48 protein-coding genes, 1 tRNA gene, 2 rRNA genes, 1 other RNA gene, 1 pseudogene and 2 riboswitches are annotated in these 51,677 nt (G+C 50.2%); of the genes and pseudogenes, 15 read left to right on the forward strand and 38 right to left on the reverse strand.

What is annotated here, in order from left to right; genetic code table 11:
• The 15 genes and pseudogenes from BLQ82_RS30165 to rpoE form a co-directional block, all read right to left on the reverse strand.
• Positions 1 to 218 (reverse strand): 16S ribosomal RNA (locus BLQ82_RS30165); the annotation flags it as partial.
• 299 nt (positions 219 to 517) lie between these two features.
• On the reverse strand, positions 518 to 784 hold the full coding sequence (locus BLQ82_RS30170) for a pro-sigmaK processing inhibitor BofA family protein (RefSeq protein ID WP_062519884.1): 267 nt from the start codon (positions 782 to 784) through the stop codon (positions 518 to 520).
• Between the two features lie 31 nt (positions 785 to 815).
• Complete coding sequence (locus BLQ82_RS30175; protein ID WP_062519886.1) at positions 816 to 1,064, reverse strand: hypothetical protein; 249 nt, start codon at positions 1,062 to 1,064, stop codon at positions 816 to 818.
• A 224-nt stretch (positions 1,065 to 1,288) separates the two neighbouring features.
• Positions 1,289 to 1,888 (reverse strand): recombination mediator RecR, encoded by a 600-nt coding sequence (gene recR / locus BLQ82_RS30180; RefSeq protein ID WP_039832490.1) that lies wholly within the window; start codon positions 1,886 to 1,888, stop codon positions 1,289 to 1,291.
• Between the two features lie 36 nt (positions 1,889 to 1,924).
• Entirely contained in the window at positions 1,925 to 2,236 is a 312-nt protein-coding gene (locus BLQ82_RS30185) for a YbaB/EbfC family nucleoid-associated protein (protein ID WP_020426415.1), read from the reverse strand.
• Between the two features lie 46 nt (positions 2,237 to 2,282).
• Positions 2,283 to 4,052, reverse strand: coding sequence for a DNA polymerase III subunit gamma/tau (dnaX, locus tag BLQ82_RS30190; protein ID WP_062519888.1), 1,770 nt, complete (start codon positions 4,050 to 4,052; stop codon positions 2,283 to 2,285).
• Positions 4,053 to 4,189: 137 nt separating this feature from the next.
• Positions 4,190 to 4,458, reverse strand: an RNA gene (gene ffs, locus BLQ82_RS30195) — signal recognition particle sRNA large type.
• A gap of 111 nt (positions 4,459 to 4,569) precedes the next feature.
• Positions 4,570 to 4,767 carry a 50S ribosomal protein L31 gene (rpmE, locus tag BLQ82_RS30200; protein WP_062519891.1) on the reverse strand — a complete coding sequence of 66 codons (198 nt, stop codon included), beginning with the start codon at positions 4,765 to 4,767 and terminating at the stop codon, positions 4,570 to 4,572.
• Between the two features lie 117 nt (positions 4,768 to 4,884).
• Entirely contained in the window at positions 4,885 to 6,162 is a 1,278-nt protein-coding gene (locus BLQ82_RS30205; RefSeq protein WP_062519893.1) for a radical SAM family protein, read from the reverse strand.
• Between the two features lie 25 nt (positions 6,163 to 6,187).
• Positions 6,188 to 7,546, reverse strand: a complete 1,359-nt coding sequence (gene rho, locus BLQ82_RS30210) for a transcription termination factor Rho (RefSeq protein ID WP_025703873.1) — start codon at positions 7,544 to 7,546, stop codon at positions 6,188 to 6,190.
• Between the two features lie 168 nt (positions 7,547 to 7,714).
• The gene (locus tag BLQ82_RS30215) at positions 7,715 to 8,968 is read right to left on the reverse strand and encodes a UDP-N-acetylglucosamine 1-carboxyvinyltransferase (RefSeq protein ID WP_062519895.1); all 1,254 of its coding nucleotides are present in this window, start codon (positions 8,966 to 8,968) and stop codon (positions 7,715 to 7,717) included.
• Between the two features lie 317 nt (positions 8,969 to 9,285).
• Positions 9,286 to 10,140 (reverse strand): class II fructose-1,6-bisphosphate aldolase, encoded by an 855-nt coding sequence (gene fba, locus BLQ82_RS30220; RefSeq protein WP_020428184.1) that lies wholly within the window; start codon positions 10,138 to 10,140, stop codon positions 9,286 to 9,288.
• Between the two features lie 194 nt (positions 10,141 to 10,334).
• A pseudogene (locus tag BLQ82_RS30225) lies at positions 10,335 to 10,720 on the reverse strand (response regulator).
• A 266-nt stretch (positions 10,721 to 10,986) separates the two neighbouring features.
• On the reverse strand, positions 10,987 to 12,594 hold the full coding sequence (locus tag BLQ82_RS30230) for a CTP synthase (RefSeq protein WP_039832183.1): 1,608 nt from the start codon (positions 12,592 to 12,594) through the stop codon (positions 10,987 to 10,989).
• A gap of 271 nt (positions 12,595 to 12,865) precedes the next feature.
• On the reverse strand, positions 12,866 to 13,429 hold the full coding sequence (gene rpoE, locus BLQ82_RS30235) for a DNA-directed RNA polymerase subunit delta (protein ID WP_062519897.1): 564 nt from the start codon (positions 13,427 to 13,429) through the stop codon (positions 12,866 to 12,868).
• A gap of 403 nt (positions 13,430 to 13,832) precedes the next feature.
• On the opposite strand from rpoE, the gene BLQ82_RS30240 reads away from it, so the two are divergent.
• Positions 13,833 to 14,999 (forward strand): S8 family peptidase, encoded by a 1,167-nt coding sequence (locus BLQ82_RS30240; protein ID WP_062519899.1) that lies wholly within the window; start codon positions 13,833 to 13,835, stop codon positions 14,997 to 14,999.
• A gap of 635 nt (positions 15,000 to 15,634) precedes the next feature.
• Here BLQ82_RS30240 and BLQ82_RS30245 read toward each other — a convergent pair.
• The 7 genes from BLQ82_RS30245 to BLQ82_RS30275 all read right to left on the reverse strand — a co-directional run bounded on the left by BLQ82_RS30245 (position 15,635) and on the right by BLQ82_RS30275 (position 22,636).
• Positions 15,635 to 15,922 (reverse strand): hypothetical protein, encoded by a 288-nt coding sequence (locus BLQ82_RS30245; protein ID WP_062519901.1) that lies wholly within the window; start codon positions 15,920 to 15,922, stop codon positions 15,635 to 15,637.
• Between the two features lie 467 nt (positions 15,923 to 16,389).
• Positions 16,390 to 18,075, reverse strand: a complete 1,686-nt coding sequence (gene argS / locus BLQ82_RS30250) for an arginine--tRNA ligase (protein ID WP_062519906.1) — start codon at positions 18,073 to 18,075, stop codon at positions 16,390 to 16,392.
• Entirely contained in the window at positions 18,072 to 18,515 is a 444-nt protein-coding gene (locus tag BLQ82_RS30255) for a YwiB family protein (protein ID WP_062519909.1), read from the reverse strand. The genes argS and BLQ82_RS30255 overlap by 4 nt, the downstream gene beginning before the upstream one ends.
• Before the next feature lie 113 nt (positions 18,516 to 18,628).
• Positions 18,629 to 19,297 (reverse strand): hypothetical protein, encoded by a 669-nt coding sequence (locus BLQ82_RS30260; protein WP_062519911.1) that lies wholly within the window; start codon positions 19,295 to 19,297, stop codon positions 18,629 to 18,631.
• Between the two features lie 42 nt (positions 19,298 to 19,339).
• Positions 19,340 to 20,008 (reverse strand): GNAT family N-acetyltransferase, encoded by a 669-nt coding sequence (locus tag BLQ82_RS30265; protein ID WP_062519913.1) that lies wholly within the window; start codon positions 20,006 to 20,008, stop codon positions 19,340 to 19,342.
• A gap of 15 nt (positions 20,009 to 20,023) precedes the next feature.
• On the reverse strand, positions 20,024 to 20,881 hold the full coding sequence (locus BLQ82_RS30270) for a carbon-nitrogen hydrolase family protein (protein ID WP_062519915.1): 858 nt from the start codon (positions 20,879 to 20,881) through the stop codon (positions 20,024 to 20,026).
• Between the two features lie 570 nt (positions 20,882 to 21,451).
• The gene (locus BLQ82_RS30275; RefSeq protein WP_062519917.1) at positions 21,452 to 22,636 is read right to left on the reverse strand and encodes a beta propeller repeat protein; all 1,185 of its coding nucleotides are present in this window, start codon (positions 22,634 to 22,636) and stop codon (positions 21,452 to 21,454) included.
• Between the two features lie 246 nt (positions 22,637 to 22,882).
• Here BLQ82_RS30275 and BLQ82_RS30280 point away from each other — a divergent pair, with 246 nt between their 5' ends.
• The 3 genes from BLQ82_RS30280 (at position 22,883) to BLQ82_RS30290 (ending at position 26,452) form a co-directional block, all read left to right on the forward strand.
• Positions 22,883 to 24,955 (forward strand): transglycosylase domain-containing protein, encoded by a 2,073-nt coding sequence (locus BLQ82_RS30280; RefSeq protein WP_062519927.1) that lies wholly within the window; start codon positions 22,883 to 22,885, stop codon positions 24,953 to 24,955.
• 101 nt (positions 24,956 to 25,056) lie between these two features.
• On the forward strand, positions 25,057 to 25,740 hold the full coding sequence (locus BLQ82_RS30285) for a DNA-3-methyladenine glycosylase (protein ID WP_062519930.1): 684 nt from the start codon (positions 25,057 to 25,059) through the stop codon (positions 25,738 to 25,740).
• A 238-nt stretch (positions 25,741 to 25,978) separates the two neighbouring features.
• Positions 25,979 to 26,452, forward strand: a complete 474-nt coding sequence (locus tag BLQ82_RS30290; protein WP_062519932.1) for an AbrB/MazE/SpoVT family DNA-binding domain-containing protein — start codon at positions 25,979 to 25,981, stop codon at positions 26,450 to 26,452.
• Between the two features lie 125 nt (positions 26,453 to 26,577).
• On the opposite strand, the gene BLQ82_RS30295 is transcribed toward BLQ82_RS30290, so the two are convergent.
• A complete protein-coding gene (locus tag BLQ82_RS30295; RefSeq protein ID WP_062519935.1) occupies positions 26,578 to 27,084 on the reverse strand; it encodes a YwhD family protein in 507 nt (168 codons plus the stop codon).
• A gap of 104 nt (positions 27,085 to 27,188) precedes the next feature.
• On the opposite strand from BLQ82_RS30295, the gene BLQ82_RS30300 reads away from it, so the two are divergent.
• The 6 genes from BLQ82_RS30300 to BLQ82_RS30325 all read left to right on the forward strand — a co-directional run bounded on the left by BLQ82_RS30300 (position 27,189) and on the right by BLQ82_RS30325 (position 33,071).
• Positions 27,189 to 29,201, forward strand: coding sequence for a M1 family metallopeptidase (locus BLQ82_RS30300; protein ID WP_062519937.1), 2,013 nt, complete (start codon positions 27,189 to 27,191; stop codon positions 29,199 to 29,201).
• An 11-nt stretch (positions 29,202 to 29,212) separates the two neighbouring features.
• A complete protein-coding gene (locus BLQ82_RS30305) occupies positions 29,213 to 30,043 on the forward strand; it encodes a hypothetical protein (protein WP_062519939.1) in 831 nt (276 codons plus the stop codon).
• 217 nt (positions 30,044 to 30,260) lie between these two features.
• Positions 30,261 to 30,398, forward strand: a riboswitch (cyclic di-AMP (ydaO/yuaA leader).
• A 57-nt stretch (positions 30,399 to 30,455) separates the two neighbouring features.
• Positions 30,456 to 30,884 (forward strand): C40 family peptidase, encoded by a 429-nt coding sequence (locus BLQ82_RS30310; protein ID WP_042267719.1) that lies wholly within the window; start codon positions 30,456 to 30,458, stop codon positions 30,882 to 30,884.
• Positions 30,885 to 31,233: 349 nt separating this feature from the next.
• Positions 31,234 to 31,376, forward strand: a riboswitch (cyclic di-AMP (ydaO/yuaA leader).
• Positions 31,377 to 31,381: 5 nt separating this feature from the next.
• Positions 31,382 to 31,873 (forward strand): C40 family peptidase, encoded by a 492-nt coding sequence (locus BLQ82_RS30315; RefSeq protein ID WP_062519941.1) that lies wholly within the window; start codon positions 31,382 to 31,384, stop codon positions 31,871 to 31,873.
• Between the two features lie 260 nt (positions 31,874 to 32,133).
• A complete protein-coding gene (locus BLQ82_RS30320) occupies positions 32,134 to 32,619 on the forward strand; it encodes a GNAT family N-acetyltransferase (RefSeq protein WP_062519943.1) in 486 nt (161 codons plus the stop codon).
• 95 nt (positions 32,620 to 32,714) lie between these two features.
• On the forward strand, positions 32,715 to 33,071 hold the full coding sequence (locus tag BLQ82_RS30325) for a c-type cytochrome (RefSeq protein WP_062519973.1): 357 nt from the start codon (positions 32,715 to 32,717) through the stop codon (positions 33,069 to 33,071).
• A gap of 118 nt (positions 33,072 to 33,189) precedes the next feature.
• Here the strand turns inward: BLQ82_RS30325 and BLQ82_RS30330 are convergent, their stop codons facing one another.
• Complete coding sequence (locus BLQ82_RS30330; RefSeq protein WP_062519945.1) at positions 33,190 to 33,477, reverse strand: 4a-hydroxytetrahydrobiopterin dehydratase; 288 nt, start codon at positions 33,475 to 33,477, stop codon at positions 33,190 to 33,192.
• Between the two features lie 232 nt (positions 33,478 to 33,709).
• Positions 33,710 to 34,003 carry a hypothetical protein gene (locus tag BLQ82_RS30335; protein WP_060819448.1) on the reverse strand — a complete coding sequence of 98 codons (294 nt, stop codon included), beginning with the start codon at positions 34,001 to 34,003 and terminating at the stop codon, positions 33,710 to 33,712.
• Between the two features lie 201 nt (positions 34,004 to 34,204).
• On the opposite strand from BLQ82_RS30335, the gene motA reads away from it, so the two are divergent.
• Both motA and motB read left to right on the forward strand, forming a co-directional pair.
• On the forward strand, positions 34,205 to 35,005 hold the full coding sequence (gene motA, locus BLQ82_RS30340; protein WP_062519947.1) for a flagellar motor stator protein MotA: 801 nt from the start codon (positions 34,205 to 34,207) through the stop codon (positions 35,003 to 35,005).
• On the forward strand, positions 34,989 to 35,801 hold the full coding sequence (gene motB / locus BLQ82_RS30345; RefSeq protein WP_062519949.1) for a flagellar motor protein MotB: 813 nt from the start codon (positions 34,989 to 34,991) through the stop codon (positions 35,799 to 35,801). Before motA ends, motB begins: the two co-directional genes overlap by 17 nt.
• Before the next feature lie 103 nt (positions 35,802 to 35,904).
• Here motB and rluF read toward each other — a convergent pair whose 3' ends face one another.
• Complete coding sequence (gene rluF, locus BLQ82_RS30350) at positions 35,905 to 36,606, reverse strand: 23S rRNA pseudouridine(2604) synthase RluF (protein WP_062519951.1); 702 nt, start codon at positions 36,604 to 36,606, stop codon at positions 35,905 to 35,907.
• A 1-nt stretch (position 36,607) separates the two neighbouring features.
• Positions 36,608 to 38,923, reverse strand: a complete 2,316-nt coding sequence (locus tag BLQ82_RS30355; RefSeq protein WP_062519953.1) for an ATP-binding protein — start codon at positions 38,921 to 38,923, stop codon at positions 36,608 to 36,610.
• 309 nt (positions 38,924 to 39,232) lie between these two features.
• On the opposite strand from BLQ82_RS30355, the gene tadA reads away from it, so the two are divergent.
• Positions 39,233 to 39,733: a tRNA adenosine(34) deaminase TadA gene (tadA, locus tag BLQ82_RS30360; protein ID WP_425287530.1), complete on the forward strand. Its 501-nt coding sequence runs from the start codon at positions 39,233 to 39,235 to the stop codon at positions 39,731 to 39,733.
• A 10-nt stretch (positions 39,734 to 39,743) separates the two neighbouring features.
• Positions 39,744 to 40,307 carry a GNAT family N-acetyltransferase gene (locus tag BLQ82_RS30365; protein ID WP_062519956.1) on the forward strand — a complete coding sequence of 188 codons (564 nt, stop codon included), beginning with the start codon at positions 39,744 to 39,746 and terminating at the stop codon, positions 40,305 to 40,307.
• 112 nt (positions 40,308 to 40,419) lie between these two features.
• Here the strand turns inward: BLQ82_RS30365 and BLQ82_RS30370 are convergent, their stop codons facing one another.
• The 4 genes from BLQ82_RS30370 to BLQ82_RS30385 form a co-directional block, all read right to left on the reverse strand.
• Positions 40,420 to 41,517 (reverse strand): DUF6612 family protein, encoded by a 1,098-nt coding sequence (locus BLQ82_RS30370; protein ID WP_062519958.1) that lies wholly within the window; start codon positions 41,515 to 41,517, stop codon positions 40,420 to 40,422.
• 101 nt (positions 41,518 to 41,618) lie between these two features.
• Positions 41,619 to 41,771: a small acid-soluble spore protein P gene (locus BLQ82_RS30375; RefSeq protein ID WP_062519960.1), complete on the reverse strand. Its 153-nt coding sequence runs from the start codon at positions 41,769 to 41,771 to the stop codon at positions 41,619 to 41,621.
• A gap of 14 nt (positions 41,772 to 41,785) precedes the next feature.
• On the reverse strand, positions 41,786 to 42,127 hold the full coding sequence (locus BLQ82_RS30380) for a hypothetical protein (protein ID WP_020428196.1): 342 nt from the start codon (positions 42,125 to 42,127) through the stop codon (positions 41,786 to 41,788).
• A 270-nt stretch (positions 42,128 to 42,397) separates the two neighbouring features.
• Positions 42,398 to 43,342, reverse strand: a complete 945-nt coding sequence (locus BLQ82_RS30385) for an NAD(P)-dependent oxidoreductase (RefSeq protein ID WP_062519962.1) — start codon at positions 43,340 to 43,342, stop codon at positions 42,398 to 42,400.
• A gap of 176 nt (positions 43,343 to 43,518) precedes the next feature.
• Here BLQ82_RS30385 and BLQ82_RS30390 point away from each other — a divergent pair, with 176 nt between their 5' ends.
• Positions 43,519 to 44,217 carry a substrate-binding domain-containing protein gene (locus BLQ82_RS30390; protein ID WP_244281065.1) on the forward strand — a complete coding sequence of 233 codons (699 nt, stop codon included), beginning with the start codon at positions 43,519 to 43,521 and terminating at the stop codon, positions 44,215 to 44,217.
• 334 nt (positions 44,218 to 44,551) lie between these two features.
• On the opposite strand, the gene BLQ82_RS30395 is transcribed toward BLQ82_RS30390, so the two are convergent.
• The 7 genes from BLQ82_RS30395 to rrf form a co-directional block, all read right to left on the reverse strand.
• A tRNA-Ser gene (locus BLQ82_RS30395) sits at positions 44,552 to 44,640 on the reverse strand.
• A 64-nt stretch (positions 44,641 to 44,704) separates the two neighbouring features.
• Positions 44,705 to 45,991, reverse strand: coding sequence for a serine--tRNA ligase (gene serS / locus BLQ82_RS30400; protein ID WP_062519963.1), 1,287 nt, complete (start codon positions 45,989 to 45,991; stop codon positions 44,705 to 44,707).
• Between the two features lie 86 nt (positions 45,992 to 46,077).
• Positions 46,078 to 46,662, reverse strand: a complete 585-nt coding sequence (pdxT, locus tag BLQ82_RS30405) for a pyridoxal 5'-phosphate synthase glutaminase subunit PdxT (protein ID WP_062519965.1) — start codon at positions 46,660 to 46,662, stop codon at positions 46,078 to 46,080.
• A 22-nt stretch (positions 46,663 to 46,684) separates the two neighbouring features.
• Entirely contained in the window at positions 46,685 to 47,566 is an 882-nt protein-coding gene (pdxS, locus tag BLQ82_RS30410; RefSeq protein WP_062519967.1) for a pyridoxal 5'-phosphate synthase lyase subunit PdxS, read from the reverse strand.
• A 113-nt stretch (positions 47,567 to 47,679) separates the two neighbouring features.
• Positions 47,680 to 49,077 carry a D-alanyl-D-alanine carboxypeptidase family protein gene (locus BLQ82_RS30415; RefSeq protein ID WP_062519969.1) on the reverse strand — a complete coding sequence of 466 codons (1,398 nt, stop codon included), beginning with the start codon at positions 49,075 to 49,077 and terminating at the stop codon, positions 47,680 to 47,682.
• A 124-nt stretch (positions 49,078 to 49,201) separates the two neighbouring features.
• Complete coding sequence (gene guaB, locus BLQ82_RS30420) at positions 49,202 to 50,659, reverse strand: IMP dehydrogenase (protein WP_062519971.1); 1,458 nt, start codon at positions 50,657 to 50,659, stop codon at positions 49,202 to 49,204.
• 684 nt (positions 50,660 to 51,343) lie between these two features.
• Positions 51,344 to 51,460: ribosomal RNA gene (gene rrf / locus BLQ82_RS30425) — 5S ribosomal RNA — on the reverse strand.
• Positions 51,461 to 51,677: the final 217 nt, after the last annotated feature.

Genomic DNA, 51,677 nt, shown 5'->3' on the forward strand with positions numbered 1-51,677 from the left:
GCCTTTCATCCCAAGCCCAGGAGGGCCAAGGAATTATCCGGTATTAGCTACCGTTTCCGGTAGTTATCCCAGTCTAGAGGGTAGGTTGCCTACGTGTTACTCACCCGTCCGCCGCTAAGCCAGGTTGGAAGCAAGCTTCCAACAAGACTCCGCTCGACTTGCATGTATTAGGCACGCCGCCAGCGTTCGTCCTGAGCCAGGATCAAACTCTCCAATTAGTATTGAAAAGAGCGATTGCTCATTTTGAAACATCTGACGAGAATTTGCATTCTCTAATTTTGGATCTCACTTGCGTGAAATCCCACTCACTCGTTGTTCAGTTTTCAAAGATCAATGTCTTTTTCACTTCATCGTTGCTTGTCAGCAGCGACCTTTATAATATATCACAGCGCCTTCGTTTTAGTCAAGCGTTTTTTTAATTTAATTTTTCGCTTGGCTTATCAGCAAGTTATCAAAGGATATCCTGCCCAAAGGGCCGAAACTTAATGTATCACAGATTCAGAACTCGCGTCAACCTTTAAAACAAAGTTATTTTCAAACCCATTAGCATCAGTACTCCCGGAAGTCCAAGAACCGTTACAGCGCCTATAGTTGCAGGGTTCAGAGGAATATATATATCTGTCAGCAAACCCGAAAAATTCACTACATAAATGCCCAGCGCAGCCAAAAGGAGATGTGTGCCGAAGAGGCTGAGCCAAGCCCAGCCCAATTTTTTTCTGAAAACAATAAGAAGTAATAAAAGTCCGGATACAACCAGCACTGCCAGCGCAGCCATTCTTAGCATGATAATCCTCCCTTTTTTCCATCAACGGATATTAGAGCTGTGCGCGGTTAAGCCCCAGACTTTTGGCATGCTTCAGATGAATCTGATATTTGCGCTCTGCAGCTTCCAGAATATATATGGCGTAATCGATCTGATCCTGTCCCTTCGCCTCATCAAACATCAGATACGCTCTCTCCCACTCGGAGTGCGCCTCTTGAACTTCGAGGAACACGCTCCAATGATCGTCTTCTATTCTTTTTTGCTCACCATCGGCCTGCCTCCTGATACTCCACCATCCCATTTCAGACTCCTCCTTATATGAATAAGTTCCGGGCATAGCACTCAATTCACACCCTCGTATATTCTCATTCATATCGAAACAGGGACAAACTTAGAACCAGTGCGGTGGCAAAATAAGCGGAAATTATCTGCACGGAATATTCTCCGCCTTAAAAAACCCGAAATTCAGCAAAAAAAGGAGCCCCATGGGCTCCTTTGTATGAACTGATATTGCGCCTAAGCTGCTTAGAACAGCTCACGGCGGCCCTCGAGGGCCTTGGACAAGGTTACCTCATCCGCATACTCCAAGTCGCCGCCTACAGGCAGCCCGTGGGCTATCCTGGTGATTTTGATCTCGAAAGGCCGAACCAGGCGGGAGATATACATAGCTGTGGCTTCACCCTCAATATTGGGGTTGGTGGCCATAATAAGCTCCTTCACTTTCTCATCACTCAGACGGGTCAGCAGCTCCTTCAGACGGATATCATCCGGACCTATGCCCTCCATTGGTGAAATCGCCCCTTGCAGCACATGGTAATAGCCGTCGAATTCCTTGGTCCGTTCAATAGCCACCAGGTCTTTGGAATCCTGGACTACACAGATTACGGAGGCATCGCGGGTTTTGTCCTGACAGATCCGGCAGGGATCGGTATCCGTAATATTGCAGCAGACCGAACAGTAATGAAGATTGCGTTTGACGCTTACCAGGGCCTTGGCAAAATCAATAACCTCGTCTTCCTTCATATTCAGCACATGAAAAGCAAGCCGGGCGGCTGACTTCGGGCCAATTCCGGGCAAACGCGTAAACGCTTCGATCAGCTTGGCTAGCGGTTCTGGATAATACAAATTAATGGTTCTCCTTTGGACTGGATGAAGTAAGGTCTAGAACAAGCCAGGGATCTTCATTCCTCCAGTAAATTTACCCATATCATTATTGGCCAGCTCTTCCGCTTGGGTAAGAGCATCATTTACCGCAGTAATCACTAGGTCCTGCAGCATTTCGATATCATCGGGATCCACAGCCTCAGGTTTGATCTGGATCGAGAGCAGCTTTTTGTGGCCGTTGACTTGAACGGTTACCACACCTCCGCCGGATGATCCTTCAATAGTCTTGCTGCCCAGTTCCTCTTGGGCTTTGAGCATTTGCTCCTGCATTTTTTTGACCTGCTTCATCATTTGGTTCATATTGTTCATACATCGTCTCTCCTTTGGAATGCGCGCTTGGCGCTAATAGGCTTAACTATTCTTTTATGACAACGAGGTCTTCTCCAAAGAGCTGGATCGCCTCGTCAATCCATGGTTCAGTCCGGGTATCCCCGGTTTCGTGTTCATGCTCCAATTGAAGCTCTTCTGTACCGGTCTGCGCAGCTGTCTTCGTTGCAGCCTCGTTCCAGTCGCGGAGCATCATGGTCACAAGCCGGTAGGGTTTGCCCAGGCGGGCCGCAAACACGTTCTCAATTACCTGTCTGTTCGCAGGTTTCTCAGTAGTATCACGGTGAATCGTATTCTTAAAGGCAACCAGCACGGCATCTTCCATAACAGCCACAGGCTCTCCGTCGACAAACCATGCGTGAACCGTGACCTTCTCTTCCTTTACACCCTGCAGGACAACACTCCACTTCTTATACACTTCCGCAAAGTCGGGGCTGTCCTTGCCCGCAATAAACTTATCCAGCTGCGGCGGCAGCTTGGAAGGAGAGGATACCCGCGGCGCAGGCGCCTGGGCAGGCTGTCTGCCTGGATTCCCCTGCTCCCCGCGTCCTCCACCGGACATGGCGCCGGATTGCATAGCCTGCTCCAGCTTCTTCTCCAAGGCAGCAATCTGCCGTTTGAGAAGTTCCAGTTCACCAGAGTCCACAGCTGCAGCATTGCCGCTAATTACATTGGAAGAAGCCGCCTGCGGAGCGGTCCCGTTCTGCTCTTGTTGCTGCAGGCTGCACAGTTTCATCAGCGCTACTTCGAACAAGGTTTGCGGATGAGTTGCGTACTTCATCTCACCCAGATAACGGGTCAGCGTCTCTACGATTAAAAACAGCCGGTCCCGGGTGAATGCCGCCGCCATATCACGGAATTCTGTCGGATTCAGTACACGATCCGTTAGTTGATCGGCTCCCGGCACCATCTTGATCATAAGTAAATCACGGAAATAATACAGCAGGTTCTCCAGACATTTATCAGCACTTTTGCCTTCATGCATAAGCTGCTCGACCAGCTCCAGAAGCAGTCCCATATCCCCTTCCAGAATGGCTGTGGCCAGGCGTGCAAACTGTTCGGAAGGAATCCCTCCTGTCATGCCCAGCACTTGCTGATAGGTGACCTGGCCATCTGTAAAGGAAGAAATCTGGTCCAGTATACTGAGCGCATCGCGCATTCCGCCATCGGAAAGCCGGGCAATATACTGCAGCGCATCTGCGTCAGCGGAAATCCCTTCCTTCTGGCAGATCGCTGTTAAGTGAGCTGCCTGCTCTTCCAGTGACACCCGGCGAAAATCAAAACGCTGGCAGCGGGAAATAATCGTTGCCGGCAATTTATGCGGCTCCGTGGTCGCCAGAATAAACATTACATGGGGAGGCGGCTCCTCCAGCGTCTTCAGCAGCGCATTAAAAGCTTCTGTAGTCAGCATATGCACTTCATCAATGATATACACTTTACGGCGGACTTCGGTAGGCGCATATTTCACCTTGTCCCGGAGATCACGTATCTCTTCCACGCCCCGGTTCGACGCTGCGTCAATCTCCTGCACATCCATGACATTCCCTGCGGTGATCCGCAGACAGGATGGGCATTCATTGCACGGCTCAGCGCCCTCGCTGCGCTCGCAATTGACTGCTTTGGCGAGCACTTTGGCGGCACTTGTCTTGCCTGTACCCCGCGGTCCACTGAACAGATAGGCATGTGAAACCCGCTGTTCACGAATTGCATTCTGCAGCGTCTGAATAATGTGCTGTTGTCCTACCATGTCATGAAACGACTGCGGCCGCCAGGCACGGTACAGCGCGATATGTTCCACTATGCATTACCCTCTCTTAGGCTGCCGCTTTCGGCAATTTGTCGCTAATTTATTATACTATATACACTAGGCTTTGACCAAAAACAAAAAAGCATCTCCGCCTGCGGCAAAGATACTGTTATGGATAATATGTAAAACCGCGCACCTGTTATTGATGGCTGCGATCCAAGCGGCAACCCTACAACACTGCTCGGGCTAGGCCACCCTCCGGCACAAGAGTAAACTTACTTATGGCTGCTTCCTTCCGGACCTGACCAGGTTCATAAGCACTCATTGCGGAGGACCCAACCGTCAACACAGCCCGTAGGAACCAAGGCCTCACATCGACAGCACCTCTAACAGGAATTCAACCTCGCTACAGCGGATTGCGAGTTACAGGGCACCGCTACCTCCCCGTCTAGCACGGCGAAGATAAGTATAGCTCACGGACGGGCAAAAATCAACTCCAGATAAAGGATAAGCCCCCGGCACATGTCCGGGGGCCGGTATGATCCATAACTGCTAGAGTGCAAATGGATTAGATACCATATTTTTTCTTGAATTTATCAACACGGCCGCCGGCATCCATGAACTTCTGCTTACCCGTGAAGAATGGGTGGCAGCTGGAGCAAATTTCGACACGCAGTTCTGGCTTTACAGAACCGGTCTCAAAGGTATTGCCACACGCACAGGTCACCTTGGATACATTGTACTTGGGTTGAATTGCTGATTGCATATAAACCTCACCTCTCGTGCCCTAAGCCTCATGCGGACTTAGAGTTATTCAATATCTAAGCGGTATTTTAGCACGAAAGGATAGACTCTGCAATATATCTGATTCCGCTTATGAATACTATATTTTCACCCGCCGCTGCTTGGCCCGGGCCAAATCTGCAGGCGGCACATGAGTATACGATCCTATGACAACATCCGGAAGTTCTTCACGAAAGATCTCCAGCATGGTTTTCATTCCCAGAATCTCTCCCTGAGCCGGAGGTATTAATTCCAGGTAGCTCTCCGGGTCAATATTGAGGTTCCGCATTTGTATCAGCTTCAGATCTGTACGCCTAACGAATTCCACCATCGCCTCAATCTCCTCTTCGCGGTCCGTAACCCCCGGAAAGATCAGGTAATTGATCGATGTATACACACCCTGTGAAGCTGCATATTTCAGGGACTTCTCCACATTAGCCAACGTGTAGCCACGGGGTTTGTAATAAGCGTTGTAGTGGTCATCCAGCGCGCTGATTGTGCTGACACGCATTAAATCCAGTCCGGCGTCAACGATACCGCGGATATGGTCGCTTAGCCCGGCATTTGTATTGATGTTGATGTAGCCCATATCCGTAATGGAACGGACTTCACGAATCGCTTCGATAATAAGCTTCGCTTGAGTAGATGGTTCACCTTCGCAGCCCTGGCCGAAGCTGATAATAGACTGGGGTGTTTTCAGATGCTCCAGCATTACCTCTGAAATCTCATTCACCGTAGGGCGAAAGTTCATTCGCGTCTGCGGAGAAACAAAACCGCTGTCATCCGGCTGTTCAGAAATACAGCCGAAACATCCGGCATTGCAGGAATAGGAAACAGGAACCGCTCCCTCCCATCGCCCCAAAAAGGTATTGGAAGAGGTCAGACATTCATAGCCAAGTGCACAATTAGACAGGTGGTCATAAAGGCGGTTCTCCGGGTACTTGGCAGTTAAGCTGCCCACCCCAGCTTCAACATCCTCCCGGTCACAGTTAAGCGGATTCCATTGCTCGGGATCATCGGTAAGATCTGCGGCCACATAGAAGCCGCCATCCTTCCACACTACTGCGGAATAGCCGAAAAGTGGAAGCTTATACGATTTATCTGTCTTGACGTACCCGGGAAGACACAGACGGGTAAAGCCCTGCGGCAGCAATGCTCCTACCGCCTGCGACCCTTCAGGCAACGGCAGCATTTCACCTGTCTTAGGGTTCATACCCACTGCGCGCGTATTAGGCAGCCCTACCAGGGTGGCCCCTTCAGGCAGCGGTATCAGCTCTTCCTCCAGCATCTCAACAATCATATCCCCGCTGCGGGCCAGACCATACAGTTCGGAATGGTCATATACGTTTCCTTGTTCATCGGCATATACCAAATACATGTTAGTCTCCTCTTATAATCGTTTCTCAGGTGGTAGGCACAGAAGGCGTCTTCGGCCGGGATGTCCGGCGTGCGGACGAGCCGCTGTTCGAGGTTCCGCCATTGCTTGCCGTTCCGCTTGGAGACGAAGATTCCTTATTCCCCGCAACATCAAAAGAGGCCAGGAATTCGGCATTCGTCTTGCTGTCACGCAGTTTTTTGAGGAAGCCTTCCACAAAATCGTAGGACTCGTTCATATTTTTGCGAATCGCCCAAATGGTGTCCAGCTCTTCCTTGCTCAGCAGCACCTCTTCGCGGCGCGTGCCGGAACGGCGGATATCGATGGCCGGGAAAATGCGGCGTTCTGCCAGCTTGCGGTCCAAATGAAGCTCCATGTTCCCTGTGCCCTTAAATTCTTCATAGATAATATCATCCATCCGTGAACCGGTATCAATAAGCGCTGTTGCGAGTATGGTCAGACTTCCGCCTTCCTCGACATTCCGCGCAGACCCAAAAAACCGTTTGGGACGATGGAAAGCAGCCGGGTCAATCCCGCCGCTCAGTGTACGACCGGATGGAGGCACAACCAAGTTGTAGGCACGCGCCAGCCGGGTAATGCTATCCAGCAAAATGACAACATCCTTCTTATGCTCAACTAAACGCAAAGCCCGCTGCAATACAAGCTCGGCTACTTTGATATGGTTCTCCGGAAGCTCATCAAAGGTAGATGCCACAACTTCGCCCTTCACAGAACGCTGCATATCCGTTACTTCCTCGGGACGTTCATCAATCAGCAATACGAACAGAGCAATTTCAGGATTGTTAGTGGAAATGCTGTTGGCAATTTCTTTTAGGAGGAGCGTTTTCCCTGCTTTGGGAGGTGCTACAATCAAACCGCGCTGCCCCAGACCAACAGGAGCAAGTAAATCCATGATTCGGGTAGACAAGTGTGTAGGGGATGTTTCAAGCGGCAGCTTATCTTGCGGATAAAGAGGTGTTAGCGCCGGAAAATGCAAACGCTCTGCTGCACTGGCAGGATTCTCGCCGTTGACGGCGTTGACTTGAAGCAATCCAAAGTAGCGTTCATTCTCTTTGGGAGTACGGCATTTGCCGGAGACCAGATCGCCGCTTCTGAGATCAAACTTGCGAATCTGGGAAGCTGAGATATAAATATCTTCCGCGCTGGGCAAATAGTTAATCGGCCTTAGAAAACCATAGCCCTCAGGCAAAATTTCGAGCACACCTTCCATAAACATGAGCCCGCTCTGTTCCGCCTGGGCCCGGAGGATGGCAAAAATCAGCTCCCGTTTTTTTAGCGTCCCGTAGTATGGAATCTGGTATTTTTTCGCCAGCTTATACAAATCGGTCAGCTTCATTTCTTCCAAATCGGAAATTTGAAGATCCATGTAATAACCACCTATTCAATTTTTATAATAATAAGTTCTTCTAGCAAGATAGACGGGAAAATAGAAGTCTACTAAATTGCTTATTAGCATAGCATTACCCAATTTGGAAGGGAATATGCAGTTCGGGAGCAAAAAAACACCCCTTCCATGACATCGGATAATCCTAAATTATTCGTTCTCGCGCCATACATCGGCTCCCAAATTACGCAAGTTGCTAACCAGATTGTCGTAACCACGATCGATAAATTCCACACCGGCAACCTCCGTAATCCCTTCCTCCACCGTGAGTCCGGCAATCACAAGTGCTGCGCCTGCACGCAGATCGGCAGCTTTGACCTTCGCAGCATTCAGCTTGCTTCCTTCAATAATGGCGGAACGTCCCTCGACACGGATTTTGGCGCCCATACGCACCAGTTCCGGCACATGCTTAAACCGGTTGCTGTATACAAAATCGCTGAGCACACTAACTCCCTCAGCTTGGGTAAGCATACTTGTCATTGGAGATTGTAAATCGGTGGCAAACCCGGGGTATATCAGTGCTTTTACATCAGCATGCTCGTATTTGGCCTGGCCGATGACCCGGATGCTTTCATCCAGTTCTTCAATACTCACGCCCATCTCCAGAAGCTTGGCCGTCAGCGCCTCCAGATGCTTCGGGATCACATTATCTATCAATACATTGCCGCGCGTAGCTGCAGCAGCAATCATATACGTTCCAGCTTGAATACGGTCGGGAATGATGGAATGACGGCAGCCGTGCATTTCCGTGACACCTTCAATCCGGATCGTTTCAGTTCCCGCGCCCTTAATAACAGCGCCCATGGAGTTCAAGAGGGTTGCTACATCTATAATCTCAGGCTCTTTAGCCGCATTTTCAATAATTGTTGAGCCCTTGGCGCGTGAAGCCGCAAGCATAATGTTAATAGTGGCACCTACGCTGGAGACGTCCAAATAGATTTTGGCGCCGCGCAGTTCCTTGGCATACAAGTGAATAGAACCATGATCGTTGGTTACAGTCGCACCCAGCGCTTCAAAGCCCTTAATGTGCTGGTCAATCGGACGGGGTTCAAAATTGCAGCCCCCGGGAAGACCAATCGTTGCCTCCTTAAATCTTCCAAGAAGCGCTCCCATCATATAATACGAGGCCCGGAGTTTCTTCACCGGTCCGTTAGGCATTGGAATGGATACGATACGGGAGGGATTTATTCTCATCTGGCTGCCTGTCCAGGAAACCGTGGCTCCAAGCTCCTCCAGAATTTCAGAGTATACTGCTACATCACTAAGGGACGGCAAGTTATCCAGAACAACTTCAGACTCGGCCAAAATCGCCGCAGGAATAAGCGCAATCGCACTATTCTTCGCTCCACTGATGGTGACAACGCCTTCTAAAGGGCGTCCACCGCCAATCATTAATTTTTCCATAAATTTATCCGGTTCCCCCTACGTGTATTGCAGCTTGCCCTGGCAATACCTGCTGTGGCTTTGTTGGTAATGAAGATTAGAAACGGCTGCGCCGCCCTTACAACAAGGACGGCGCCCGTTTCCGCAAGCAAATACAAGGACAGGTTACCGCCGTAAGCGAATAACTCCTTATATTAAATGGAAAGACACCGGCTAGGCGGTGCTCTCCACATATAATCTATTCAGCTGGACGACATTTCAGTAATCTGTTGTTGCAGACAAGTGGAGAGGTGCAGTGACAGCTCTAAGTAAGCCTGTCCGCTTTCCTCATGAATGGATTAGGCTTTGTTGCTGGAGCCGAACTCGCGGATTTTGCCGATAACGGTTTGTTTGATAGCTTCGCGGCCTGGTGCGATGAATGTACGCGGATCGTAAGCATCCGGTTTAGCAGCCAGCACTTCGCGAACAACCTTAGCAAATGCGATCTGGTTCTCAGTGTTTACGTTGATTTTGGAAGTACCCAGGGAAATGGATTTCTTGATATCATGCTCTGGAATACCAGTTCCGCCGTGCAGAACCAATGGAAGTTTAACCGCATCACGGATTTCTTCCATTTCTTTGAACCCAAGGTTAGGTTCGCCATGGTAAGGGCCATGTACGGAACCAAGAGCAGGAGCCAAGGTATCGATACCAGTTTCTTTGACGATACGCACGCATTCGTTCAGGTCCGCATATTGAATTCCGCCGATAACGTCGTCTTCCTGTCCGCCGACAGTACCCACTTCAGCTTCTACAGAAACACCTTTTGCATGAGCATAATCTACAACTTTTTTGGTCATTTCGATATTCTCATCAATTGGGTGATGGGAACCGTCGATCATTACAGATGTGAAGCCAGCATCAATTGCTTCTTTACATTTGTCAAAGCTGGAACCGTGATCCAGGTGAATGGCAACCGGTACGGTGATCTTCATGTCATGGATAAGACCTTCAACCATCTTAACAACGGTGTAGAATCCGCCCATGTGACGGGCTGCGCCTTCAGATACGCCAAGGATTACTGGTGACTTCTCTTCTTCTGCGGCACCAAGAATCGCTTGAGTCCACTCCAGGTTGTTGATGTTGTACTGGCCAACTGCGTATTTTCCTTGTAGTGCTTTGTTTAACATGTCTGTCATCGATACTAATGGCATGGTTTCAATCCTCCTAAAATATTGGGTTGCTTATATATAAGCCGACATCACATACAGGCCTATTATAGCACATCCTGTGTCAAATACTAAATAGGATACACAAAAAAATGTCCCGCCGGGACGATATTCGGCCAACCATACTCAGGCAGACTAATCCTCTCTAGAGTATCCATAACGGAACATTCCCAAACACCTTAGCTGCATTGGTCTATAGACTTATTATTAAGGTGCATGTTCACAGCTATCCGCATCTCATCGATGTCAAACGGCTTGGTAAAATGCATGAGCGCCCCAGCTTGGTCGCCTCCTTAATCATATCCAGTTCACCGTAAGCTGTCATCATAATGACCTTGATAGCCGGATTGATCTCCTTCAAATGCTTCAGGATCTCAAGTCCGTCCATTCCCGGAATTTTCATATCGAGCAAGACCAGGTCAGGCGATTCGCTGCGGACAATGTCCAATGCCAGTTTTCCGTTAGCGGCTTGAAATGTGGCATACCCTTCACTATTAAATACTTCCATGAGGAGAATCCGGATTCCGTTCTGATCATCGACAATTAACACTTTTTTCTTTTCCATACCATACCCTCCCAGAATTTGAAGCAGATTGTCCATACCGCGCGCACGTACAGCTAATGACCCCTCAACAAAACAAGTCTATACGAAACCTATTATTCGTTCCTTATAGTCAAAATCCTGCTAATTGGTTAAAATGCGTAAATCTATGTCATTTTATGGACTGGAGCCAGCCGGCGATAAGAAGGCAATTCTTGCTTAAAATGGGGGTGATTTTAAAGAAAGCCTCCAGGGCGGAGGCTTGGCAGGTCTATTTACAGGTATTCGGATTACAATTGTTCGGAATGCGTCAGCGAAGCTTTGACAAATTCACGGAAAAGAGGCTGCGGCCGGTTCGGACGGGAAGTAAACTCTGGATGGAACTGTACCGACAGGAACCACGGATGGCCCGGAAGCTCGACGATCTCCACCAGACGGCCATCCGGAGAGGTTCCGGAGATTACGAGGCCGGCTTTTTCAATCTCATCACGGTAGGCGTTGTTGAACTCATACCGGTGACGGTGACGTTCATATACCAACTCATCATCATAGCAGGACATTGCCAGTGATTCAGGAAGCAGCTTACATGGGTAAAGACCAAGACGCATGGTTCCGCCCATATCCTCGATATCCTTCTGCTCCGGCAGCAGGTCAATCAGCGGATGCGGTGTAGCCGGATCAATCTCCGAGCTGTTCGCTCCAGCCAGTCCCAGAATGGAACGGCCGTATTCAATAACGGAAACCTGCATCCCAAGGCAGATACCGAAGAACGGAATGGATTGTTCACGGGCATAACGGATGGCAGAAATCTTGCCTTCGATCCCCCGGTCACCGAAGCCGCCCGGAACAAGAATGCCCCCGATGCCGCCCAGCAATTCACCGACATTCTCGTCGGTAACAAGCTCAGCATCCACCCAGCGCACCTTCACCTCGGCATTGGCCGCAAAGCCGGCATGCGAAAGAGACTCCACTACACTCAAATAGGCATCATGCAGTGCTACATATTTGCCGACAATGGCTATCTCAACGGTGCGCTCCAGCTTCTGGATCCGGCCCAGCATATTCTCCCATTCGCGCATATCCGGAGCAGGTGTCGTCAGCTTCAAATGATTGACTACAATTTCGTCCAGCCCTTCATCCCGAAGGTTGAGCGGCACTTCATACAAGGTCGATGCATCGCGGCATTCCACCACTGCATTGGCATCGATATCACAGAACAGGGCGATTTTGGCCTTCATATCATCAGAAAGCGCATATTCCGTGCGGCATACAATAACATTCGGCTGAATCCCGATACTGCGGAGCTCCTTGACGCTATGCTGTGTCGGTTTGGTTTTGACTTCTCCGGCAGCCTTGATATACGGAATTAAGGTGACATGAATGTACATCACATTCTCACGGCCAATGTCGCTTTTGATCTGACGGATAGCTTCCAGAAACGGCAAGCTTTCGATATCGCCCACGGTACCGCCGATTTCGGTAATCACCACATCGGACCCGGTCTCACGGCCTGCGCGGAATACACGTTCCTTGATCTCGTTCGTGATATGCGGAATGACTTGAACCGTGCCGCCCAAATACTCCCCGCGGCGCTCTTTGCTGATGACCGAGGAATAGATTTTGCCGGTTGTCACGTTGCTGTTCTTCGAGAGATTGATGTCAATAAACCGTTCATAGTGCCCCAGGTCCAGGTCGGTTTCCGCCCCATCGTCGGTTACAAACACTTCGCCATGCTGATAAGGACTCATGGTTCCAGGGTCTACATTAATATAAGGATCGAATTTTTGAATCGTCACCTTCAAACCTCTGTTCTTGAGCAGCCTGCCCAGAGAAGCGGCGGTAATCCCTTTGCCCAGGGAAGACACGACACCACCCGTTACAAAAATATACTTTGTCACTGTATAACCCTCCTAAATAAAGTCCAGAAATTCAGGCGACGCTGTGTTTATCGTACCCTTTTTTCCATTATCAAAACAGGGAACCCACAAGTTAGTTCTTAGAAAGATCCCGGAAAAACCCTCCAAAAAAAACAAAAAAGTGACACCCGTAGAACCGGGGCACTTTTTATTTGTGAAAACAATATTAACTTTCATTATAAGCCCATGCAATAGTTTACTCTGACGATCCTACCCATGTCAAGGGAGGAATTGCGCCTGATTGCAATCTATTCTAATAGTTATCGTTCTCATCTTCATCATCGGCATCTTCATCGTCGCCGTCTATGGAATCCTCATCATCCACATCGTCTTCGTCGATGTCATCTTCATCGATTACAACATCTTCGTCCACTTCTTCTTCGCTGTCATCGTCCGAATAAAGATCATCGCGATCCTCGTCGATAGCGTCGAAATCCTCTTCTTCTGCTGCATAGTTATCTTCTTCTTCCGCGAAGTCGTCGTCCTCCAGATCGTCATCCTCGTCATTGATAATACGCGGACGTTTGGAGTTGCCGACCGGGTCATCGGAGCGTTCCAGCGGATACCAGCGTTTGAGTCCCCACAGGTTGGTTCCGACGCAGGCAAAACGCCCGTCAATGTTGATCTCGGTATATAGCTGGGCAATAGTATCGTTCGTTTGTTCTTCTGTCATCCCGCGCAGCTTGGCCACTTCGACCATCAGGTCACGGTAATAATAGGGTGTATTGGCTGCTTTGAGCACCAGAAAAGCCAGGTCCACCATCGGCATTTCTTTTACTTTCTCGGGGTCCAGCTTTAAATTGAGTGGCGTACTCACTAAAGGACACTTCCTCTCACGCTTTGTTCACATTACCGTTAATTTCTATTTCATAATATCCATTAACAAAACTAAGTAAAACCTATTTGGCAGCAAATTGCAAGTCAAAACCGTCCAGCGGAATTATGTATTCTCAGGCTTCCCGGAAAACCCGTTCCTTCCTTAACATGAAAAAGGCGGAGGTACTCCCTCCGCGCATGACTGTATCCACGCCAAGGATCGGCTCCTTACGGGATGTTGCAAAGAGAACCTAACGGCCCTCTTCTGTTTATTTTATGTAAAGCTCCGCTTTTTGACACGATGGGCAGCCCATTTCGCTAAAAAAGGGCAAGTTCCCATTCGGACGTCCGCCTCCTTTCATACAATATGTCAGCACGGCACCGAGGAGGGGACGGCGTAACTTATGGATTACTACAGATTTTGGCAGATACTGCTTGATGAGATATCGGCTGCCCCCAAAAATGCCGACCGGCGCATCGTTACCTTCAAAGATGCCCGCCAGTATGCCGGAGCGCTGTCAGAGTGGAAATCGCTGAAGGCGAAAAAACCGGGACTGCGGCAAGTGCAAATGTCCCCGCTGATCCGGGCATTTTTTGTGCCCGCTGCCGGAGCGGGTAAGCTGCTCCATACATTTGAAGACGCCCTATGTATCGAAGAGGATGCACGGATACAAGTCCATGCGGTGGCCCCTGAAAAATCGGGCACCTTAATGCCCTGGGGCGTAAAAGCGATTCATGCCCCCCAGGCCTGGTCCAGATCTACCGGTGTACATGTGAAAATCGGTGTCATTGATACAGGGGCCGACTACCGGCACCCGGATCTCAAGCATTCGCTGGCCTCCGGTGTGAACCTGCTGTACCGCGGCATGCTCCCTTTCGATGATAATGGACACGGCACCCATATCGCCGGAACGCTGGCAGCCGCCGGCGGCACCCGCGGCATGATGGGCGTAGCGCCGCGGGCGCTGCTGTATCCGGTCAAAGCTTTTGACCATAACGGCTCGGCTTATGTGTCCGATATTGTACTGGGCATCGACTGGTGCGTACAGAACAAGATCGACATTATTAATATGAGCTTCGGCATGAAAACCAGAAGCAAAGCCCTTCACGATGTGGTGATCAAGGCCTACCGGGCCGGGATCGCCATCATCGCTTCCTCCGGCAACGACGGCAAACGCGGCGGGGATTATCCCGCCCGCTACCCCGAGACGATCGCCGTCGGCGCCCTTGACCGAAGGCACCGCGTCGCGGCCTTCAGCAACCGGGGTCCGTATATTGATGTATACGGACCCGGGGAAAGCGTGCCCTCCTGCTGGCTGAAGGAGGGCTACAAAGAGATGAGCGGCACCTCCATGGCGACCTCGCATGTCACGGGAGCCGCCGCTTTGCTGCTCGCGCTGCGCCCGGGGCTCTCGCCACGGGAGCTGAAGCTGCTCCTGCGCCGCACAGCCTCGCCGGTACGGCTGCGCAAGGGCCAGCGCCGCGCGGCCCTGGGCGGCGGCGCGGCGGATGCCCTGCGCCTGCTGCGGGCAGGCGCGCGGGCGAAGCGGGCGACCGCCGCGAAGGCATAGCGGCGGCAGCCGGCTAGGCCCCCGGATCGCGGGGGCTGTGAACGGGCCGCCGGGATCGCGGGCCTTGGGCGGGCCGCCGGATCGCACACCTTGGGCGGGCCGCCGGATCGCACACCTTGGGCGGGCCGCCGGATCGCACGCCTTGGGCGGGCCGCCGGATCGCACGCCTTGGGCGGGCCGCCGGAGTAGGATCCGCACTCCCCGGCAACTTAGCCGCCTTAAGCTGTGCGGGTAAGCCCAGGTGGAAAAGCCCCCTTATTCTGCACCATTGCCCTGAACAAGCAGAAACGGCTGTGCCGCCCCCCATAGGACAGTGCAACCGTCTTGGATTTCAGTCTAACGTTACCCGGAGAACGACTCCCATGATCTCTACGGCAACTCCAAGTGGAAAAAAGTTAACTAATTTGCTTGCTCATCCTGTTCTCCGTAGGTTAAATGGAAAAAGGTACACTAATTCAGCTCATTTCGCCCCTGATGAGGTAATATAGCCTAATTAAGTTTACTTTTTCCATCTAAATCTCAGGATTTTTGAATTTCGGAAAAAATAAACTCCCTTTTTCCAACTAGCGCTCGCGAAGAAGCGGGTGAGCAAGCGAGTTGGAATGAGGTGATTTAGACCGACTGATCCCTCAGCCTTATAGTTTCCAAGATAAGGGCAAACCAGCCTTCGCTGCTCTAACAACGGTATTTCTGCCGTTATTTATGGCCAAACCGGCCTTCTCTGCTTCAACAACGGTATTTCTGCCGTTATTTATAGCCAATCCGGCCTTCGCCTCTTCAACAACGGCATTTCTGCCGTTATTTATAACCAAACCGGCCTTCGCCTCTTCAACAACGGCATTTCTGCCGTTATTTATAACCAAACCGGCCTTCGCCTCTTCAACAACGGTATTTCTGCCGCTGTTCGTTGTAAATTCTTTCAAAGGGTGTTTATCCCCCAACTTTATACGCAATTTATCCACAAGCGGAAGTTATCATAGTTCCCTAAACAAGAACAAGGTTACCCTGGCGGGTAAATAACAATCCGCAGCTTACGAGGCCCTTCACGATCTACCGGCTGATACGGACCGAAAATCCGTTATTGGCAGGACAACGCGGACAGAGCTTCCGCTAATTGGCGCTAATTGTCCTATCTCTCCTTATTACAGACTCAAACGAGCAATATAGCGGGCTCCTGAGTCCGAATCCGCCAGGAAAGCAGGCTTTCTTTGCAAAATAAGGCCCTCTCTGTCCGTTTCAGTCCGCTGAGAAGCCACATCCTCCTGCACCGCTTATATCATCCAAAGCTTCCAAGATATCCGCATGTCTTGGCATTGCATAATATCCTGAACAAAACCAAAAGCTCCGCCCAATCACACGGGGCGGAGCTTTTGGTTCAGAGGCCGGACGGTTACATCCGGTCCGGTGCGGTAACACCAACGAGGCGCAGCACGTTGGCGATGGTGGTCCGCGCCGCGCCCAGCAGGGCAAGGCGGGCTAGGGTCTGGGCGGCATCTTCGGTGATGACGCGCTCCGCTTTGTAGTAGCTGTGGAACAGCGAAGCCAGATCGTACACATAGCGGATCAGGCGGTGCGGTGCATAGCTGCTTGCCGCAATCTCGATCTCCGCCGGCAATTCGCCGATTTTGCGCAGAAGGTCATATTCATGTTCAGCAGTCAGCTTGGCATAGTCGATTTCGGCAAAATCCGGCAGCGCAATCCCCTGCTCTTCCGCCTGGCGGAAGATACTGCAGATCCGCGCATGCGCGTACTGCACATAGAATACAGGATTCTCATTGGAGGTGGAGATGGCCAGGTCCATATCAAAGTCCAGATGGGAATCCATGCTGCGCATGGTGAAGAAGTAACGGATGGCGTCGATTCCAACTTCATCCATCAGGTCTTCCATCGTCACCGCTTTGCCCGTTCGCTTGGACATTTTGACCTTTTCGCCGTTCTGGAAGAGACTCACCATTTGGGCGATCAGCACAACCAGCTTCTCGGGATCATTGCCAAGCGCCGACATGGCTGCCTTCATCCGGGGAATATAGCCATGGTGGTCGGCGCCCCAAATGTTGATCATTTTATCGTAGCCCCGGCCATATTTGTCGTTGTGATAGGCGATATCCGGTGTCAGGTAGGTATAGGTCCCATCGTTCTTGATCAGCACGCGGTCCTTATCGTCGCCGTATTTGGTCGTTTGCAGCCAGGTGGCCCCATCCTGCTCGTAGACTTCGCCGCGGTCACGCAGCTCATCCAGGGAACGCAGCACTTCACCGTTCTCGTACAGCGAGGTTTCACTGAACCAGATATCGAAGCCCACGCGGAAGCGGGCGAGGTCCCGTTTAATTTTGTCCAGCTCCTTGGTCAGGCCATAGGTGCGGAAGAATGCCGCCCGGTCCCCTGGTGTCATGGACAGCAGAGCGTCGCCTTTTTCAGCCACCAGCTCTTTGGCAAAACCCTTGATATCCTCGCCGTGATAACCGTCCTCCGGCATTTCCGCCGGCTGGCCCAGCTCCTGAAGGTAGCGGGTTTCGATGGATTTGCACAGGTTGGCAACCTGATTCCCGGCATCATTGATGTAGTACTCGCGGGTTACCTGGTAGCCGGCAAAATCCAGCACGTTGCAAAGCGCGTCGCCGACAGCAGCCCCGCGGGCATGTCCCAGATGCAGGCTGCCGGTAGGGTTGGCGCTGACAAATTCCATTTCGACCTTGCGGCCCTGGCCTGCTTGGATACGTCCATAATTATCACCCTGCTCAGCAACGAGGGCGATCACCGGGTAGAGATAGCTCTTGGACAGCGTAAAGTTGATGAAGCCCGGTCCGGCAATTTCGGCCTTTTCAATAGAAGCAGCGCTCTTGTCCAGATGCTCGATGATCGCTTCGGCAATCTGCCGCGGATTACGTTTGGCAATCTTGGTGAGCTGCATCGCAGCATTCGTCGCCAGGTCCCCATGGGCTTTATCCTTCGGCACTTCCAGCACAATGGCCGGAAGCTCTTCTCTGGTGACCAGTCCAGCGGTGACAATTGCTTCCCGGATCGCTTCCTTTAACCTTTCATTGGCTAATTGAAGCGGGTTTTGACTTTGTGTCATGATTGTGGTTCCTCCTGTATATGCAAACTTATAGCGAACTGTCCCGATAATTCCCCGTACACGTAGAGATCATATTCCCAAGAAACCTCAAGCGATCTTCCAGCGCACTTCACGTCCAGCTTCCGGGTGTCTGTAGAGAGATTAAACTGTGTATAAGGCGAGCGGTAGAATCCCGGAAGACGTTGTCCCAGCACAAAGGATTGCTCCGACTGGACGCCGCCGTGACGGATCAGCTTCAGCCCGCTGCCTGTAATCTTCACGGTGGTGCGGACTGAAACCGCCTCGCCCTTGGGTCCCGGCTGCGTTTCTTCATAACGGAGATAGAGCTGATCGCCTCTGGCGATGACCTCGCCTGCTGCTTGCAGCACATTCCGCTCCCCGCCCTGCACGCTTTCCAGTATTACGGATACGCCGTATTTTTCGGACTGTACTTCAGTCATCACACGTTCCTCGCTTGTTCATACTTATATTCATCTAAGGCATATTCGCTTTCCCATTGTACACTATATCCAGATCGGGAGGGCAATTCAATGGTTATAGTCTCTAAAAATACTTACAAAGGCAGCAAGGGCACCGTGTCTCTGCTCTTAAGCCGCTCTACCATGGACGTCCAGGCTTCCGGCTTATCCACAAGCACTGTGTAATAGCGGGTCAGAAAATTGGCAACCAAAGCCGCCTCTATCTGCTCCAAGTTCTCATCCCCAGGCATAAAACACAGATCCAGACCTGATACCGCTTCCCCATCGCCCTGCCATGAAGGATGCACATATGGGAAGTCGAGACGCTTATAGCCCAGATGCGACAGCACCTCGCGGCGGACAAAAGGGTCCATGGGCTTAATGCCGCCAAAAGCATGCTCTACCCGGTACGGATCGTAAATCTCAGCAAACATGCCAAACAGCTCCTTGCCGTTGTCAGCCGCCAGCTTCTGCAGGTCTTTCAGGCGGCGCTGCGCCAGAAAGCGGCCGACTCCCAGGCCCTCACGGCCTATAATCGTGAAATCAGTCATCGCCACATTCCAGTCGCTGTAGTAACGGTATTCTGTGGTGCCCACAACCGAGCCTTCATGCACAGCAGCAAACACGCGGATGCCGGGATCTTCCAACGGTTCCTTCCATAAGCTGTATTCAAGCACCTCTTCGGGCGGGAACACTTCTGACAGCAGGTTATGTACTTGTCTGAACAACGGGTCCGTGACACTGGTAATTCTGCTATACTTCATACTCAAGAATCTCCTCCGCTTCTGAAAAATATGGTTCATTACTTATAGAAAAGGATTCCGCCACTCCATGAGCGCAGCGTAATTGCCCGACTCCTCATCTTCCAGATAATCAGCCACTACCCCGACAGGTGACCGCCCGCAGCGCAGCAGAAAAGTAATCACCGGATCAGACCACTTTCCTTCCACCACTCCAGCCAGATATTCTTCCGCAGACATCCTGGAGGCCTGCAGATGATAGCCGGGCATTCGGCCCGCTCCCAGCAGCCGCTCCAGTTTCTGGTCCACCACGGCATGGTACAGCGACTGTACCAGCTCTTTGCCCAGCCCCAGCTTGCGGTATTTGGGACGGACGCACAGGTCGGCGATATACAGTGTATTCCCGTCCGGCTGGTGCGTTGTAATATATCCATCTGCTGTAACCTCTGACCAGGTATGCTGTAGCGCCGGAGCCTCAGGGTCAAAATGGATTTTCAGACCCGTTACCGAGCCTGCCAGCTCCCCGTTCACCTCTACACATAAAGCACCTTCCGGAAAAAGTGTCACATGATTCAGCAGCTGTTCCCGGTTCCACCACAGTTCAGCCGGATAGGGGGGCGGAAAAGCTTCGGACTGAATGGTGATCAGTTCCGCAAAATCAGCCTCCGTGTAAGAGCGGATCACCGCAGGCACCGGGATTTTGCCGTCAAAAGCGTAGAAAGTCTTGCGATACATGCCTCTACTTCCCCCTTACGTCCAGTCTGTGTATAGATCCGTCCGGCGGTCCCGCCAAGTGGTTACAGATCCGCGTTCACGAACCCGGTACAGCAGATCAAGATCCAGATCGGCGGTGATGATCATATCGCCGTTGATTTCACCTTCGGCCAGCAGTCCCTGTGGAGGGAACGGAATATCATTGGGCGTAATCACCGCCGCCTGGCCAAAGCTCGCCCGCATCAGATCCACGGTGGGCAGTGAGCCTACAGTGCCTGTCAGCACGACGTAGACTTGATTTTCTATCGCCCGGGCATGGCTGGTGTATCTTACCCGGTGGAAGCCGTGGCGGTCATCTGTGCAGGAAGGGCAGAAGATCACATCCGCCCCCTTGGCTCTGGCCATACGCACAATCTCCGGAAATTCAATATCATAGCAGGTCAGCATGGCGATAGTTCCTTTGTCTGTCTGGAACACCTCCAGCCCTTCTCCCGCTCCCATATTCCAGCCCTCTACTTCAGCTGGCGTGATATGCAGCTTAGCCTGTTCGGCGATTCTCCCGTCCGGATAAAAAAGATGCGCCACATTATAGAGCTTACCGTTCCGGCGCAGCACATGGGTCCCGCCAATGATATGGACAGCATATTTTTGGGCAAACCCGGCAAACAGCTCCCGGTAACGGTCTGTAAACTGCGGCAAATCCTCTATAGTGAGGGCGTTTCCCTGCTCATCGCCAATGGACATCAGCTGTGTCGTCAAAAATTCAGGGAACAGGATGAATTCCGCACCGTACTCTTCGGCGGTTCTGATATAATGCTCGCACTCGGCGGCAAACTCCCCGAAGGAGGAGATGGTATGCAAATGGTACTGGACAGCAGATACACGAAAAGCCATGGGCGGCAGTCCTCCTAAGCGTGATATGGGCGTACATTCGTTATAAAGTACCTAAAATTTTACCATAACAGACCACAAAATCACATCTTCACCCGGGTTAACACCTTAGGGGAACCTTTTATGTGTCCTTCAGCAATTCCAAGTGGAAAAAGGATAACTAATCTGCCCGAGTCTCTGTTCTCCGCAGGTTAAGTGGAGAAAGGGTAACTAATTCAGCACATTTCGCCCCTAACTAAGTAATATGGCCCAATTAAGTTCCGTTTTTCCACTTCAATCTCACAATTGTTGATTTCTGAGAGAACTAAGTTTCCTTTTTCCAACTATCACTGTTCACCTACTTCTTGGCCAGCGTTAGTTGAAAAAAAGCGATCGAATCCGGCTGATTTCCACCCGTTTATGGGTGAGTTTGCTGCCCCCCTACTTATCCCCAATTTTATGCACACCTTATCCACAATCTAAAAAATCATAATTCCCTAAACAACAAAAAAGCAGCTCCAGTTAACGGAGCCGCTTCTGCTTGCAAAGTATGGGCTATCTCCCCAGCCATTTGTTTCCTAGTGGAACCACAGCCTATTGCTCTGTCCCCTTAAAGGCGAATTTTAGCTTCCAGGTCGCACCGCCATCCCCCGTACTGTACAGGGAGGAAGCATGCTGTCCCCGGACGGCCATCCAGCCTTCCTTAACACCTGTGAAGGAGATGAGGCCATCATAGCCCGCGATAGCCGGAAGATTGGTCCATTTCTTGCCGCCGTTGTAGGTACGTCCAACGGCTACCTTCTCACCTGCCGGAGAGAAGCCGAACAGAAAAGCGGCGCTGTTGCCGGCCAGCTGCATATTGCCCGGCTTGCCGGAAGCCGGACCTGTTGTCAACTGCGCTGCGCCTGTCCCCGGTGCAGGCCCGCCGCCGGCGGTATCCTGGGCGATGACACGGCTCCAGCTTCTGCCCTTGTTGCTGCTGGCATAGAGCGAGTAGGAGGTCTGCGACATCCCTGATCCGCCATACAGCAGAGCGTACACCTGATCACCATTTGCATATACCCTTCCCGACTCTGGATAGGCAAAAGCCGATTTTAGCGAAAGCGACCAAGTGGCCCCTCCATCGGAGGTTTTCATGATCCGGTAGCCGGCCCCAGGGGCAACTACAACTGCATACCCGCTGCTAGCGCTGGTGAACTCCGCACCGCGTGTGTTGGCGGGAGTCGGGATAAGACGCCAGGTGCGTCCTCCATCCTTTGTATAGTAGGTAGAAGTCAGGCTGTAGCCAAAGCCCTGCTTGCTGTCCCTAAAGTCAATGCTGTCGAAGGCATTTGCCGTGTCAGTCATGCGTTTCCAGGTAGAGCCGCCATCCGTAGTGGCAATGAGGTAGGACGCCGCTGTATCTTTCACGGAAGCCAAGGCCCAGCCATGGACATTATCGGGAAAATCAATTTGCTTGAAATTCCACTGTCCCTCATAGATCTCCTGAAAGTGACAGCCTCCGTCGGAGGTCCCAATCATAAATCCGTTGCCTGCTGCCCGGCCGGTATCAGCACTCAGAAATTGCACATCGGAGAAGCTCAGCGGTGATGCCCCTGATGCGGCACGCTCCGTCTGCAGCTTCTGGAGCAATCCATGATCTCCGGTGCCGCACACTGTTGCCGCCTGTGCAGGGGCGGCCTGTGCTGATGAAGCGCAGACTCCCCACGCAGATGCCGCCAAAAGAACTGCCGACAGAAGGGCCAACCGCCCTTGATATATTTTTTTAGTCCAATTCATAGTTACACCTCCATCTCCTCATTAATCTAACCATTCCTAAAAGTCACTACTCTGTTATACTGCTTCATCCCTTCCCCTATCAACCGGGATAAAGTCACAATCTGACAACAATTTGGTTACTACTTAGGCCGGTATGGTGAAACGCCAGCCTTTTCGGGGAAGACCTCCGGCTGCTATGAATATCCAAGCCCTTCCTTCCCCATAATGAGAATTGATAAGCCAAACTGATAAAAGGAGCCTGATGTCATGCCGCGCGAACCTGTTACCCCTCCGAAACCCAAACACCGCCTCCGCCGGCTGTCCCGGCTGCTGGCTGTAATGAGTGTGCTTTGTGTACTGGCGGCTGGCGGGCTGCTCGGATACCTGTACCACAAGGATCTCCCGCCGATTGCTGATGATATCCGCTCCAAGCTGCTTGATTCCCGCGGAAATGTGCTGACCACCTTCACTACGGATGGACGCAGCCGGGAGCCCGTAACCCTTAATCAGATTTCACCGCTGCTTATCCAGGCTACACTTGCGGTGGAGGACCGTAAATTCTACAAACACTCCGGCTTTGATGTCAAGGGCATGGGCCGGGCTGTGCTTGCCAATCTGGAGTCAGGCGACCGCGCGCAAGGGGCCAGCACCCTAACCCAGCAGCTTGCGCGCAATCTCTACCTCTCCCATGAGAAAACCTGGACCCGCAAGGCAAAGGAAGCCCTGTATACGATGCAGCTTGAGATGAAATACAGCAAAGATGAAATTCTGAATATGTATCTAAACCAAATTTATTATGGCCACGGCGCCTACGGCATTGAAGCGGCCTCACAGATGTATTTTGGCAAAACGGCGGCAGACCTCGATCTGGCGGAGAGTGCCATCCTTGCCGGTATCCCCAAAGGCCCGACCTACTATTCGCCCTATACCCATATGGACAATGCCAAGAAGCGGCAGCGGATTATATTGGCCGCCATGACAGAAGTGGGTGATATTACTGAGGCTCAGGCCACAGCAGCCAGGCTGGAAATCCTAAGCTTCAAGCCACAGGGAGAAAAGAACACCCTTGCTGCTGCGCCTTATTTCCGCGACTATGTCCGCAGTCTGGCAACTGATACCCTGCATATCAGCAGCGAAGAGCTGGATCAGGGAGGGCTGAATGTATACACAACGCTTGATCCCGATATGCAGCAGGCGGCCGAAGACGCTGTAGCGAAAGGAATGGACCCCTCCAGCGATCTGGAGACTGCGCTTGTATCCATTGACCCCCGCACCGGCTATATCAAAGCCATGGTCGGGGGCAAAAACTACCGTACCAACCAATATAACCATGCACTGGCCACTACACGGCAGCCCGGGTCTTCCTTTAAACCCATCATGTATTTAACCGCGCTGTCCTCCAAGAGCATGACGGGACTGTCCGTCTTCAACAGCCAGCCGACCCTGTTCCACTATGATAATGACCGCAAGACCTATCAGCCGAAAAACTTCGGCGACAAATATCTGGGAGAAATTAACATGCGCCAGGCGATTGCCGCCTCCGACAACATCTATGCGGTGAACACGATTATGAAAGTAGGCGCGGACAAGGTGGCAGACATGGCGGCAAAGATGGGTATCGACAGCCCCCTGCAGACCGTACCTTCGCTGGCCCTGGGCACTTCGCCGGTGAGTCCGCTGGAAATGGCGTCTGCCTTCGCCGTTATCGGCGGAGGCGGAGTAAAGCTTCCGGCCACGGCCATCCTGAAGATTACCGATGCGAATGGAAAGCTTCTATATGAATCCCCGCAGACGCATGGCGAAATGGTCGTAGAGCCGGCGGCGGCGTATGTGCTGACCCGGCTGATGGAGGGAGTATTCGAGAGCGGCGGAACAGGTAACCGCGTTGCCTCCCTGATCAAGCGTCCTGTTGCCGGGAAAACCGGTACTACCGACACCGACGGCTGGATGGTTGGCTTCACGCCCGAGCTGTCCACAGCGGTCTGGGTCGGCTATGACAAAGGGCGGGATATTGCCACTGCCGATGGACGGCGTGCTGCCCCGATCTTTGCCCAGTTTACGGAAAAAGCGCTGGAAAACGTTCCACCGAAAATTTTCCCGATTCCTGACGGAGTGGTCAGCGTATATGTCAATCCGCAATCCGGCAAGCTGGCTACGGCAGCCTGTCCTGAGAAAGTGCTGGAAACCTTCATCAGCGGCACGGAACCCAAAGAATACTGCGATCAGCACGGTGCAGGCGGTGCCGTAAGTCCTCCTGGCGGAGCCGGGGCGTCTCCGGCGGAGGACATCAAGGAAGAGCATTCGCTGTGGAAGGATATCAAACGCTGGTGGATGAATTAATCCGGGTTGCTTCGCTGCGGCTCATACGATACGATGGGACCAATCGACGGGGAGGATACGGTTGAAGGTTCCGGGTCCCGGGTTGTGAGGTGCCATTATCGATGAATTTGAAGAATAACTCTAACGGCAGAGAAGGGCGGCCGTCCAGAAAATTGCTGTCCCCTGATTTATATAAGCTCACAGCGCTCCAGGCTGGACCGCTGCTTCTGGGACAGCATCTCGTCCGGCGGACCGAGGACGGAGAGATCCGCTGCCGGATTGTGGAGACAGAAAGCTATGGCGGCGCAGAAGACAAAGGCAGCCACGCCTACGGCGGACGCCGTACGGCCCGTACCGAGGTCATGTTCAGCGCTGGAGGAACAGCCTATGTGTATCTCATTTACGGTATGTATCATTGTGTTAATGTGGTAACTGCCGCCGAACATGATCCTCATGCTGTACTGATTCGCGCGGTAGAGCCGCTTACCCGTACAGACGCCGCGCGGATGGAGGCTTACCGCGGCATTACGGTCAAGAAGCCGGCCGGCCTGTCCGGCGGGCCGGGCAAACTGTGCCGGGCGCTGCGCATTGACAAAAGCCTGAACGGATGCCGGCTGGATGACCCGCTAGGGCCGCTGTGGCTTGAGCAGGGAGATTCGCCGGAAACTCTGGATATTGCGGCAGCACCGAGAATCAACATTCCTTATGCCGAAGAATATGCTCCGCTTCCCTGGCGTTTCTATCTCAGAGGCAATCCTTATGTCTCTGTTATTGATAAACAGGCGCAGCCCTTTTTCCTCGGCTAAAGATTAAGGGATGCTGTTTCGGCGGCTCAAAAATGGGTAAAAAACAAACGAACCCTAAATCATCTCTCCTTTTGGACTTCCCAAATGGAGAGATTTTTAATTTCCAGGGATTATTTTTCCTGAATTTAGCAAAAAACTCTACATATGAATGCGCTTTCCCCGTTCTCATAACTTACAATTACTGCTATAATCATAAATATCCACAAAAAAATAAAAAGATGTAAATGAGGGACATGGGATGAAGGATACAGGCATGATCCGGAGTTTAGACAGTCTTGGCAGAATTGTGGTTCCCGTAGAAATCCGCATGACACGAAATATTGACATTGGGGATCCTATCGAGTTTTTCATTTTGAATGAAGAAATCATCGTACTCAGAAAGTACACCTCAACTGAATGCACGTTCTGCAGAAGCCTTGATCATGTCAGCTACTATAAGGACCAGTTCATTTGCAACAGCTGCCTGAAAGAGCTCGGCAATCCAGAACGGACGGCCGATGAGGCCGTTCAGCTGCAAAGTCCCGCAGAAGTCAATCCCGAACCGGGCCGTGGAGGACGGCGGACCAAAACGGAGGAAATGAGTCAACGCTTGGAGAAAGCCATAGAGGAACACCCCTATGCTAATCAGAAGGAGCTTGCCGAGGTTCTTGGCATCAGTCAGGCCCGGGTAAGCCAGCTCAAGCGCAAGCTTAACCTGCCCAGCAGATCATAACTGTGCACCGGCACTCTGCAGTTTCATACACCATACAAACAGCCAAGCTCTCCTGAAAGGGGGAGTTTGGCTGTTTTTGCAATGCAGACCCAATAGTCTTATGCCATCTAAAGGCAGGTTAACACTTATTCGGACAGCGCAGCTTTGAGTTCAGCGGCAGAAGCATCCCACCACTCTGCATTATGGGCGATCAGCAATGACCTCAGCGCAGCTTTGTCCGCTGCACCAAGCCCCTCCAGAATCACTCTCCGCTTCAGGGCAGAATCGAGCTTGTTCACGTGATCGGCGAGAATCTTCCAGCCTCTGCGGGCTTCGGTATCAATCCACATCTCGCAGGCTGTGATTCCGCCATAGGACTGGCCTTCAGGCGTACGGTCCACAGCTACCCATACCACCCACACCTGTCTTCCATTCGGGACATCTTCACGGTTCGGACTGAATTTAATGCCCTTCTCCACTTTGCTCTTGGCATGCATGGCACCGATATCGATAACGGCTTCACCCCCGTCAATAATGACCGGCGATACATTGTTCAAATCGATGGAGCCTGCGCCGAATCCTTTATGCTTGCTTTTGGCATTCACGATATTCAGGGCCATCGGTTTTTTACCCTCTGGTTGGTTGTTATCCACAAGTGCACATCCTTCCCTTTCACTAATAATTTAATTTTAGCTAATAATGCGGCGAATGCAAACATATACATCCCGTAGATGCTTGTCACGGGAGGAATCACAGTATGAAGCCATTGCCATTAAGGTACACCCTCATCTTTGCGACCCTGGCCACCCTCGCCCTTCTGGGAGGTGGAATCTGGGCTCTCTCTGGGCATAACCCGGCCGTTCTGACTGCGGCTGCCCCAAAAGAGGCCAAGTCCCCCGCAGCCGTACAGATCAAAACACCACAGCCCGTTCTCCCTGAGAGCAGGCCGCTCCCCGTATCGGAGGCCCTAAGCCAGCGGGTGACTGAATATCATCTCGACGCCCAGCTGCTCCCCTCAACAGGGTCGCTGACAGCTTCAGAGGCAGTCACCTGGACCCATCCCGGCCAAAAACCGGTACAAGACCTCTACTTCCATCTGTATCCGAATGCCTTTGCCTCCGAAGAGACCACCTTCATGAAAGAATCCGGGGGAAAGCTGCGCGGCGATACCATGCCTGCGAATGGCTACGGCAGCATGACCCTGACGGATTTGCGGACCAGTGACGGCGTCTCGCTCATGCAGCGGCTGCAGTATGTACAGCCTGACGATGGCAACGTGAATGACAAAACACTGGTCAAAGTGCATCTTCCGCAGCCGGTGAATAGGGGGGAGAGTGTCACACTGAAGCTGAAATATGAAGTAACGCTGCCCAAAATATTTGCGCGTATGGGAGTTTCAGGTGACTTTATAATGGCTGGACAATGGTTCCCCAAAATTAGCGTCTATGAGCCTGCCGGCACCCGGGGCGTGAAGCAGGAAGGCTGGAATCTGCATCAGTATCACGGCACCTCCGAATTCTACAGCGATTTCGGGATTTATAATGTTACCCTTTCTGTGCCCTCCAATTACACAGTGGCTGCAACCGGCTTTCCGGTGAAGACCGCCAAATTGAAGCAGGGCCAGAAAATCTACAAATTCTATGCCGATGATGTCCATGACTTCGCCTGGGCTGCCTCCCCCGACTTTGTGGTTGCAGAGGAGGCCTTCTCGTCGTCTGACGTCCCCGGGGTAAGGATCAAGCTCTACTTGGACCCGCTGCATAAGGACTTGCAGGAGCGGTATTTCCAGGCTGCCAAAGCTGCCCTGAACACATTCAGCAAATGGTATGGTCCTTATCCGTACTCCACACTTTCTATCGTAGTCCCTCCCAAGGAGGGGAGCGGCGCAGGCGGAATGGAGTACCCCACACTTATTACCGCTTTAGGCGCGGCTGACAATGTGTCCGGAACCCAGCTGGAGCGGACCGTCATCCATGAAATCGGGCATCAGTTTTTTTATGGCATAGTGGCCAGTAATGAATTTGAAGAAGCCTGGCTCGATGAGAGCTTCACCTCCTACGCGGAGGACCGGCTAATGGAGCAGGAATACGGGGTGGCGTCCAACCTTCCGCTTCAGGCCAGTCTGGTGCCCTCCGCACAGCCGCTTACCTTGGAGACCTGGAAATACACCGGGGATGATGCCTATACCCGCAACATCTACATTAGGGGCAAGCTGGTGCTGAAAGACATTGAACAACAGGTCGGAACCAAAACGATGGATGCCATCCTGGCCGCTTATGCCCGTAAATACCGTTTCCGTCACCCGTCAACTGCGGACTTCCAAAGGACGGTCGAAAAGGTGACTAAGAAATCATGGCAAACGTATTTCGATCATTATGTATACAGTGGCGGCGCTCCAGATTTTGCTATAAATCATATTGCACATACTATCAGCAAAACAGGGACGGGCAAAGGAGCCCCCCGCTATGAATCCTCAGTGACCGTAAGCAATAAAGGCAGCCGGTACGGGGATGTGCCGGTAAAGTTCACCTTCGCAGACGGTTATACCGTTCAAAGATATTGGAATGGGGAAAACAAGCAAACGACATTTCAGCTGTCCTACAAAGCGCCGCTCCTATCGGCAGAGATTGATCCGGAGCACTCCGTTCTGCTGGAGAGCAAGCATCTGAACAATTTCAGACTCGCCGAACTGGACCCTGATACGCTCTCACGCTGGACGCTCAGCATGACCAACCTGATTGAAAATCTGCTCGGAACTCTTGTCTGGTGAGGTGAAGGATTGTGAAAAGATCGATAAGCCGCGGCTGGCACAGCATGAAAGAGCAATTATATATACTGATCCTGTTATTTATTTACCGGCTTTTCTGGGGCTATTTCATGTACAAGTTTGTCAAAAGCGCCGTGGTTCCCGTGCTCCTGCGCTACCCGGATCAGCATGCGGGAGGCAGCGGGATGGGCAGACTGCTGTACTATGTGGAGGGACAATTCGCTCTGGGTAACAACCCGGCGGTTCAGCATTGGCTCTGGATGCTTCTGGCATTGAGCGCAGCAAGATTGCTTATCTCCCCATTCATCCGCGCAGGGCTGCTCCATGAGCTGCATCAGGAGCGTAAGGGTGAGCGCGGAATGTTCTTTTTCCCGGGCATGAGGCTGTACGGGCTTCCAGTGATGCTGTTCAGCCTCATAGAATGGGTGCTGGCGGTACTGCCCTTGTACTGGCTTTTTCCCAAAATGTACAACCTGCTGCTAAGCGGTATTCTGGATTACAGACAGCTGTTGAAGCTCGCTCCTTATATCCTGGCATGGCTTATCTACCTGTTCTTCATTCGGAAGCTGTTGCTCTATATGCAGTTCGGGTATACGGCCGGTACAGGAATACTCCCTTCCCTGCTGGTATGCCTGAAGGTCATTGTTCCATCTGTGGGACTCTCCCTAGTGCTGGGAGCATGCGGGCTGGTGATGATGCTTGTATGCGGAGCAACCGCACTGCTTTGTCCCGGATTGCCGGCCTTTCTGCTCCGCCAGTTCTCTCCGCTCCCTACTACACTGTTCAAAATGTGGGGAATCGCCGCCCAGTATCATCTCTGGTGCAGTAAAACATTTCCGCAATAATAGAGCCGTATAACCGGCATAATAAAAGAGTCGCTACTCCTTACCGGGAGCGGGACTCTTTTTTTAGGTTACAAAGTGATAAAGAGTATTTGCAAAACTGTAAATCCTCTGGTACAATGATGCCTGTACTACTAGTAACAAATTTGTAATCTTTAAGTTACAGCTTGTCAACCACAGTTAACATGAGCATTAAAACTTGTCGACACGCGCTCTTCTGGTGCATAAAACGCCAAATTCCCTGCACCGGGAAGCGGGGGAACCATATCTTGGGTGAATTGATCTCGCTTTAGAGGGGTCATAGGGGACCTTCTACCGAATCCTTAAGCTAACCTCGCAGGCCTTGGAAGGAGTACATCATTTGAAAAGTCAGAACTTCAAGAAGAAATGCACCGCAGCAGCACTTGGATTAGTGATGGTATTTACATTGGGAGCTGGCAGCGCTTTCGCCGACTCCAAAATGGACACAGTTATCGCCAAAACAATCGGAACGACCTATAAATTCGGGGGCACCAGCACCAGCGGTTTCGACTGCTCCGGATTCACCAGGTACGTATTCAAAAATGTCGGACTTACCCTGCCACGCACTTCCAAAGCTCAATTCAGCGTTGGAACCTCTGTATCCCGCAACAACTTGCGTTCAGGCGACCTCGTTTTCTTTAACACCTTTGGATCGGGAGTTTCCCATGTCGGAATTTATGTCGGCAATGGCAAATTCGCACAATCCTCCAGTTCACGCGGCGTAACCATAACTTCACTGAGCCAAGCCTACTGGGCCAACCGCTACGTTGGCGCCAAACGAGTGATGAGCACTACAGCGTACCAGGCTGTTGCCTACGATTGATAAACGTTGTTCTATACGAACCCGGAGCTGATTATTGCCGTAATCATTTCCGGGTTTTTCCTTTTCCTTATTCTCCCTTTTACACGTTTTGGAGGTGTTCGAAACACCTTTTTGCTAAATATTCCAAAAAACTCTCCCATACAGCTTACGCAACGCGTAAAATGAGCCCTCAAGAATAGCTCTTTGTCTCGTCAAGCGGAAAAAATATGCATTAATATGCTTTAAATGATTGCCAAGAGCTTCTGTCTTTGTTACAATTATCGCAGTGAGTTGATAGTAACATTTTTGTAATTATTCAAACTTGATTTACAAACTTTTTGTCATGTATTGATCCGCAAGCTAATCCTAATCAACAGTCGTGCCGAGTTCTCTAATAATTAGGGAAACGGGGGAACCGATTTTGGGTGAATTGACCTCCTATTCACAGAGGGGTCATAGGGGACCTTCAACCGAACCCTTAAGCTAACCTCGTAGGCAATTGGAAGGGGTATTTACTTTTGAAGAAGAAGCTGGCATCAGCATTACTGAGCTTTTCCATCATCCTTACCATTGGGGCAGGAAGCGCTTTCGCAGACTCCAAAATGGATCAGGTTATCGACAAAGCCATCGGAACAAAATATGTATCCGGCGGAGTATCGACTAACGGATTTGATTGCTCGGGATTTACAATGTATGTTTTTGATAAGATCGGAATCAACCTTCCTCACCAGTCCGGATCCCAATACCAAATGGGAACTGCTATATCGCTTGACAACATCAGACCGGGTGATCTCGTATTCTTCAATACAAGCGGCAATGGCGTATCCCATGTCGGCATTTATGTTGGTGAAGGCAAATTCGCACATGCATCTTCTAAACGTGGTGTAACCGTCAGCTCGTTGAATGACAGCTACTACGTCAACCGCTACGTTGGCGCCAAACGAATTATGAGCACAGATGCTTATCAGAATGTAGCTTCCGATTCCCAAGACAACGACGATGTACAATAAACTGCATTTGTAATTCCCAAAGGCTCTTCTCCAGGATTTTTGCCGAAATTCTGGAGAGGGGCTTTTTTTGCCTACAAGAAATATTTACCCTGCTCATTATTTGCCAAACACAAAAACCCCTAATTTTCGCTATTTTCCAAAATAATATTCCGCAATTGTCAAGGGCTTCACCTTCTCTTAAAGTTTTTGCGCCCCAAAAGAATGGTTATGTATATAATTAAAGATATAACGTATCCCTTTGGATGGGAGGTCTATACCTGATGATTAGTTCCCCGGTAACCTTTTACACTGTTCCTATGGATGTTACCCACGCTGCCGAAATATGCCAATGGGTCTATAAGCCACCGTACAACATTTACGGCTGGATGTCCTGGGAGCAGATGCAGGCTTTGGGCGTTGAGTTCGGTGATCCCCGGCTTCGAAGTGAGCAATATGTCTCGGTGGTGAACGGTCAAGGCAGACTCTGCGGCTTCGCGCAGCTCTTCCCCATGGAAGGTGTAGTCCGGCTGGGAATCGGCATGCGGCCTGATCTGTGCGGGCATGGCATGGGGCATCTGTTCATGAATGCTGTCGTCAAGGAGGCACTTGAACGTTATCCCGACCGCGAAATTGATCTGGAGGTGCTGACGTGGAACCAACGGGCCATTCGCGCTTATCAAAAAAGCGGATTTACCATTACAGATACCTATGAACGCCGGACTCCAACGGGCGATAAGCCTTTTTACTGTATGGTCTATGATAAATAGCACAAATCAGCCAATTATTTGTTACAAACGCTATGATAACGCTTTACCTTCTTGTATAATGTAGAGAGCAGCTTACATGGAGGGGACGGATGCAGATGCAGAAATGGATCATGAGCGGTTTATTTTTTGCCGCCTGTGCCTTTGCCGTAGTCTTAATGTTTACTTTGCCCGGCAAAGCCGAAGTCGCTGAGGAGAACAAGCCAACCATGCCGGAAGTACAGCTGGATGCAGCGGGTGCCGAGGCCATAGTGAAGGCTAATTGCATTACCTGCCATGGGGATCAGCTCCAGGGTGGTGTAGGACCCAGCCTGCAGCAGGAAGGCGGCAAGCATGATGCCGAGGAGATCTTCACCATTGTGACTAAGGGCCGCGGACAAATGCCTTCTTTCAAGGATAAGCTGGCCCCGGAAGAGATTGCTAATGTAGCCATGTGGCTTGCAGAGAAGAAGTAGCTTTACAGAAGAATGAGCACAAAATGCCCGTACAAGGATGATGTTGATCCTATGCCGGGCATTTTTTTATATAAGGGTTATGATAAATTCTCATTCGGATCGGTTCGATCGGGGATGGTTAGCGGTTCTTCTCAAAGGCCTCGTTGAATTCATGGGCCTGCCGGATATCAAGCGCGGTAAGCCCCTCCTCCTCTGCCGCAGACAGGCGAAGGAAGACTGTTTTGTAATCGACTGTAATATGCGGATGATGCTCGAAGGCTTCCGATATGGCGGCCACCTCATCCACAAAAGCAATCCCCTTCATATATTCATTGAACATGTATTTGCGCACCAGAGTATTCTGCTCCAGCTTCCATCCTTCCAGCTTGCTCACCTGCTCCCGCAGCTCCTCTTCCGTAAATTGCAATGTTCTTCCTCCCTTACTAAATTAACAGCAAAAGCCTTGCAGCTCTATTACCAGTGGCGTTGATGCCTGAAACAAAACATCCCTCAGCTTATATAAAGTCCAAGGGATGCGCCAGGATGAGGTTTTTTTGGTTTAATGTATTCACAAATCCCAGCAAATAGTACTCGACTCCACCAATTTTACCACGTGGTGCAGGCTGCGGGCAAACCGCCCCCCGGCACCTGCCTGTCCCCTAGACCAGAAGGACTGAAGCCAGATCCTCTTCGCCAAGCAAAATATTAATCCGGTGTGTCTCCTTGTCATAGATCACAACTCCGCTGCCCACCTCAATCACCGGCTCATTGCCCAGGGCGTAGAACAGGTCCTCAGCAAGTGCTTCCCAGACTTCCAGCTTCGATTCCTGAGGCAGCTCCTGCCACTCATCAGGCTCCATTTCAAAAAATACATACCCGTCGGAAATTCTTCCTACTGCTTCCGTCAGCTCACTCAAAATTTCACTGTAATCCCTGCCGTGCTTCACACCCACATCAATCACTCCGTTTTCTCCACAGATGAATAATATCCTACCCTACTCATTATAGCCGAAAAAATGACTTCACAAAAAAGGGAATGCTGTCGATAAATAAGAATATACGTGATTGGTCAGGCAGATGTTCCACCGCTGTTCATGGATGATACACGCGGTATAGTCGGACCACTTCTTAATTCTCATGGACGAGGTGCATAAATGGAGATTTCAACAATAATCGGTTTGATTTTTGGTCTGGTTACAATAGTATGGGGGATGTTTCTTAAGGGTGCTCCACTGCATGCCTTAAATGCTCCGGCCGCTTATGTAATTATCCTCTTGGGTACCGCAGCATCTATATTCATGGCTTTCCCGTTCTCGGAAGTCAAGAAAATCCCCTCATTGTTCAAGTTAATATTTGTAAAGAAAAAAATGGTCAGCAAATCGGAACTCATTACCATGTTCATGGAGTGGGCTTCCATTACCCGCCGCGAAGGCCTGCTTGCCCTGGAATCCAAGGTCGATGAAATCGAAGACAACTTTCTCCGAAACGGCATGCGGATGATTATCGACGGCAACGATCAGGAATTTGTCCGCGATGTATTAATGGAAGATATCCATGCTACTGAAGATAGACATAAGGCCGGAGCACTTATTTTCTCCCAAGCCGGCATGTACGCTCCAACGCTGGGGGTACTCGGGGCTGTTATCGGGCTGATTGCCGCACTGTCGGATATGAGTGCCATGGAAAAACTGGCTCACGCCATCGGTGCAGCCTTCATCGCTACACTGGTCGGTATCTTCACAGGTTACGTGCTCTGGCATCCTATTTCGAACAAGCTGAAGCGGCTGTCCAAGCGGGAAATTGAGGTTAGGCTGATGATGGTGGAAGGGCTGTTGTCCATTCAGTCCGGGGTGTCCACAATCGCCATCAACCAGAAGCTCTCCGTCTTCCTCACTCCATCGGAACGTGCGAAGCTGAGTGACAAGGAGGGGGCTTCCAGTGAGCAAAAAGACTAGACATGAGGAGCACGAAGAGCATGCCGACGAATCCTGGCTGCTGCCCTATTCTGACTTAATGACGCTGCTGGTCGCTCTGTTCCTCGTTATGTACGCTATGAGTGCAACAGATGCCAAAAAATTCGAAGAAATGGCACAGGCCTTCAGTTCGGCACTGAACGGCGGGTCTGGAGTGCTGGAATACAGATCGGATGCTCCCACAAATACTCAGCTGGATCAGGGCAAAGAAGATAAAATGAACAGTGTCGTTGCTCCTAATACAGGCAAAGCCGATATCGCCAAGCTCCGCCAGAAGGAACAGGAGGAGCTTGAGAAGCTGAAGAAACAATTTGACCAGTATATTAAGAACAACGGTCTGACCGATTTGCTCAGCACCAAGCTGAATCAATCCCAACTGACCATCACCATCAGCGATAACGCCTTGTTCTCCTCCGGACAAGCTGTAGTTAAAGATGAATCCCGCCAGCTGGCCAAATCCATTTCTACCATGCTGCAGCAATTTCCGAATTATGAAGTTTTGGTAGAGGGCCACACGGATAATATCCCAATCTCCAATAGCGAGTATCCATCCAACTGGGATCTCAGTGTCGCCCGTGCGCTGCAATTCATGAAAATTCTGCTGCTGAATCCCTATCTCGACCCGGTTAAGTTCAGTCCTATCGGCTATGGGGAATATCATCCGGTCGCTGATAATACTACAGCAGCCGGTCGCGCGAAAAACCGGCGTGTGGAAGTCTCCATCCTTCGCAAATATCAGGATGTAACCGAAACTACGCCAGTTACGCCTAGCAATTAAGATTCGCGCAAACCAAACTTAAATAAAGAGCTGCTCTGAAGCGTCTAAATCGACCCTCAGAACAGCTCTTTTTACGTTTATTTTATAGTGTCCGTGGGCGCCGTTATTGCAGCTGGTAGTTCAGCATAGCTCCCAGCTCCATCTTCTCCTGGACAGTCAGCTCACGCCATTCCCCGGTCTGCAGAGAACCCAGGTGGATATTCATCACCCTGATGCGCTGCAGCCGCCGGACCTCATAGCCAAAAGCAGCGCACATGCGGCGGATCTGCCGGTTCTTGCCTTCCGTCAGAATTATCCGGAACACCCGCTCACTGATCCGCGTCACTTGACAGGGGAGCGTACGGCTGCCCAGGATCTTGACCCCGCTGGACATCCCCGTAATAAAGGATGGAGTAACCGGACGGTCCACAGTAACGATATATTCCTTCTCATGTTTGCCTTCAGCCCGTAATATCTTGTTAACGATATCTCCATCATTGGTCAGCAGGATTAACCCCTCGGAATCTTTATCAAGTCTGCCGATAGGAAATATCCGCTCATGATGTCCGACAAAATCAACAATATTCCCCTGAATATGTGCTTCAGTCGTAGAAGTAATACCGACTGGCTTATTCAACGCGATGTAGACAACCTTAATGCCCGTTTCAAGGCTTTTGCCGTCTATGCGCACATCATCTCCCGGCCCAGCCTGACTGCCAAGCACAGCCCGCTCTCCGTTGATGGTGACTCTGCCGCCTTCCACCAGCTTGTCTGCTTCACGCCGTGAGCAGAATCCTGTCTCACTGATGAATTTATTAATTCTCACTTCAATCTTCACTCCGTTCTTCGTTCATAGCCTGCCCGGGAGTATGCTCTCCGGCTTCGGGCAGTTTAATGGTAACCTGAGCACCGCTCCCGTATTCACTGTGTATTTCCAGGCTCCCCTTATGGGATTGGATAATCCGCTGGCTGACCATCAGCCCAAGGCCCGTTCCTGTCTCCTTGTTGGTAAAGAACGGCTCCCCTAGCTTCGGCAGCATTTCCTCAGGAACTCCTTCACCCTCGTCAGAGATGACAATCACTACAGTACCGTCAATGATTCGTTGCTCCAGTGTGATTGTGCCCCCGTCGGGCATGGCCTCAATTGCATTTTTGACAATGTTGATAAACACCTGCTTCAGCTGGTTTTCTTCACAGTGGACCGTTGCCGGCTGCTCGGAAAACCGGGCCTCGAATTCAATGCCGAACAGATGCGCCTGGCTGTCCAGAAGAGAGATCACATCCCCCAGAATGAGCCGGACGTCCCTAAGCTGAAAATGCACAGCCTGCGGCTTGGCCAAAATCAAAAATTCACTCACGATCATATTAATCCGCTCCAGCTCCGAGAGCATAAGCTCAACATGAAGCGGCACCAGAATCTTCTTCTCCTGCTGGAGCTGCAGAAATCCCCTCAGGGTGGTTAACGGATTACGGATCTCATGGGCAACCCCGGCGGCAAGCTGGCCGACCGTAGTCAGCTTCTCAGAGCGTCTCAGCAGCTCCTCCATCCGGTTGCGTTCTGTCATATCACGCGAGACATGGACAAAGGACTGCGGATTGCCCTCCTCATCACGGATAACCGAGCTGCTGACGCTGACTTCCACGAGCGAACCGTCGCGTTTCAGCCTGATGGTCTCCAGCGGCGGCAGAACCGCTCCGTTCTTCAGCTCCTTCAGCCGGGTTTCCTCCTGCTTCTGCGCCGTAGCAGGCACCAGGTATGGCGTCTTATCCGACACATCGTCTGCGCTCCAGCCATACAGCTCTTCGAAAGCCCGGTTCGTACTGATAATCCGTCCGTCCATATCCATGGTATGAATGGCATCTGAAGTGCCGTTAATGACGGACTCCAGTCGTTCTTTAACGGCCCGGTTCTCTTCCAGCGTCTGTCCCAGCCGGTTGGTATGCTGCAGCAGATGTGAGGTCATGGCATTGATACGGTGTGCCAGCTGCCCCAGCTCATCACGGCTGTCCACCTTAAGCGGGGGCTCGAATTTGCCCCGGGCCACATCGTTAACTTTTGCCAGGATATGCTGAATGGGCCGGGTAACTACACCCGCAAGGATATAGCTCGCCGCAAAAAAAACAACCAGCAGGATAATCGATGTAGTCACATTATTGACCAGCTGCTCTTTGATTACAGAGGAGATAACTGAATAATCCATGACTACACTAATGACGTAATCCTCTACACCTGGCTGCGTAATGGGAATAAAGGTTTTCAGTACTCTTTTACCCAGCGCGTGTGTGTCCAATGTAAGAGGGCTGCCGCCGCTAAGAGCTTCCATAACAGCTGTCTTGTCCTCTTCAACATTGCCATAAATGTATGTACCATACTTAATAGCACGGCTTCTCAGCTTCTGGTTTGTAGGATCACTGCCATCTGGAAGCATGGTGGATACTCCAAAGGTTTTGGGATTGATTCCCGTGACCTCCAGAATGCCCGGGTTAACCTCTTTGGACTGACGGACAATCTCATCGGGATTCATAATCTTGACGTAATCACTTACGGCGGTGCTGCGAATGTAAGGATCTATAATGTAATTGCTCTTTTGATCATAATAGTATCCCCACTTCTCAATAAACTTCGGATTGGAGGTAGAATATTCAAAGGGGCCTGACCAAAAATGCTCAAAGCTCTGCCCCTGCTCGACGGAAACCTCCTGGCCTGCAAACAGCTCCAGAAATGCCACATACCAATAGCCCATACCTTTGGTAGACAGACCAATCTCACCGGGATCTGAGGATCTGGCTACAACCACATCATCCTCAGTCTTGACCAGGAGCGAAATATTAGACACTCCCAGTTTATGGGCCAGCGCAACCAGTTGAGCGTCCTTCACATTCTTAATGTCGGGATCAAGCTCTTTGGAAGCCAGAATAGCGGTCAATCTGAGGTTCTGGGCAATTTGATGCTGTACATAATTAGAGCTATAGCTGCTCTGCTCGACCGAAACGGCAATCTGTCTGGCGGCCATCTTCATATTCTTCACACTTTCATTGCGAAGGTTGCTCCGGGCGGCATGAAGATTAAGTGTTAGATTAAGCGCCAGAATTAAGAGTACCGATCCGAAAATGATTGCCGATAACTTAGTTTTTATGGACAAGCTGTATTTTCACCTCTTACCCGCTGGTAAATCCTAGCGGAGCATTCAAACATTATCATACCTTTTGCCTCCCCATTTGAAAAGACATTTCACTCGCTGGCTGTTTCGGGAAATATTGAATTATGCAGACACTTTCTCTACAATGGATAAGAAACCATCCACAGGTTATACACATATAAACATTTTATCAGATTGCGATGTGCACAATATTGTGTATAAGTCGCGCCTTATCCACAGAGTTGTACACAATTTGTTAAGAACGAATATTTGTTCGTTGCACAAGGGGCATTTGCAGAAGGGAAGATGAGCTTGAATAGTATAAATGATGAGCTGTCCTCTGAGGAATTGGCGGTTCATGAATATTGGATGAAAGAAGCGATTGCGGAGGCCCGCAAAGCGGAAGCTTTAGGCGAGGTTCCCATAGGAGCCGTAGTTGTCCGTAATGGACAGATTATTGGCCGCGGCTATAACCTGCGGGAGACCACGATGGATTCCACCGCCCACGCAGAGATGGTCGCGATTCGCGAAGCCAGTGTATTGCTTGGTTCGTGGCGTCTCCTGGACTGCCACCTGTATGTTACATTGGAGCCCTGCCCCATGTGTGCAGGAGCCATGGTCCAGTCCAGAGTGCCGCTTACGGTATTCGGCACCCCGGATCCCAAAGCCGGCTGTGCAGGCACACTCATGAATCTTCTGGAGGAGCCGCGCTTTAATCACCGCACCGAGGTCATTCAGGGCATATTGCAGCAGGAATGCGCTGAACTGCTGACCACTTTTTTCCGGCAGCTGCGTAAGAAATCTTCAAAGTAAGGAGAATCCAATGAATCATAAGTTATATGACACATCACATGGCATTTATATTTCTCTGCTGCAAACCCAGGATGCTGATGTACTCCTCCAGCTGCGTCTACGCAATAAAGAACACCATCAACCCTTTGAACCGCTTCGCGACGAAGATTACTTCACACTGGAAAGCCAGCAGCGGCTCCTTGCTCAGCGTGTGGAGGACTCTCTGGAAGACAGGGCGTACATGTTCGGTATATTTTTACTTGATGGCATGCTGATTGGACAGATCACGATCTCTAATGTAGTACGCGGTGTTGGACAGTTTGCGGATATAGGCTACTTCATTGATTATGCGCTGCAGGGACAAGGATACACAAGCGCAGCCGTAGGCCTTATCCTGAAGTTTGCCTTCCGTTCCCTAGGCCTGCATAGAGTGCAAGCCGCCATTCTTCTTCATAATCACGGCTCCCGCCGGGTTTTGGAGAAGAACGGGTTCCTGGCTGAGGGCATAGCCCGCCGTTTTATTAAGATAAATGGACAATGGCAGGATCACCGGACTTACGCTATTCTCGCCGATGATATCCAGCCACAGGAGTAATGACAGTCTTCCCCGGTGCAAGTTCTTCTCCCCTGTTAGGGGTAACATGAAAAATCCCGCATAAGCGCGAGAACTTCGCACAAATGCGGGATTTTTGATTTCGCCTGCTTGCTTAGTAGGAGCTGCCGATGCTTCCAAATTCCTGCTGCAGCTCATCTGTGGTAATGACATCGTCTCCCTGAGGAATGCCGATGGTGAAGGTCTGCTTTTCATTGATTTTACTGTATTGATTGCTGGCGGTTAAGGACAAGCTCACATTCTCGCCTTTGTCCGGATCATTCACCTTAATGTCCATCAGGAGATCCTGATACACCGGAAAATCATCTTTGTTAATCGCTGTATTCAGATGGAACTTGTTGATGGTTAGATATTTCCCCAAATCGGCCAAGTCCTTGTCGAATTCTGCGCGGGTTTCACTGGACTTCAACTCTTCTTTGAATTTAGCCAGGTCTGCATCGTCAATTTTCAGCATTTCCTTATATTCCGGTTTGCTCACGATATCGATAATCTTCGGCAAGGCATTATTCACAAGAATCGTAAGCGCCTCTTTGACGTTATCATTATTTACGTTGAATTGAACCACCTGCTCTGCTTCTACACCCTCCGGCAAAGCGGCGTCCTTCGGCTTAATGTTCTTGAAGTATGTTGCATCATCATACTCGCCCATCAATGTGTTAAGCACCTCGTTAGAAAGCTTCTGCATCTTCTGAGTATCAAGAGCGTCAGGATTCCATTCGGTACCTCCCTGCTCAGCCAGTTGTTTCAGATCCAGCTCTACAAACTTGCCGACCACCGTTTCTGGAAGCGGCAGGAATGGGATAGACGGTATTTTGATATATACCTTCTCCTTGGTCATCACCATTGGAATCGTGAAGGACATCGTCATATCACCCTTCAGATTGAGTACCATCGTCATTTCGGTCTGCATTGGATCTGCCTGATAGACACCGTCGATAGTGATATCGGCGTTTTTCAGCATACTGAGCACCTGCGCTGTTGAGCCATCCGACTCACCGTTTGCTGGCGCATCTATAGCCAGATTATTAATCACCAGCTTACTCTTCATCTCATACGATTTCAGAGTGGTCGCTTTGATCGCAGCAGATTTCAATGCCTCCTTAGGCGCTTGCTCCTTGTTGGCGCAGCCGGGTAAAATTACTGCAGCGGTTAGCAGCAGTGCGGCAGCGGACAACCCCCATTTTCTCTTCATTAAAAATCTCCTCTCCCATGTGAACTATTTCTTCCCCTCCTTATGATAAACCATTTGGCAATTATGAGAAACATTTCTTTCTTAATATAACTCTAAAAAAATCAGCCTTGGCGGTTATGATGGTCTACATGGTTAGCCTGCTTAACCTTTTTGGAGCCGGAAAGCGGTTCAGGTCCGGAGGAATTGTGTTCCTTGCGGCGTTCCTGATGGTTATCTTCCGCACCTGGTGCAGGCATGCTTTTGGGTTTGCTCATCTGTAGATCGCCTCCTAGGGATTGGTCAGGTCTTGAAGCGCCTGGGCGCATTCATGAATCTGTCTGGTGTACCGCTGGGCCAAAAGCTGAACTGCATCAGAGCGTTCATCCGTCTGGCGTCCAGCTTCTTCGGCATCAATTAGACTTACTGCAACCTCACGGCTGTCGACATAAGTACAACGAAAGTCAAGGGAATACGCCTGACGTCCGGCAGCATTAAAATGAACCAGCAGACTGCTGGGGTCCGCTGCATCACCCTGTACGCTAAAGCTGTCTCCATCCTCCATCAGAGCAGGCAGTCGCTCCTGCCAAGCAGACACCAAACTTTGCTGATCCAGCTGTAATTCTCGGTTCATTGTTATTATCAGCCTCCTTCCCTATTACATTGCGGAGAAAAGGAGCTTTTTATACTTGGTGCCACGGGTTCCCGGACCGATTCTCCTCCGTGAGGCAGAGCCTCCTTGCCGCTGCGGCAGAGTCTGTTCCATACACGACAAAAAAGCTGTCTTCCAAGGAAGGCAGCTTCTATCTTCATGTGTTGATTTGAACCCATGTGGGCTTGCACCCTAACGGTTTTCAAGACCGTTACTACCTATGAAAAGCCGCCGGGCCTTGGTATGACTGGGTTATAACTGATTGAGCTTGCTTTCAGGCTCTTCACCATTTTCTACACGTTTTATATTGTTTATAAAGAAATCATATCTTTTTTTATGAAATTTTCGGCCATCAGGCATTCCTGCAGTATGGGGAGTAAGTATCACATTACCCAGATTCCGGAGCTCACTGTCAATAGGAAGCGGTTCAGATTCAAACACATCCAGGCATGCGCCTGAAATATCCCCGTTTTTTAATGCATCAATCAAGTCTCTTTCGTTGACAATCCCGCCGCGGGCTGTATTGATAAAAAGAGCGGTATTCTTCATTTTCTTCAATGCCGCTTTGTTGATCAGTTGTTTGGTTTGCTGATTCAAGGGTACATGTACACTGATTATGTCCGATGTGCTTATAAGAGTATCGAAATCCGTCATTTTCACAAAACCGTCAGATTGTACAAGAGCATTTCTCGCATAAGCCAGCACATTCATATCAAAAACCCTGCAAAATGCAGCTACTTTTTTTCCGATAGCGCCCAAACCGATAATCCCAATTGTTTTGCCTTTTAATTCACTCCCTGTATAGTCCAATTGATGTTCATCCATCCTGTTTTTCATGAAAGTATCAAGAAACGGTATGTTTTTATAATAAGACAATATCAGTGCCATTACGTGCTCGGCCACTGCCTGTGCATTCACTCCTGCAGCATTGGCCACCCAAATGCCAAGCTGTGTACAGGCAGGGACATCTACATTATCAAATCCTGCACCCGTCTGTACCAATTTTAATTTTTTTGCGATAGAAAGCAGGCTGTGATCCACTTTAATATGTTCAGGGATGATTACCTGGCAATCTTCAATATGATGCAGCATTTCTTTTCCGGGCGGGACAATTACAACATTCCAGTCTTGAGGAAAATACCTTACAATATTTGATTTCGAGGTCTCGCTAAAATAGCCAACTACGAGAATCTTCATTGCTAAACCACCTTTCATTACCTATACCATTCTAGCAGCAATCAGAACGAGGACTCTCCAGAGAAAAAACATTTGACCCCTCGTCTTTATTAACGATAATTTTAAACATAAAGAATAATGTTGTAAAACTCAAATATTTTGTGAACTATATTAATCATTTCTATATATTGAGGAGGTTGGAACACTTTTTTAGCATTGCGGAAAGATGGGATGCTCTCTGGAGGGAAACACAAATCTTGCAGGCTAGCGGTTCGCAGTTAAGTCTGGCAATAAGCGCTGCCGAAAGTATAAGTCACTTTGTTTTGCCTCCTGTATATAGAATGCTTAATCAGCATACCCCGTCCATCCGACTGCAAATTCGTACGCAGCATACTCAGGAAGCTTTTGATAGTATTGAGCGGCGCGAGATGGATGTGGCGTTTGTGGTGCGAGAAATCGTGTCGCCTAGTGTCACTGTTAAACCGTTTTTTACTGAAGAAATGGTGTTGTTGCGTCTGGCTGTGTCGGGGCGGCAGGCCGGAGATACTATTGAAATGGAAGAATTGGCGGCGCAAGACGAAGTCTTCATAAATTGGAATAGAGAGTTTCAATTCAGACATGACCAGTGGTGGGACCCTCTTTGCCCGTCCCGTGTTCATCTGGACACAGCGGGACTCATCACTACTTTTTTGAAGGACGCCAGACAATGGACGATAGTTCCCGCTTCGATTGGCGCACATATGATGCGGATGGGAGATTTTGTTCTTCAGAAACTATCGGTATCGGTGCCTCCAAGAATATGCTATAAGGTAACTCATAAGTTTCCAAACCAAGCTTTACACGAGCCCCTTCGTATTCTTGATAACTATCTGCAAGATATATTTGGAGTAGACTGATCTGACCTGTCGAGATATTAGTTGCAATTGATTATGGCCAGCAAACTGATGTATGAAAAAAATAGAGTATGGACCGGAGTTGTTCCAACGCTTCGTGACACTCCTGCCGCTTGCCGCGCGGTGTAATAGCGTTTGAACGGCCCCTCCAGTGTCAGAATCTCAGGCGATACGCTCGCTCTCTCATCCTGCGCCACCCGTGCTTGTATTCATAATCCTATACCTCCGTCAGAAGATTATCCAAAACAAAAAAACGCACCACACCGCTATCCAACGGTAAAGTGCGTTTCAGTCATAATCACCGCAAATCCTTATACGGCGTGTCATTGTTAAGGAATGGCGGAGAGGATGGGATTCGAACCCATGTGGGCTTGCACCCTAACGGTTTTCAAGACCGCCCCGTTATGACCGCTTCGGTACCTCTCCAATGCATCAAAATTTCACATGCATTAGAAAGTATACCATACAGAGCAAGCCTTCGCAAGTATAATTATTGAGCAGCTGGGCTGATCACTTTCACATTCCGCATATACGGCTGCAGTACTGCAGGAATCAATACTGTGCCATCTTCCTGCTGATAATTTTCCAGAATAGCGGCTACAGTACGGCCAACGGCAAGTGCGGAGCCATTCAGTGTATGAACAAATTCCGGCTTAGCTTTAGGTTCCTTGCGGTAACGAATGTTAGCCCGTCTCGCCTGGAAGTCCTCTGTATTCGAGCAGGAGGAGATTTCACGGTACATGCCGCTCTCCGGCAACCACACCTCAAGATCGTACGTCTTAGCAGATGTGAAGCCCATATCGCCCGTACAGAGGCCCAGTACGCGATATGGCAGTTCCAGGAGCTGCAGCACACGTTCAGCGTCCGCCGTCATTTTCTCCAGTTCCTCATATGAGGTTTCCGGGGTGGTGAGCTTCACCAGTTCCACCTTGTTGAACTGATGCTGGCGGATCAGCCCGCGCGTGTCACGGCCGGCCGAGCCTGCTTCAGAACGAAAGCAGGAGCTGTACGCCACATGATACTTCGGAAGATCTGCAGCCGTCAGAATTTCCTCGCGGTAGTAATTCGTTACTGGAACCTCAGCAGTAGGGATCAGATAATATTCAGTATCGCGCAGCTTGAAAAGATCCTCTTCGAACTTGGGAAGCTGGCCAGTGCCGTATAGGCTATCCTTATTGACAATGTGAGGAGGCAGCATCTCCTCATAGTTATGTTCCCCGCTGTGAAGATCCATCATGAAGTTGATAAGCGCACGTTCAAGACGCGCTCCCAGCCCCTTGTAAAAAGCAAAACGAGAGCCTGTAACCTTGGCAGCGGCTTCAAAGTCAATGATATCCAGCTGCTGTGCCAGCTCCCAATGCGACTTCGGCGTAAACCCAAATTCTCGCGGCTGCGACCACCGGCGGATTTCCACATTCTCTTCCTCGGACTTGCCTACGGGCACCGATTCATGAGGAATATTAGGAATGCTCATGGTTAGTTCCTCAATACGGGTCTCCAGCGCTCTTACTTCATCATCCAGCTCTTTAATCCGGTCAGACACGGTGCGCATCTCAGCGATCAGATCCTCCGCAGGTTCACCGTTCTTCTTCTTTTTCGCTACTTCACCAGATACAGTATTACGGCGGTTCTTCAGCCCCTCAGTCTCTTGCAGCAGCTCACGGCGGCGCAGATCCAGCTGTGGAAAGCCGGCAATCAAATCAAGCGATTTACCTCTTTTATTCAATGCTTCTTCTACTCTGGCATAATCACTGCGCAATATTTTTACATCTAGCACAAAGTTTCCCTCCTGAAAACAGCCCAAACCCTTTCAATATGCTGTTTCACAGCCTTGAAAGAGTCGGAATGTTCTTATATGCGGTTCTATTGATTGGCTGCTGCGCTATACTCTACCATATCGGCAAAGTATTGGTGCAGTCTATAATCATCTGTCAACTCCGGATGAAAAGAGGATACGAGCAAATTACCCTGACGGGCAGTCACAATCTCATCCTTATAGACCGTGAGTACATCAACATCCGGCCCGACCTCTTTAATGAGCGGAGCACGAATAAAGACAGCACGTACCGGCTCGCTGATTCCTTTGACTTCCAGATCACATTCAAAGCTTTCACGCTGGCGTCCAAAGGCATTCCGGGCGACCGTAATATCCATCAGCTCCAAATGCGCGGGCTCGCCGCCATCAATACGCTTAGCCAGTACGATCATTCCGGCGCATGTCCCAAAAACAGGCTTGCCCTGGCCGGCAAAATCCCGGATCGCCTCTATAAAGCCATATTTGCGCATAAGCTTGCCAATCGTCGTGCTCTCACCGCCCGGAATGATCAATCCCTCGATCTCTTCCAACTGTTCTGCGCGTTTAATTGGCAGACCTTGCGCTCCAGTCTTTTCTATACTAACAATATGCTCTGTTACTGCGCCTTGAAGCGCCAGCACCCCTATCTTCATCGGAACAACCCTTCTCTCTACATTAACGGCCGCGCTCCGACATGCGTTCTGCCGGCGACAGTGAGGCAATATCGATCCCCTTCATCGGGGTACCGAGGTTCTTGGATACTTCAGCAATCAATTTATAGTCCGTGAAGTGAGTAGTAGCCTCTACGATTGCACGGGCAAACTTCTCAGGATTATCGGATTTGAAAATACCGGAGCCCACAAAAACACCATCGGCTCCCAGATGCATCATCAGAGCAGCATCAGCCGGAGTTGCCACACCGCCTGCAGCAAAGTTAACTACCGGCAATTTACCCAGTTCATGAACTTCAAGCAGCAATTCGTAGGGAACACCAAGAGTCTTGGCTTCATTATAGAGCTCGTCCAATGAAAGATTGTTTACTTTACGGATCTGGCTGTTAATATAACGCATATGACGTACAGCTTCAACAATGTTGCCGGTTCCTGGCTCGCCTTTGGTACGAATCATTGATGCACCTTCATTGATGCGGCGCAGTGCTTCACCCAGATCTTTGGCTCCACATACAAACGGAACAGTAAATTCACGCTTGTTAATATGGAATACCTCATCAGCAGGAGTCAGCACTTCACTCTCATCCAAATAATCCACGCCCAGGGACTCCAGAACCTTCGCTTCTACATAATGTCCGATACGGGCTTTGGCCATCACAGGGATGCTTACTACCTTGATAACCTCTTCCACAATGGTAGGGTCGGCCATCCGGGCCACACCGCCTGCTGCACGAATATCAGAAGGGACGCGTTCCAGCGCCATAACGGCAACTGCACCCGCAGCCTCAGCAATTTTTGCCTGTTCTGCATTCATGACGTCCATAATGACGCCGCCTTTTTGCATTTCTGCCATGCCTCTTTTTACTCGCGATGTTCCTGTTTCCATGACCATGCCTCCCGAATAGAAATACTTAATTTAACATATCATTTTGCCGCAAGGCGGCTATATATACAACCTATTTACTCGGATTTACTCCTGATATCGGCATGTTTCAGCCGTTAGAACAGGTTCTTAATTCCTTTAAACAGATCGCCAAAAAACTCTCCAATTGCTCTCATCAGCAGCTTGAACCAACCTGCCTTCTCGGCTTCTTCAGCCGTAATCAGGTTGACAGTCTTCTCTTGAACTTGAGTAATACCTTGGACCTGGTAGGAATAGGTCACCTTTCCGACCTTGCTGGCTCCGGCAATCGGTGCAACCAAGGTAGCTGGATCATTAATAACCACAGCAGTTTTGATCTGTGGGGATGCAGTTCCCTTAGGTACGATAAAAGTAACACCGGCATCTGTCACAACGGGGACACTTTTGTTTTTCCCTTTTAATACAGGAACGGTTTCGTTGCCTGCAATGACGGCTTTAGGAGCTACAACCTGCTTAACCTCAAAATTATTGAAGCCAAAATCAAGCACCTTCTTTGTTTCCGTGAACCGGTGAGGCTCCGAATCTGCCCCCATTACAACACTAATCAGCCGCATACCATCCCGTACAGCAGTACCGGTGAAGCAGTTGCCAGCATTATTAGTATGTCCGGTCTTCAAACCATCAAGCCCCGGATAAGCATAAGCTTTGAAGTTGGTAACATTCTTATTCGATTCCAGCATCCAGTTATAGTTAACCATTGGCGCTTTATCGCGCTCACGGAATTTGTAGGACTGAATGGTCGTGAAATCCGTGAAATCCGGATGGTCGGTGACTATGTGTTTGGCGAGAATTGCCGCATCCATAGCGGACATTACCGTTTCACGATCGGTGTCAGGCTGGAACTTTGCAGGCATATCCGCCCGGTTCAGACCGGTGGAATTGATGAAATAAGCCGTCTTCATCCCCATCTTCTGCGCAGTTTCGTTCATCATAGCAACGAACTCCTGCTCAGATCCAGCAACCTCTTCTGCCAAAGCTACCGTAGCATCATTTGCAGAGCCTACCGCCATGGCTATGTATAGCTCTTTGACTGTGTGTTCGTCACCTTGTGCCAGAAAAATACGCGAACCAATCTGCTTGGACGCATTCTCCTGGACCACGACTTTCTGATCCCAGGATAACTGGCCTTTGTTAACGGCTTCTGTGACGAGGTACTCGGTCATCATTTTGGTCATGCTTGCCGGTGGCAGGGGTACATCTGCATTTAGCGACAAAAGCACCTCGCCGGTGGTAGGTTCCAGCAGAACAGCAGATTTCAGGTTCAATCCCAACGACTCCACCGAAGGAATCTTGACTGCAGTTGCTTTCGCCTTTGTTTTATTGGTAGCTGCTGTGCCTGATTCTGTAGTTGCCGGCGTCTTCACCGCATCAGCCAGCGCCGAATTTACGGGAGAAGCTAGCATATTTAAAAGCAGACCTACTGTCGCTGTCTTAATTACAAATTGCTTACCGCTGAATTTATACTTGTGTTTCAATGATTTACTCTCCTTTTGCCCTCATATCCATTGCTTGTTCTATTCTAACACAGGGGTATCTGCAAAAAAAGACAGACAGGACGAATTTCGTCCTGTCTGCCCTTAAAATATCGCTTAACCTGTACTATAGGGAGTAGTTAGGAGCTTCCTTAGTAATCTGTACGTCATGCGGGTGACTCTCCCGCAGACCGGCCCCGGTAATCCGGATAAAGGAAGTATCGTTACGAAGCTCCGTCAGTGTCTTGGTTCCGCAATACCCCATCCCTGAACGAAGTCCGCCTAAAAGCTGATGAACCGTATCCGAAAGCGATCCTTTGAAAGCTACACGGCCTTCAATACCTTCAGGAACCAGCTTCTTATCATCATCCTGGAAGTAACGGTCTTTACTGCCTTGCTTCATGGCGCTCATACTGCCCATGCCACGATAGACTTTAAATTTACGTCCCTGATAAATTTCCGATTCCCCAGGACTCTCTTCCGTACCAGCAAACAGACTGCCCATCATGACAGCAGATGCTCCTGCAGCAATAGCCTTGGTAATCTCACCGGAGTATTTAATTCCGCCGTCTGCGATAATAGGAATACCGTATTCACGGGCTACTGTCGCACAATCATAGATGGCTGTAATCTGAGGTACACCAATACCGGCAATTACACGAGTAGTACAGATCGATCCGGGTCCAATCCCAACCTTGATCACCGAAGCTCCGGCTTCAATCAGTTCACGGGTAGCTTCCCCGGTGGCTACATTGCCGGCTACAATGGTGAGATCCGGATACAGCTCGCGCAATTTGCGGACAGCATCAATAATATTGATATGATGGCCATGAGCAGAGTCTACAGTAATAAGATCGACCCCGGCTTTTATCAAAGCTTCTGTCCGTTCAAATGTATCCTTGGATATGCCAATTGCTGCGCCAACGAGCAACCGGCCCTGCGCATCCTTAGCACCATTCGGGAATTGGATGGCTTTTTCGATATCTTTTATGGTAATCAGACCCTTAAGAATGTTGTTCTCATCCACCAGGGGCAGTTTCTCAATCTTATGGCGCTGCAGGATAACTTCAGCTTCTTGAAGCGTAGTGCCCACAGCAGCTGTTACCAGGTTCTCATGCGTCATTACATCTTTGATCTGGATATTGAAGTCATGAATAAAGCGCAAATCTCTATTGGTCAAAATGCCAACCAGTTTGTTGCCTTCATCTACGATAGGCACACCGGAAATGCGGTATTTACCCATCAGGACTTCAGCGTCGGACACCCAGTGGTCTGGAGTAAGAGAAAAAGGATTTGTGATAACGCCGCTTTCGGAGCGCTTCACACGGTCTACCTCTTCCGCCTGCTGCTCCACGGACATATTCTTATGAATAATACCGATGCCGCCCTCACGTGCAATAGCGATCGCCATGGCTGCTTCAGTGACCGTATCCATACCCGCACTCATCAATGGAATGTTCAGCTTCACATTCTTGCTCAGTACCGTAGACAAATCCACTTCCTTAGGCAGCACCTCAGATTTACGCGGCACCAGCAGCACATCATCAAAAGTTAATCCTTCTTTGCCAAACTTATCTTCCCACACCTGGGTCATTCCTCCTCGAAATTGTATTTATTCTAAACGCCTGCAAACTTTATAAATGAAGAAACCAGAGTTAAAGTCCATACCCGGCAGACACCGGGAAAGACTTGTAAGCTGCACGTTTTCGTATCTTCAGTTAAGGTTTGAGATGCTTGTCCAAAAATATATTATTGCCATCTTAGCAAAGGGTTTTTGGCCTGTCAAGAATATTACATCAGGGGAGAAGTTATTCCGAACACAGTTGCCGAGTAAGCGAATTCTTGGACGAAAGTCCGCTTGGAGTGGACAGTTCGAATCAACTTCTGAACTCAATAGCTCACCTGGATAGACAGGGGCTAATGGAATCACGGTCCATTCGCAAATGATGCGGACAGGAGATCCGTGATTGAGGCAAATCCGGCGATTCCCCAGGTCATACGGACACAGGATCTCCTAATCAAACATTTCATCCCTCATTTTGGCTCGAAAGAAGGATATAACGCTATCTGAGCCTGCATCAGTCCAAAAAACCGATATGCTCGCAAAATAACGTCACCTCTGTCCGCTTCACTCTGCGGATAGTCTCGATTCCCTTGTACTCCTAACAAGGGGCCCCTCAGATATTTTCAAGTATCCACGTTTTGGGGCTTGTATAATTGCCTAAAATACAAAAAAGCCACTGTCGATTGCTCAACAATGGCTTGATGTGCTTGGCGGCGTCCTACTCTCCCAGGACCCTTCGGTCCAAGTACCATCGGCGCTGGAGGGCTTAACGGTCGTGTTCGGGATGGGTACGCGTGGAACCCCTCCGCTATCGCCACCAAACGGGCACTTGCGGTACAAATGCATAATTCAGGTCTCAGCATCGCCAAATGCTGAAAACAAATGTTCCATCATGTGGTCGCTTGGACCTCATGACTTACAATTTGATTCCTGAAAACTGAATCCGAAACGAAACTTGCGTTTTACTTTTGGATAAGCCCTCGACCGATTAGTATTGGTCAGCTCCACACGTTGCCGCGCTTCCACCTCCAACCTATCT

Origin of the sequence: Paenibacillus jilunlii (genome assembly GCF_900102965.1) — a bacterium.
Lineage (GTDB): Bacteria > Bacillota > Bacilli > Paenibacillales > Paenibacillaceae > Paenibacillus_AQ > Paenibacillus_AQ jilunlii.

What these genes read in the sequence shown, in the direction of transcription:
- BLQ82_RS30170 (WP_062519884.1), bottom strand. Translation starts at nt 784, where the DNA reads ATGCTAAGAATGGCTGCGCTGGCAGTGCTGGTTGTATCCGGACTTTTA.
- BLQ82_RS30175 (WP_062519886.1), bottom strand. Translation starts at nt 1,064, where the DNA reads ATGGGATGGTGGAGTATCAGGAGGCAGGCCGATGGTGAGCAAAAAAGA.
- BLQ82_RS30185 (WP_020426415.1), bottom strand. Translation starts at nt 2,236, where the DNA reads ATGAACAATATGAACCAAATGATGAAGCAGGTCAAAAAAATGCAGGAG.
- rpmE (WP_062519891.1), bottom strand. Translation starts at nt 4,767, where the DNA reads ATGCAATCAGCAATTCAACCCAAGTACAATGTATCCAAGGTGACCTGT.
- BLQ82_RS30205 (WP_062519893.1), bottom strand. Translation starts at nt 6,162, where the DNA reads ATGTATTTGGTATATGCCGATGAACAAGGAAACGTATATGACCATTCC.
- rho (WP_025703873.1), bottom strand. Translation starts at nt 7,546, where the DNA reads ATGGATCTTCAAATTTCCGATTTGGAAGAAATGAAGCTGACCGATTTG.
- BLQ82_RS30215 (WP_062519895.1), bottom strand. Translation starts at nt 8,968, where the DNA reads ATGGAAAAATTAATGATTGGCGGTGGACGCCCTTTAGAAGGCGTTGTC.
- fba (WP_020428184.1), bottom strand. Translation starts at nt 10,140, where the DNA reads ATGCCATTAGTATCGATGACAGACATGTTAAACAAAGCACTACAAGGA.
- BLQ82_RS30240 (WP_062519899.1), top strand. Translation starts at nt 13,833, where the DNA reads ATGGATTACTACAGATTTTGGCAGATACTGCTTGATGAGATATCGGCT.
- argS (WP_062519906.1), bottom strand. Translation starts at nt 18,075, where the DNA reads ATGACACAAAGTCAAAACCCGCTTCAATTAGCCAATGAAAGGTTAAAG.
- BLQ82_RS30255 (WP_062519909.1), bottom strand. Translation starts at nt 18,515, where the DNA reads ATGACTGAAGTACAGTCCGAAAAATACGGCGTATCCGTAATACTGGAA.
- BLQ82_RS30260 (WP_062519911.1), bottom strand. Translation starts at nt 19,297, where the DNA reads ATGAAGTATAGCAGAATTACCAGTGTCACGGACCCGTTGTTCAGACAA.
- BLQ82_RS30265 (WP_062519913.1), bottom strand. Translation starts at nt 20,008, where the DNA reads ATGTATCGCAAGACTTTCTACGCTTTTGACGGCAAAATCCCGGTGCCT.
- BLQ82_RS30270 (WP_062519915.1), bottom strand. Translation starts at nt 20,881, where the DNA reads ATGGCTTTTCGTGTATCTGCTGTCCAGTACCATTTGCATACCATCTCC.
- BLQ82_RS30275 (WP_062519917.1), bottom strand. Translation starts at nt 22,636, where the DNA reads ATGAATTGGACTAAAAAAATATATCAAGGGCGGTTGGCCCTTCTGTCG.
- BLQ82_RS30280 (WP_062519927.1), top strand. Translation starts at nt 22,883, where the DNA reads ATGCCGCGCGAACCTGTTACCCCTCCGAAACCCAAACACCGCCTCCGC.
- BLQ82_RS30285 (WP_062519930.1), top strand. Translation starts at nt 25,057, where the DNA reads ATGAATTTGAAGAATAACTCTAACGGCAGAGAAGGGCGGCCGTCCAGA.
- BLQ82_RS30290 (WP_062519932.1), top strand. Translation starts at nt 25,979, where the DNA reads ATGAAGGATACAGGCATGATCCGGAGTTTAGACAGTCTTGGCAGAATT.
- BLQ82_RS30300 (WP_062519937.1), top strand. Translation starts at nt 27,189, where the DNA reads ATGAAGCCATTGCCATTAAGGTACACCCTCATCTTTGCGACCCTGGCC.
- BLQ82_RS30310 (WP_042267719.1), top strand. Translation starts at nt 30,456, where the DNA reads ATGGTATTTACATTGGGAGCTGGCAGCGCTTTCGCCGACTCCAAAATG.
- BLQ82_RS30320 (WP_062519943.1), top strand. Translation starts at nt 32,134, where the DNA reads ATGATTAGTTCCCCGGTAACCTTTTACACTGTTCCTATGGATGTTACC.
- BLQ82_RS30325 (WP_062519973.1), top strand. Translation starts at nt 32,715, where the DNA reads ATGCAGAAATGGATCATGAGCGGTTTATTTTTTGCCGCCTGTGCCTTT.
- motA (WP_062519947.1), top strand. Translation starts at nt 34,205, where the DNA reads ATGGAGATTTCAACAATAATCGGTTTGATTTTTGGTCTGGTTACAATA.
- BLQ82_RS30365 (WP_062519956.1), top strand. Translation starts at nt 39,744, where the DNA reads ATGAATCATAAGTTATATGACACATCACATGGCATTTATATTTCTCTG.
- BLQ82_RS30370 (WP_062519958.1), bottom strand. Translation starts at nt 41,517, where the DNA reads ATGAAGAGAAAATGGGGGTTGTCCGCTGCCGCACTGCTGCTAACCGCT.
- BLQ82_RS30375 (WP_062519960.1), bottom strand. Translation starts at nt 41,771, where the DNA reads ATGAGCAAACCCAAAAGCATGCCTGCACCAGGTGCGGAAGATAACCAT.
- BLQ82_RS30380 (WP_020428196.1), bottom strand. Translation starts at nt 42,127, where the DNA reads ATGAACCGAGAATTACAGCTGGATCAGCAAAGTTTGGTGTCTGCTTGG.
- BLQ82_RS30385 (WP_062519962.1), bottom strand. Translation starts at nt 43,342, where the DNA reads ATGAAGATTCTCGTAGTTGGCTATTTTAGCGAGACCTCGAAATCAAAT.
- pdxT (WP_062519965.1), bottom strand. Translation starts at nt 46,662, where the DNA reads ATGAAGATAGGGGTGCTGGCGCTTCAAGGCGCAGTAACAGAGCATATT.
- pdxS (WP_062519967.1), bottom strand. Translation starts at nt 47,566, where the DNA reads ATGGAAACAGGAACATCGCGAGTAAAAAGAGGCATGGCAGAAATGCAA.